The sequence below is a fragment of the Arthrobacter sp. PM3 genome, assembly GCF_003352915.1.
Classification (GTDB): domain Bacteria; phylum Actinomycetota; class Actinomycetes; order Actinomycetales; family Micrococcaceae; genus Arthrobacter.
Map to the genome: position 1 here is coordinate 4,303,048 of NZ_CP022314.1, position 47,305 is coordinate 4,350,352.

44 protein-coding genes (1 of these 44 cut by a window edge) are annotated in these 47,305 nt (G+C 67.4%); 12 read left to right on the forward strand and 32 right to left on the reverse strand.

The window, feature by feature from the left end; translation table 11 throughout:
* The 3 genes from CFN17_RS19550 to fdxA form a co-directional block, all read right to left on the reverse strand.
* Positions 1-422 carry the beginning of a citrate synthase gene (locus tag CFN17_RS19550; RefSeq protein WP_208749315.1) on the reverse strand. 862 nt of this gene lie to the left of the window's left edge, so 422 of the gene's 1,284 nt are visible here — the first part of the coding sequence; its start codon is at positions 420-422; the stop codon falls past the left edge of the window.
* Positions 423-650: 228 nt separating this feature from the next.
* Positions 651-1,799 carry a succinyldiaminopimelate transaminase gene (dapC, locus tag CFN17_RS19555; RefSeq protein WP_208749316.1) on the reverse strand — a complete coding sequence of 383 codons (1,149 nt, stop codon included), beginning with the start codon at positions 1,797-1,799 and terminating at the stop codon, positions 651-653.
* Between the two features lie 12 nt (positions 1,800-1,811).
* The gene (gene fdxA / locus CFN17_RS19560) at positions 1,812-2,138 is read right to left on the reverse strand and encodes a ferredoxin (protein WP_208749317.1); all 327 of its coding nucleotides are present in this window, start codon (positions 2,136-2,138) and stop codon (positions 1,812-1,814) included.
* Between the two features lie 151 nt (positions 2,139-2,289).
* On the opposite strand from fdxA, the gene CFN17_RS19565 reads away from it, so the two are divergent.
* Complete coding sequence (locus tag CFN17_RS19565) at positions 2,290-2,538, forward strand: hypothetical protein (RefSeq protein WP_208749318.1); 249 nt, start codon at positions 2,290-2,292, stop codon at positions 2,536-2,538.
* A 685-nt stretch (positions 2,539-3,223) separates the two neighbouring features.
* Here CFN17_RS19565 and CFN17_RS19570 read toward each other — a convergent pair.
* The 4 genes from CFN17_RS19570 to typA all read right to left on the reverse strand — a co-directional run bounded on the left by CFN17_RS19570 (position 3,224) and on the right by typA (position 6,657).
* Positions 3,224-3,673 (reverse strand): hypothetical protein, encoded by a 450-nt coding sequence (locus CFN17_RS19570; protein ID WP_208749319.1) that lies wholly within the window; start codon positions 3,671-3,673, stop codon positions 3,224-3,226.
* Positions 3,660-4,034: a type IV toxin-antitoxin system AbiEi family antitoxin domain-containing protein gene (locus CFN17_RS19575; protein ID WP_208749320.1), complete on the reverse strand. Its 375-nt coding sequence runs from the start codon at positions 4,032-4,034 to the stop codon at positions 3,660-3,662. Before CFN17_RS19575 ends, CFN17_RS19570 begins: the two co-directional genes overlap by 14 nt.
* Before the next feature lie 289 nt (positions 4,035-4,323).
* Entirely contained in the window at positions 4,324-4,701 is a 378-nt protein-coding gene (locus tag CFN17_RS19580; RefSeq protein ID WP_208749321.1) for a hypothetical protein, read from the reverse strand.
* Positions 4,702-4,728: 27 nt separating this feature from the next.
* Positions 4,729-6,657, reverse strand: coding sequence for a translational GTPase TypA (gene typA / locus CFN17_RS19585; protein WP_208749322.1), 1,929 nt, complete (start codon positions 6,655-6,657; stop codon positions 4,729-4,731).
* Between the two features lie 305 nt (positions 6,658-6,962).
* Here typA and CFN17_RS19590 point away from each other — a divergent pair, with 305 nt between their 5' ends.
* Complete coding sequence (locus CFN17_RS19590; protein WP_208749323.1) at positions 6,963-7,886, forward strand: SGNH/GDSL hydrolase family protein; 924 nt, start codon at positions 6,963-6,965, stop codon at positions 7,884-7,886.
* Positions 7,887-8,038: 152 nt separating this feature from the next.
* Here CFN17_RS19590 and CFN17_RS19595 read toward each other — a convergent pair whose 3' ends face one another.
* From CFN17_RS19595 to CFN17_RS19615, 5 genes are all read right to left on the reverse strand, one after another.
* A complete protein-coding gene (locus CFN17_RS19595) occupies positions 8,039-9,754 on the reverse strand; it encodes an ABC transporter ATP-binding protein (RefSeq protein ID WP_208749324.1) in 1,716 nt (571 codons plus the stop codon).
* Positions 9,755-9,765: 11 nt separating this feature from the next.
* On the reverse strand, positions 9,766-10,758 hold the full coding sequence (locus tag CFN17_RS19600; RefSeq protein ID WP_208749325.1) for an ABC transporter permease: 993 nt from the start codon (positions 10,756-10,758) through the stop codon (positions 9,766-9,768).
* A complete protein-coding gene (locus tag CFN17_RS19605; protein WP_208749326.1) occupies positions 10,748-11,677 on the reverse strand; it encodes an ABC transporter permease in 930 nt (309 codons plus the stop codon). The genes CFN17_RS19600 and CFN17_RS19605 overlap by 11 nt, the downstream gene beginning before the upstream one ends.
* A gap of 222 nt (positions 11,678-11,899) precedes the next feature.
* Positions 11,900-13,540, reverse strand: a complete 1,641-nt coding sequence (locus CFN17_RS19610; protein WP_208749327.1) for an ABC transporter substrate-binding protein — start codon at positions 13,538-13,540, stop codon at positions 11,900-11,902.
* Between the two features lie 302 nt (positions 13,541-13,842).
* Positions 13,843-15,669, reverse strand: coding sequence for an ABC transporter ATP-binding protein (locus CFN17_RS19615; protein ID WP_208749328.1), 1,827 nt, complete (start codon positions 15,667-15,669; stop codon positions 13,843-13,845).
* A gap of 79 nt (positions 15,670-15,748) precedes the next feature.
* Between CFN17_RS19615 and CFN17_RS19620 the strand changes: the two genes are divergently transcribed.
* Positions 15,749-16,378, forward strand: a complete 630-nt coding sequence (locus tag CFN17_RS19620; RefSeq protein ID WP_208749329.1) for a PH domain-containing protein — start codon at positions 15,749-15,751, stop codon at positions 16,376-16,378.
* A gap of 24 nt (positions 16,379-16,402) precedes the next feature.
* Here the strand turns inward: CFN17_RS19620 and CFN17_RS19625 are convergent, their stop codons facing one another.
* The 3 genes from CFN17_RS19625 to CFN17_RS19635 form a co-directional block, all read right to left on the reverse strand.
* Positions 16,403-17,518: an ABC transporter permease gene (locus CFN17_RS19625; RefSeq protein WP_208751609.1), complete on the reverse strand. Its 1,116-nt coding sequence runs from the start codon at positions 17,516-17,518 to the stop codon at positions 16,403-16,405.
* A gap of 26 nt (positions 17,519-17,544) precedes the next feature.
* Positions 17,545-19,086, reverse strand: coding sequence for an ABC transporter permease (locus CFN17_RS19630; RefSeq protein ID WP_208749330.1), 1,542 nt, complete (start codon positions 19,084-19,086; stop codon positions 17,545-17,547).
* Between the two features lie 179 nt (positions 19,087-19,265).
* Positions 19,266-21,047 (reverse strand): ABC transporter family substrate-binding protein, encoded by a 1,782-nt coding sequence (locus tag CFN17_RS19635; protein ID WP_208749331.1) that lies wholly within the window; start codon positions 21,045-21,047, stop codon positions 19,266-19,268.
* Positions 21,048-21,354: 307 nt separating this feature from the next.
* Here CFN17_RS19635 and CFN17_RS19640 point away from each other — a divergent pair, with 307 nt between their 5' ends.
* On the forward strand, positions 21,355-21,906 hold the full coding sequence (locus tag CFN17_RS19640) for a DUF3090 domain-containing protein (protein WP_208749332.1): 552 nt from the start codon (positions 21,355-21,357) through the stop codon (positions 21,904-21,906).
* A gap of 49 nt (positions 21,907-21,955) precedes the next feature.
* Here CFN17_RS19640 and CFN17_RS19645 read toward each other — a convergent pair whose 3' ends face one another.
* A complete protein-coding gene (locus tag CFN17_RS19645; protein ID WP_208749333.1) occupies positions 21,956-22,609 on the reverse strand; it encodes an SDR family oxidoreductase in 654 nt (217 codons plus the stop codon).
* 63 nt (positions 22,610-22,672) lie between these two features.
* Positions 22,673-23,368, reverse strand: coding sequence for a YafY family protein (locus CFN17_RS19650; protein WP_208751610.1), 696 nt, complete (start codon positions 23,366-23,368; stop codon positions 22,673-22,675).
* 74 nt (positions 23,369-23,442) lie between these two features.
* Between CFN17_RS19650 and CFN17_RS19655 the strand changes: the two genes are divergently transcribed.
* Positions 23,443-24,168 (forward strand): alpha/beta fold hydrolase, encoded by a 726-nt coding sequence (locus tag CFN17_RS19655; protein WP_208749334.1) that lies wholly within the window; start codon positions 23,443-23,445, stop codon positions 24,166-24,168.
* Positions 24,169-24,248: 80 nt separating this feature from the next.
* Here the strand turns inward: CFN17_RS19655 and CFN17_RS19660 are convergent, their stop codons facing one another.
* Positions 24,249-24,773 (reverse strand): DUF1877 domain-containing protein, encoded by a 525-nt coding sequence (locus CFN17_RS19660; RefSeq protein WP_208749335.1) that lies wholly within the window; start codon positions 24,771-24,773, stop codon positions 24,249-24,251.
* 570 nt (positions 24,774-25,343) lie between these two features.
* A complete protein-coding gene (ychF, locus tag CFN17_RS19665; protein ID WP_208749336.1) occupies positions 25,344-26,429 on the reverse strand; it encodes a redox-regulated ATPase YchF in 1,086 nt (361 codons plus the stop codon).
* 128 nt (positions 26,430-26,557) lie between these two features.
* Here ychF and CFN17_RS19670 point away from each other — a divergent pair, with 128 nt between their 5' ends.
* Entirely contained in the window at positions 26,558-27,790 is a 1,233-nt protein-coding gene (locus CFN17_RS19670) for a DNA recombination protein RmuC (protein ID WP_208749337.1), read from the forward strand.
* Positions 27,791-27,852: 62 nt separating this feature from the next.
* Here CFN17_RS19670 and CFN17_RS19675 read toward each other — a convergent pair whose 3' ends face one another.
* Complete coding sequence (locus CFN17_RS19675) at positions 27,853-28,941, reverse strand: 4-hydroxy-3-methylbut-2-enyl diphosphate reductase (protein ID WP_208749338.1); 1,089 nt, start codon at positions 28,939-28,941, stop codon at positions 27,853-27,855.
* Between the two features lie 9 nt (positions 28,942-28,950).
* Positions 28,951-29,811 (reverse strand): hypothetical protein, encoded by an 861-nt coding sequence (locus CFN17_RS19680; protein ID WP_208749339.1) that lies wholly within the window; start codon positions 29,809-29,811, stop codon positions 28,951-28,953.
* A 242-nt stretch (positions 29,812-30,053) separates the two neighbouring features.
* Here CFN17_RS19680 and xseA point away from each other — a divergent pair, with 242 nt between their 5' ends.
* Both xseA and CFN17_RS19690 read left to right on the forward strand, forming a co-directional pair.
* Positions 30,054-31,355: an exodeoxyribonuclease VII large subunit gene (xseA, locus tag CFN17_RS19685; RefSeq protein WP_208749340.1), complete on the forward strand. Its 1,302-nt coding sequence runs from the start codon at positions 30,054-30,056 to the stop codon at positions 31,353-31,355.
* A 49-nt stretch (positions 31,356-31,404) separates the two neighbouring features.
* Positions 31,405-31,638 carry an exodeoxyribonuclease VII small subunit gene (locus tag CFN17_RS19690; protein ID WP_208749341.1) on the forward strand — a complete coding sequence of 78 codons (234 nt, stop codon included), beginning with the start codon at positions 31,405-31,407 and terminating at the stop codon, positions 31,636-31,638.
* 62 nt (positions 31,639-31,700) lie between these two features.
* Here the strand turns inward: CFN17_RS19690 and CFN17_RS19695 are convergent, their stop codons facing one another.
* From CFN17_RS19695 to CFN17_RS19735, 9 genes are all read right to left on the reverse strand, one after another.
* Positions 31,701-32,555 carry a polyphosphate kinase 2 family protein gene (locus CFN17_RS19695; protein ID WP_208749342.1) on the reverse strand — a complete coding sequence of 285 codons (855 nt, stop codon included), beginning with the start codon at positions 32,553-32,555 and terminating at the stop codon, positions 31,701-31,703.
* A gap of 69 nt (positions 32,556-32,624) precedes the next feature.
* Complete coding sequence (locus CFN17_RS19700) at positions 32,625-33,845, reverse strand: pyridoxal phosphate-dependent aminotransferase (protein ID WP_208749343.1); 1,221 nt, start codon at positions 33,843-33,845, stop codon at positions 32,625-32,627.
* 119 nt (positions 33,846-33,964) lie between these two features.
* Positions 33,965-34,930, reverse strand: a complete 966-nt coding sequence (locus CFN17_RS19705; protein WP_208749344.1) for an ABC transporter substrate-binding protein — start codon at positions 34,928-34,930, stop codon at positions 33,965-33,967.
* Positions 34,927-35,673, reverse strand: coding sequence for an ABC transporter permease (locus CFN17_RS19710; protein ID WP_208749345.1), 747 nt, complete (start codon positions 35,671-35,673; stop codon positions 34,927-34,929). Before CFN17_RS19710 ends, CFN17_RS19705 begins: the two co-directional genes overlap by 4 nt.
* A complete protein-coding gene (locus tag CFN17_RS19715) occupies positions 35,670-36,401 on the reverse strand; it encodes an ABC transporter permease (RefSeq protein WP_208749346.1) in 732 nt (243 codons plus the stop codon). Before CFN17_RS19715 ends, CFN17_RS19710 begins: the two co-directional genes overlap by 4 nt.
* Positions 36,401-37,522 carry an ABC transporter ATP-binding protein gene (locus CFN17_RS19720; protein WP_315968640.1) on the reverse strand — a complete coding sequence of 374 codons (1,122 nt, stop codon included), beginning with the start codon at positions 37,520-37,522 and terminating at the stop codon, positions 36,401-36,403. The genes CFN17_RS19715 and CFN17_RS19720 overlap by 1 nt, the downstream gene beginning before the upstream one ends.
* Positions 37,523-37,760: 238 nt before the next feature.
* The gene (gene rsgA, locus CFN17_RS19725; RefSeq protein WP_208751611.1) at positions 37,761-38,936 is read right to left on the reverse strand and encodes a ribosome small subunit-dependent GTPase A; all 1,176 of its coding nucleotides are present in this window, start codon (positions 38,934-38,936) and stop codon (positions 37,761-37,763) included.
* A gap of 378 nt (positions 38,937-39,314) precedes the next feature.
* Positions 39,315-39,770 (reverse strand): NUDIX hydrolase, encoded by a 456-nt coding sequence (locus tag CFN17_RS19730; RefSeq protein WP_208749348.1) that lies wholly within the window; start codon positions 39,768-39,770, stop codon positions 39,315-39,317.
* A 3-nt stretch (positions 39,771-39,773) separates the two neighbouring features.
* On the reverse strand, positions 39,774-40,700 hold the full coding sequence (locus tag CFN17_RS19735) for an N-acetylglucosamine kinase (protein ID WP_208749349.1): 927 nt from the start codon (positions 40,698-40,700) through the stop codon (positions 39,774-39,776).
* 82 nt (positions 40,701-40,782) lie between these two features.
* Between CFN17_RS19735 and CFN17_RS19740 the strand changes: the two genes are divergently transcribed.
* Positions 40,783-41,826, forward strand: a complete 1,044-nt coding sequence (locus tag CFN17_RS19740; RefSeq protein ID WP_208749350.1) for a nitronate monooxygenase — start codon at positions 40,783-40,785, stop codon at positions 41,824-41,826.
* A 96-nt stretch (positions 41,827-41,922) separates the two neighbouring features.
* Here CFN17_RS19740 and CFN17_RS19745 read toward each other — a convergent pair whose 3' ends face one another.
* On the reverse strand, positions 41,923-42,939 hold the full coding sequence (locus tag CFN17_RS19745; protein ID WP_208749351.1) for a LysR family transcriptional regulator: 1,017 nt from the start codon (positions 42,937-42,939) through the stop codon (positions 41,923-41,925).
* A gap of 110 nt (positions 42,940-43,049) precedes the next feature.
* Here CFN17_RS19745 and CFN17_RS19750 point away from each other — a divergent pair, with 110 nt between their 5' ends.
* The gene (locus CFN17_RS19750) at positions 43,050-44,372 is read left to right on the forward strand and encodes an MFS transporter (RefSeq protein WP_261792285.1); all 1,323 of its coding nucleotides are present in this window, start codon (positions 43,050-43,052) and stop codon (positions 44,370-44,372) included.
* On the opposite strand, the gene CFN17_RS19755 is transcribed toward CFN17_RS19750, so the two are convergent.
* Entirely contained in the window at positions 44,362-45,507 is a 1,146-nt protein-coding gene (locus tag CFN17_RS19755; RefSeq protein ID WP_208749352.1) for a PLP-dependent aspartate aminotransferase family protein, read from the reverse strand. The two genes, CFN17_RS19750 and CFN17_RS19755, sit on opposite strands and share 11 nt — an antisense overlap.
* Before the next feature lie 151 nt (positions 45,508-45,658).
* On the opposite strand from CFN17_RS19755, the gene CFN17_RS19760 reads away from it, so the two are divergent.
* Positions 45,659-46,156 (forward strand): Lrp/AsnC family transcriptional regulator, encoded by a 498-nt coding sequence (locus CFN17_RS19760; protein WP_208749353.1) that lies wholly within the window; start codon positions 45,659-45,661, stop codon positions 46,154-46,156.
* A 71-nt stretch (positions 46,157-46,227) separates the two neighbouring features.
* A partial coding sequence (locus CFN17_RS19765) for a transposase (RefSeq protein ID WP_208749354.1) occupies positions 46,228-47,305 on the forward strand: 1,078 nt, incomplete at its 3' end.

Here is a 47,305-nt window from a genome sequence, read left to right on the forward strand (position 1 = left end):
GACACGGCCGAGGACAGCACCGGCATCGGGTGGGCGTCCCGGGGGAAACCGCTGAAGAAGCCCTTGAGCTCCTCGTGCAGCAGGGTGTGGTGGCGGATCCGCTGGTCGAAGGACTCCAGCTCGGCCGGCGTGGGGAGGTTGCCGTAGATCAGCAGGTAGGACACTTCCAGGAAGCTCGAGTGCTGGGCCAGCTGCTCGATCGGGTAGCCGCGGTAGCGCAGGATCCCGGCGTCACCGTCGATGTAGGTGATGGCCGACGTGGTCGCTGCGGTGTTCATGAATCCGGGGTCGAAGGCGACGGCTCCGGTCTGCTTCAGCAGCTTGGAAACGTCGTAGCCTTCGTTTCCTTCTACAACCTTGATGCGCGGGAGTTCGAGCTCGCCGCCGGCATGGCGCAGGGTTGCGCTGGTGGTTTCAGTCATGGAGTCTCCTCATGAGGCGTCGGGGCCTCTGTCGAAAGCTGGTCCAACATCTGGTGAAGCTGCCCGCGGATCCTGTGCGGACAGGATTTCCAAAGGCTGCGCTGCCTTCTTGTGGAAAGCCACCATTGATCGTCAGTTAAAAAGTACCGTCACTTCGCGGGTGGCACTAATCCGCGAGGGCGCCAAACCGCCGAAAACACGCCACATGTGGCACGCGTCACAGCATTGTTACGCCCCCGTGGCCAGCCTCGCGACGGCGGCGTCGATCCTCTCGTCGCTGGCGGTCAGCGCCACCCGGATGAAGCCGTTGCCGGCGTCGCCGTAGAAAACCCCGGGGCCGACGACGATGCCGCGCTCCGCGAGCCTGCCCACCGTGTCCCATGTGGCTTCGCCGGCCGTGGACCACAGGTAGAGCCCGGCCCGGGACTCGTGGATGGTCAGCCCGAAGCTCTCCAGCGCCGGCACGAGCCGTTCCCGGCGTCCGCGGTAGAGGTCCTTCTGGGCCAGAACGTGGGCGTCGTCGCCCAGGGCGACCCGCATGGCTTCCTGGACCGGGTACGGAACGATCATGCCGGCGTGTTTGCGGCTGTTGACCAGGTTTGCCATGATCGCCGGGTCGCCGGCGACGAACGCGGCGCGGTAGCCGGCCACATTGGACTGCTTGCTCAGCGAATACACGGCCAGGAGGCCTTCATGCGAGCCGTCCGTGACCTGCGGGTCCAGGATGCTGGGGACGGGTGCGCCGCCGCGCTGGACATCCCACTCCCCCCAGCCAAGTTCGGCGTAACATTCGTCGGATGCGACCACCGCGCCGATCTCGCGGGCCTGGCGGACGATCCGCTGCAGCGATGCGATGTCCCGGACGCTGCCGGTGGGGTTGGCCGGGGAATTGACCCAGACCAGGCGCACCCGGGAGCGGGTGCCGGCGTCGAGCTCGTCAAGATCATCAGCCGCGACCTGCTCCGCACCGGCAAACGTCGCACCGATGTCGTAGGTGGGGTACGCCACCGTTGGGCGGACCACAACGTCGCCCGGCTTCAGGCCGAGCAGGAACGGCAGCCATGCGACGAGCTCCTTCGATCCCACGGTCGGCATGACGTTCTGCGGATCCAGCCCGGGCACACCGCGCCGGCGCTCAAACCAGCCGGCAATAGCTTCCCGGAGCGCCGCTGTCCCGTGGACAGTGGGGTAGCCCGGGGCATCCGCTGCAGCGCGCAGCGCGTCCTGGATCAGTGCCGGCGTCGGATCCACCGGAGTGCCGATCGACAGGTTCACGGCTCCCGCCTCGTGCCGGGAGGCCGTGGCAAGATACGGCGCCATCGCCTCCCAAGGGTAGTCGGGCAGGCTCAAGCCGAAAGTGCGCACCGCGGATGTCACCCTTGTGCCGTCCTAGTGGTCTTGGTTCTGCGGCGGCAGGGCGGCGATCATGGGGTGGTCCGTGTGGGTGTTCCCGATCTTCGCGGCGCCGCCCGGGGAACCGAGCTCGTCGAAGAACTCAACATTGGCCTTGTAGTAGTCGGCCCACTCCTCGGGGGTGTCGTCCTCGTAGTAGATCGCTTCGACGGGGCAGACCGGCTCGCAGGCGCCACAGTCCACGCACTCGTCGGGGTGGATGTACAGGGAACGCTCACCCTCGTAAATGCAGTCGACCGGGCACTCTTCAATACATGCCTTGTCCTTAACATCTACACACGGCTGCGCGATTACGTACGTCACGTCCCTGGCCTCTCCACGTTGGTTCCGGCGACCGGCCGGATGATTTTCCAGGCCCTGAGCCGGGCTGCTGACTTCTGAGCCTATTATCTCCCAGCCTGTTCCCGCGAACCTAGCCGGACGTCACACTCGGTCCGCGTCTTACTATGATCTGATGAGCTCGCCTTTGCCCCTGCCCCAGCAGTTCCTCTCCGGCGCCCCGCTGGGCACGCGCGTCGTGGTCCGGTACCGGATCGACGGCGGCCTGACGGACGCGCTAGGCGAGCTCGTGGCCCGCGGCCAGGGCGACTGCACCGTCCGCACCCGCCGGGCCGACGTCGTCATCGCGCTCCCCCTCGTCGTCGCAGCCAAGGAAGTCCCCCCGGCCCCACCCCGCCGCGGCCCCCGGGTCCCCGCTCCCTGACGGGCACGGCCGGCACGGGTGCGGCAGGGATGGGATCGGGTCGGGGGCTTGGATCGGGTCGGATTCGTAAGGGCTAGTTCGTGGGGGCTGGGGCGGGTTCGTGAGGGCTAGAGGCTCCCACCTTGCCCACCCCACCACTGGACATGCTCTCCTCGCACCCCTCCGGCCGGACATGCTCTCCCCACCACCCCGGCGCCACTGTACATGCCCTCCTGCCACTCCACCGGACGGACATGCCCTCCCCGCCACCCCGGGGCCACCGGACATGCTCCCCTCCCGCCCCTCCGGCCGGACATGCTCTCCGCACCACTGGACATGTCCTCCTGCCGCTCCATCGGACGGGCATGTGCTCCCCCTGGCCTCCCTCCCAGTGAGCATGCTCTTTTGCGGCCCGGAGAAATGGGCATAGGCCCACTATGTCCATCCGGTGAAGCCAGCGGAGGACATGTCCAATGGTGGATCGAGCAACCGCAGGACATGCCCAATGGTGAATCCACGGACCGCGGGACGCGTCCAGTGGCGGCGCCAGAAGTCTCGTCGTGAGTGGACAAGCCTCGGTGAGTCGGCGCGCTGTGGTGGTTTGGCATGTCGCGGTGGTTTGGCGCGCTGTGGTGGTTTAGCATGCCGCGACGGTTGCGCCGGCGGCGATGGTTCAAGAAGTTGCGGGACGAAGGCCGTCCCGTCCCTAGGCTGCGGCCGTGAGCCTGTTCAGGGTCTCCTTGACCATGGCGATGAACTCCTGCGGGTGATCCCTCAGCAACTGGTAGCTCACGACAAGTGTCGGGATGCCGCGGCGCGTGGTGACATTCCACCGCCGTCGGTCCTCCTCAAAGCTCGCCTTGTCCATGTGGTAGGCAGCCCCATCCGTCTCGATCCCGAGCCGGCCGTCGACCATGAGGTCCAGATGACCCAAACCGGGCACATTGACCTGAGATTCGACATGGAACCCGGCCCGCCGGAGAAGATATCGCGCCAGGCACTCGATCACGGACTGCGATTGAGGCACGATCCCGGACACGATCCGACGCTCCCGGACGTCGTTTCGACCGTCGAGCCGCTGGCGCAGAGCACTGATCTGGAGTCCTTTGAGCACGACGGCAGACTCGGCAACGACGAGGCCGTCAGGTTCGGGCAAGCAACGCAGGCTTTGGATGACGACATCCAGTAGCTTCAGCGGCGCGGAGGACCTGTGGCACACGTAGCCCGGGTAACTTCGGCTGTGCGTGATTGCCACGTGTGGTTCGTTGGGGGGCGTCAAGTACCCACAGCCCGCCCAGGAGGGCCGCGGTGACGCAGGCGGGCTCGGCGGGCAGCGAGCGGATGGCGATGAGCTGCGGGTCGGCTCCGGGAACTGCATAAACGCCGTAGGCAACCCTCAACACGGCACCACTGGCCATTGCGGTCTTGAGCTGGAAATCGGATACGCCGGCGGCGGCAATGTGTTTGGCGCGCGCGACGCCGTCGTACTTGGTGAGTACCTCGATGATGTTGGCCATGGACCCATCGTGCAGTCGCGGACGGTGCGTGAGTAGTCGGGGCCGGGCTATGTGGACAACCCGGTGCAGCGCTCCTGGACCGCGGGTCGGCCCGCCAAGCCAACGGTGGACATGCTCCGCGTTGCTGGACCGCGTGGGGCATGTCCGGTGGCCAGGAACGGGCATGTCCAGTGGGTGCGCCGGGGAACGGGCATGATGCCACGATGCCCACCAGCAGGCCCAAAAATGAGCATGTCCCGCCGGTTGGGGCGGGACGGGGCGGGACGGTGCGGGACGGGTGGGGGCGGGGTCAGCCGGCGGGCTGCCTGTACCGCCGGCACCACAGCAGCATGGCGATGGTGGTCACCGCAATGCCGAAGACCCAGACGTTGCCCGCGGTGTCGCCGATGATGAGCCGCTTGCCCGCTTCCAGGGTTGACCACCAACCTGTCAGCGCGTAACAGAGCACTCCGCACACCGCCGCGGGGATGACAGAGCGGAACGCCGCACCGAGCCACACCTGGGCCGAGCCCAGCAGGACCAGGGCCGCGGCTGCTCCCCAGGGAACCTGGAGGCCCGCCAGGACCAGGTCGTGCCGGTGCAGGGCCGTACCGGCCAGGGCCACAAAAAGGGCTGCCGGCACGGCGGCGGCAATGCCGCCTGCCGTACCGGCAACCCTCTTAGTCATGGTGCAGCCGCAGCCCGGGGACCGGGATCAGGCCTTGGCGCGGGCGCGGCTCGCCTTGGCGCGCTCGTTGGAGTCCAGGATGACCTTGCGGATACGGATGTCCTCAGGGGTGACCTCGACGCACTCGTCCTCACGGGCGAACTCGAGGGACTCTTCGAGGGTCAGCTCGCGCGGCGGCGTCAGGTTCTCGAAGGAGTCAGAGGAAGCGGCACGCATGTTGGTGAGCTTCTTTTCCTTCGTGATGTTGACGTCCATGTCGTCAGCGCGGGAGTTCTCGCCCACGATCATGCCCTCGTAGACCTCGGAGGTCGGCTTGACGAAGAAGGAGCCGCGTTCCTGCAGGTTGATCATCGCGAACGGGGTCACCACACCGGCACGGTCGGCAACCATCGAACCGTTGGTGCGGTACTCGATGGGGCCGGCCCACGGCTCGTAGCCTTCGGAGATGGAGGCGGCGATGCCGGCGCCACGGGTGTCCGTAAGGAACTTGGTGCGGAAACCGATCAGGCCGCGGGCCGGAACGATGAACTCCATGCGGCACCAGCCGGTGCCGTGGTTGGCCATGTTGGTCATGCGCCCCTTGCGGGCGGCCATGAGCTGCGTGACGGCGCCGAGGTACTCTTCCGGCACGTCGATGGTCATGTGCTCCATCGGCTCGTGGACCTTGCCGTCAATGGTCTTGGTGACAACCTGCGGCTTGCCGACGGTCAGTTCGAAGCCTTCACGGCGCATCTGCTCGACGAGGATGGCCAGCGCGAGCTCGCCACGGCCCTGGACTTCCCAGGCGTCAGGACGCTCGGTGGGGAGCACCTTGATGGAGACGTTACCGATCAGTTCCTTGTCCAGGCGGTCCTTCACCTGGCGGGCCGTGACCTTGGCGCCCTTGACCTTGCCTGCCAGCGGCGAGGTGTTGATACCGATGGTCATCGAGATGGCCGGGTCGTCAACGGTGATCAGGGGCAGCGGCTGCGGGTTCTCGACGTCGGTCAGGGTTTCGCCGATGGTGATGTCCTCGATACCGGCGACGGCGACGATCTCGCCGGGGCCGGCGGAATCGGCCGGGACACGGTCCAGGGCCTTGGTGGCGAGGAGCTCAGTGATCTTGACGGTCTTCAGCTCGCCGTTGGCGCGGGCCCAGGCAACCTGCTGGCCCTTGCGCAGGGTGCCGTTGTAGATCCGCAGCAGCGCCAGGCGGCCTAGGAAGGGAGAGGCGTCCAGGTTGGTGACGTGTGCCTGGAGGACGCCCTCCGGGTTGTACGTCGGGGCCGGGATGTGCTCGATGATGGTCTTGAACAGCGGCTCAAGGTCCTCGTTGTCCGGTGCGGAGCCGTTGGCCGGCTGCTCGAGGGAGGCGCGGCCGACCTTGGCGGCGGCGTAAACGACGGGAACCTCGAGGACCTTGTCCAAGTCAAGGTCCGGAACTTCGTCGGCGAGGTCCGAAGCGAGGCCCAGCAGCAGGTCCATGGACTCGTGGACAACTTCATCGATGCGGGCGTCGGGGCGGTCGGTCTTGTTGACCAGCAGGATCACCGGCAGGTGCGCGGCCAGCGCCTTGCGCAGCACGAAGCGGGTCTGCGGCAGCGGGCCCTCGGAGGAGTCGACGAGGAGGACGACGCCGTCGACCATGGACAGGCCGCGCTCGACCTCGCCGCCGAAGTCGGCGTGGCCGGGGGTGTCAATGACGTTGATGGTGATGGTCTCGCCGTTGGAGGACGGACCGTTGTAGGCCACCGTGGTGTTCTTGGCCAGGATGGTGATGCCCTTTTCGCGCTCCAGGTCACCGGAGTCCATGACGCGGTCTTCGAGGTGGTTGTGCTCGGCAAAGGAGTTGGTCTGCTTGAGCATGGCGTCGACCAGGGTGGTCTTGCCGTGGTCAACGTGGGCCACGATCGCGACGTTGCGCAGGTCACTGCGCGATGCAGTGGCTACCGCGGTGTTGGTGGTGGTTTCAGACATGCGTTATTGCTCGATTCAGTGGTGAAGTCAGCTGTGGTATCGCGACATTTCCAACCGGAACGCACGACGGATACGCCCCTCGACACAGGGCACCTGTTAATAGTCTAAGGGGTAGGCCATTTATTGGCCCAAATCGCGCATCCGCCCGCGCGCATGACAGCGCTCACAGTGGGCGCCGGCCCGCCGTCGCCGCCCCCGGGACGACACCCGAAAAAGTATTATTACTTGTGGGTAAAGTCACTGGATTTTCACCCGTGCATGGCCCATTATGGCTCTGAAAGCAGCAAGCAAGCCCGGAGACATTCATGCGAAACGCATCGGCTCTGTCCCGCTTTGTCGCAACGATGATCGCCGTAGGCGTAGTTCTTGGCGGCTGCGGGCAGGCAACTTTTTCACCCGCGCGGGACGCGGGCACCTCCGGCGCGCCCGCGGCCGCCGGCCAGGCCGGAATCGGCAACGGTACGGCAACCGGGGCCGGCAGCGCGGCGGCCAACGGCCCCGGAGCGCCGGTTGCGGCGGGGACCGCGGCCAAGACACGGATCGGCGCCACCGTCGATCCCGCCAGCCTGCCGGGCGGTGCGGTCTACCGCAATCCCGCCAACGGCCGCAGCGAGGTGATCATCAAGGACACCGCCAACATCGCAGTGCTCATTGGCGACTCACAATCGGAACCGGCCTATGGCTGGCCCCGGCAGGGACTGGCCGCGGCCGGGTACAAGGTCTTCTTCTGCGGCCGCGGCGGCACCGGCTATGTGGCCTCGAACGGCAAGACCGGCAACTACATTGATGCGCTTCAGCGCGGCGACTGGAAACTGCCGTACGGCACCCCGCCGCTTGTGGTGATCGAAGGAGGCGGAAACGACGCCGCCCGCGGCGCCTCCGATGCGCAGATCGTCGCCAACGCCGACCGGCTGATCACGAGCATCCAGCAGCGCTACCCCGCGGCACGGCTGCTCATGGTCGGCACGCTCGCGCGCGGAGCCCACTATGGCGGCGGCCGACGGAGCGCCGTTGACGCTCTTCTGGGCACCGTGGCGAGCCGGCACGGGCTGCCGTTCGTCAGCGCCGGCGACTGGCTCACCCGGTACAACCTCACCGGCTCGATGGCGGACGGGGTGCACCTGAACCGGCATGGCCATGCTGCCCTCGGCGCCGTTTTCGGCCAGCGGCTGGAAGCGATGGGGCTCGACTATGCGGACCCCGGCATGCTGGCCGGACTGATCCGCTGACACCGGCCCCGGCACCAGAAAAAACGGCACCGGAAATCGGCACCGGGAAACGACAAAGGAGCCGGTGGCCGCCCCCACGGGCGGTCACCGGCTCCTTGCCGTTGCCTGCGTATTAGCTGCCACACAGTGTTAGCAGCGACAGGACTTTAGGATCAGGCCACTTCGGGCGGCAGCATGAGGCCGGCGCCGGGGATGGCGTTGAGGAGGGCCTTGGTGTACTCCTGCCGCGGCGCCTCGAAGACGTCGTCCGTGGACCCGGTCTCCACCAGCTTGCCCTTTTCCATGACGCAGACGTGGTCGGCGATCTGCCGGACCACGGCGAGGTCGTGGGTGATGAACAGGTAGGTCAGGCCGAGCCGGGACTGCAGTTCGGCGAGCAGGTTCAGCACCTGCGCCTGGACCAGCACGTCCAGCGCCGAGACCGCTTCGTCGCAGATGATCACTTCGGGGTCCAGGGCCAGGGCGCGGGCGATCGCGACGCGCTGGCGCTGGCCGCCGGAGAGCTCGTTCGGATACCGCTGCATGGTGGACTGCGGCAGCGCCACCTGATCCAGCAGTTCCCGGACCTTCTTCTCGCGGCTGGCTTTGTCCCCGATCTTGTGGGTCCGCAGCGGTTCCTCGATGGTCCTGAAGATGTTGTACATCGGGTCGAGCGAACCGTACGGGTCTTGGAAGATCGGCTGCACACGGCGCCTGAAGGCGAAGATCTCCTTGCTGTTCAGCGTGGAGGTGTCCACGCCGTCGAAGATGATCTTTCCGGAGGTCGGCGTGAGGAGGTTCAGGACCATCTGCGCCACCGTGGACTTACCGGACCCCGACTCCCCCACGATCGCCGTCGTGGTTCCGCGCTTGACGTTGAAGGAGACGTCGTCGACGGCGGTGAAGTCACTGGACTTGCCCAGGCCGGAGCGGAGCTTGAAGACCTTCCGGAGGTTCTGGATCTGCAGGACGTCGTCGGTCTTGGCCGGCTCCACCACACCGGTTTCGGTGGGTGCGAGCATGTCGTCGGTTTCCACGCCGAGTTCCTTGGCGGCCTGGATACGCCGGGACGCCAGCGACGGCGCGGAGGCCACCAGCCGCTGCGTGTACGGGTGCTGCGGGTTCTGCAGCAGCTCCAGCGACGGTCCGGACTCGACGACCTGGCCGCGGTACATGACCACCACCTGGTCGGCCCGCTCGGCGGCGAGGCCGAGATCGTGCGTGATCAGCAGGACCGCGGTGCCCAGTTGTGTGGTCATCTTGTCCAGGTGATCGAGGATCTGCCGCTGCACCGTGACATCCAGCGCCGAGGTGGGCTCGTCGGCGATGAGCAGCCGCGGCTGGCAGGACAGCCCGATCGCGATCAGCGCCCGCTGGCGCATGCCGCCGGAAAACTCGTGCGGGTACTGCCTGGCCCGGCTGGCGGCGTCCGGCAGCCCGGCCTGGGACAGGACCTTCGCGACGTCGTCCGGGCCGTTGGGCAGCCCGTTGGCCTTCAGCGTCTCGCGGACCTGGTCACCGATCTTCCACACCGGGTTCAGGTTGGACATGGGGTCCTGCGGGACCATGCCGATGCTGTTGCCGCGCAGTTCGATCATGCGGTTTTCGCCGGCGTTGGCGATGTCCTCGCCGTCGAACAGGATCTGGCCTGCCGTGACGCGGCCGTTGCCCGGGAGGAGGCCGATGGCGGCCAGCGCGGTGGTGGACTTGCCGGAGCCCGACTCGCCCACGATCGCGACGGTTTCGCCCGGCATGATGGTCAGGCGGGCGTTGCGGACGGCATTGACCTCACCGTTGCCGGTGGTGAAGCCGATGGCGAGGTCCTTGATTTCAAGCAGCGGGCGCTCTGCGGCGTCACTGGCTTCCTGGAAATCAACAGAGGCGCTCATGGTGTCCCCTTTCATCGCTTGCGGGCTTTGGGATCGAGCGCATCACGCAGGGCGTCGCCCAGCATGATGAAGCTCAGGACGGTGATGGACAGCGCGATGGCCGGGTAGAGCAGCGGCATCGGGTTGGACCGGAGGGAGGCCTGCGCCGCCTGGATGTCGTTGCCCCAGGACATGACGCTGGGCGGCAGCCCGATGCCCAGGAAGGACAGCGTGGATTCGGCCACGATGAACGTGCCCAGCGAAATGGTGGCCACGACGATGATCGGGGCCAGCGAGTTCGGCAGGACGTGGCGCATGAGGGCACTGAACTTCGACACGCCAAGTGACCGGGCGGCCTTGACGAAGTCGGCGTTCCGGACCTCGATGACCGCGCCGCGGGTGATGCGGGCGATCTGCGGCCAGCCGAAGACCACCAGGATGAGCACCAGCGTCCAGACCGTCCGGTTGGTCCGGAACATCGGCAGCTGCATGAGCACGATCGCACCCAGGATCAGGGGCAGGGCGAAGAAGATGTCGTTGATGCGGGCCAGGACCGAGTCGATCCAGCCGCCGTAGTACCCGGCCACGGCACCCAAGATGCCACCGATCAGGAGCACGCCGAGGGTGGTGAACAGGCCCACCGTCACGGAGGAGCGGGTGCCGAAGATGACGCGGGCATAGACGTCGCAGCCCTGCTGGGTGAAGCCCAGCGGGTGGCCGGCGGCCGGGCCGGCGTCGGAGTTGGCCAGCTGGCACGCTTCCGACGTCGGGTCGATCGGCGAGAACAGCCCGGGGAAGACGGAGACCGCCACGACCACGAGGATCAGGAAGGCGGAGATGAGGAACAGCGGCTGCTTGCGCAGGTTCTTCCAGGCCTCGCCCCACAGGCTCAGCGGCGCGGCCTCGTCCTTGACCCGGTCCGTCGCCTGGAGCGGGGTCTCGGAGACGTCGGCCACGAAGTGCTCGATCCGGCGGCCCGGACGGAGGGACACGGCGTGCCGTGCGGTGGTGTTCTCAGGAGTCATAGCGGATCCTCGGGTCAAGCCAGGCGTAAAGCAGGTCAACGAGCAGGTTGGACAGGCAGTAGATCAGCACCAGGACGGTGACGATCGAGACCACGGTGGGTCCCTCGCCCGACAGCACGGCCCGGTAGAGCCGGTTGCCCACGCCCGGGACGTTGAAGATGCCTTCGGTGACGATCGCGCCGCCCATCAGGGCGCCGAGGTCGGCGCCCAGGAACGTGATGACCGGAATCAGGGAGTTGCGCAGGATGTGGACCCGGACCACCTTGAACCGGGACAGGCCCTTGGCGGTGGCGGTGCGCACGTAGTCGGCGTTCATGTTTTCGATGACGCTGGTACGGGTCAGGCGCAGGACGTAGGCGAAGGATCCCAGCCCCAGCACGATCGCCGGCAGGATCAGGTCCGGGATGGTCGCGGCGGAACTGACGGTGGGCTTGGCCCAGCCGAGCTGGACACCGATGGTGAACTGCAGCAGGAAGCCCAGGACGAAGATCGGGATGCCGATCACGATCAGGGATGCGACCAGGACGGTGGCGTCGAAGAGCTTGCCCTTGCGCAGGCCTGCGATGAGGCCGAACAGGATGCCGAAGAAGCCTTCGAAGATCAGCGCCATGATGGCCAGCCGGGCCGTGACGGGGAAGACCTCGCCGAGCACCGCGGCGATGGGGCGCCCGGAGAAGTCCTGGCCGAGGTCGAAGGTGAAGATGCTCTTGAGGTAGAGGAGGTATTGCATCCAGAACGGCTGGTCCAGGTTGTACTGCGCACGCAGCTTGGCCGCGACGGCCTCGTTGACCGGCTTGTCGCCGAACAGTGCCACGATGGGGTCGCCGGGGAGGCTGAAGACCAGGAAGTAGACCAGCAGTGTGGCGCCCAGGAACACGGGAATCAGTTGCAGGAAACGCTTGAGGATGTAGGTCGACATCAGCGAGTCACACCCTCGTTGGAAGGCATCCTGTCCAGGGATGCGGCGGAGTTGTTCATCAAAGAACCTTTTCACTATGGCTGCAGGCCGGCGCCGGTTCACTCACGGCGGCAGGGCTGCGAAAAGTTCGCCCGGAGAGCCGGGCATTTAGAAATGAAAGCGGGGGAAACACGACGACGGCGGAGGCCCCAGTGTGGGCGGCCCCCGCCGTCGTCGTTTTATTTACTTGCCGGTGACGTTGTAGTACAGCGGGACGCCGTCCCAGCCGTAGTCAACGTTGGCGACCTTGTCGCTCCAGCCGCCCTGGGCAACCTGGTACCACAGGGGGATGGCCGGCAGGTCGGTCAGGAGGGTTTCCTGGGCCTTGTTCATGGCCTTGTTGCCGTCGGCAACGGACGAGGCGTTCAGGCCGTCGGAGATGGCCTTGTCGAACGCCGGGTTGGCGTAGTTGGCGTCGTTGGAGCCGGCACCGGTCTTGTAGATCGGGCCGAGGAAGTTGTACAGCGACGGGTAGTCTGCCTGCCAGCCGGCGCGGATGGAGCCGGTGAGGGTCTTGGCGGTGGCGTCGTTGCGGGCTTCCTTGAAGGTGGCGTACGGCTTGCCTTCAACCTTGATGCCGAGCGTGTTCTTGAGCTGGTTGACCACAGCTTCAACCCAGGCCTTGTGTCCGCCCTTGTCGGCGTTGTAGGCAATGGTGAACGTCTTGTTGGCGTCCCACTTCTGGATGGCGTCGGCCTTGGCCCAGGCTTCCTTGGCCTTGTCGGCGTTGAACGTCAGGTTCTCGGCACCCGGGATCGAGTCGCTGTAGCCGTCAAGCACCGGAGCGGTGAAGTCCTTGGCGGGCTGGCGTGCGCCGCTGAAGATCACCTTCGTGATCTCGTCCCGGTTGATCGCCATGGAGATCGCCTGGCGGCGGAGCTTACCGGCCTCGCCGCTCCATTCCGGCAGGTATTCCGGGATGGCGATGGTCTGGTTGCCGGCGTACGGCTTGTTGATGGTGCGGTCGCCGAGGTCGGACTTGTAGTTCTTCAGCGCGCTGGTCGGGATGACCTGGAGGATGTCCAGGTTGTTGGCCAGCAGGTCCTGGTAGGCGGCGTCGTCGTTCTGGTAGATCTTGAACGTCACGCCGGCGTTCTTGGCCTTGCGGGGGCCGTTGTAGTCCGGGTTCGGAACGAGCTGGATCTGCACGTTGTGCTGCCAGCCGCCGTCCGCGAGCTTGTAGGGGCCGTTGCCGACCGGCTTCTCGCCGAAGCCCTTCGGGTCCTTCAGGGCGCCGGAGGGAACCGGAACGAATGCGGTGTAGCCCAGGCGGAGCGGCCAGTCGGATTCCGGCTGCTTCAGTTCGACCGTGAAGGTCTGGTCGTCAACGACCTTCAGGCCGGACATGGTCTCGACCGTGGAGCCTTCCGCGCTGGCCTCGTCGTAGCCCTTGATGCTTTCGAAGAAACCGCCGCTGAGCTGTGCGTTCTTGGCTGCGGCGCCGAAGTTCCAGGAATCGACGAAGGTCTTGGCCGTGATGGCCTCGCCGTTGGTGAACTTCTGGTCCTTCTTGATCTTGATCGTGAAGTGCTGGCCGTCCTTGCCCTCGATGGACTCGGCGAGTTCGTTGACCGGCTTGCCGTTGGCGTCGTAGCTGACCAGGCCCGCGAAGATCATGTCGATGACCTTGCCGCCGCCAACTTCATTGGTGTCGGCGGGCATCAGGGGACGCTGGGGTTCGGAGCCGTCGGCGATGATCACTTTGCTGGTGTTGCCGCCGGTACTGCCGCTACCGTTTGCGGCGCCGCTGGCGCCGCATCCGGTCAGGGCAAGGGCGGCGATAGCCACCATGCCCAGTGCTTTGGAAGTGCGCGAAAAACGCATTCCGCCTCCTATGAGTTGTGGGAGTTCTGAGGGAAAAACTTATGCTTCCCCGTAAGCAGGCACAGGGGTATCCCCTGTGACGTGGCCTACATAAGGAAGTAGCCTAGCCCCATAATGTCCAAATGTTGGAACTCCGTTGCCAAACCGTGATCCGACAACCTCATGACGGTTAACGTCAAGCGGAAAGCATTTCAAGTCACACGCTACTGGCTGGTAGGATACGCCTTTCCTGTGATCCGGGTTACAGCAAATTAACCCAAATCCGGCCCGAATCCGGCTGTGAGCCCCCTCCCGGCGGGCCCTCAGCTCGCCCCCGAGAGAAGCTGCGCGCGCAGTTCACGCCGCTCGCGCTGCTTGTCCGGATCCGGCAGCGGAACGGCCGCCAGAAGCCGCTGGGTGTAGGGTTCCTGGGGGTTGCGCAGGATCTGGTCCCGGGTCCCCTGTTCCACGATCCTGCCGCGCTGCATGACGCAGATCCGGTCCGCGAGGACATCCACCACCGCGAGGTCGTGGGTGACGAAGAGGCAGGCGAAGCCGAGCTCCTTCTGCAGGTTCTGGAAGAGGTCCAGCACCTTGGCCTGGACGGACACGTCCAGGGCTGAGGTGGGTTCGTCCGCGACCATCAGCTTGGGTTTGAGCGAGAGGGCACGCGCGATGCCCACGCGCTGCTTCTGGCCGCCGGAGAGTTCGTGCGGGTAGCGGTTGCGGTAGTCGCGCGGGAGCTCCACCTGGTCCAGGAGCGCCTCGATCCGGTGCTGCAGCTCGGCGCCTTTCGCGACGCCCGCCAGGAACATCGGCTCGCCGATGCTCTCGCCGATGGGCAGCCGCGGGTTCAGGGACGAGGACGGATCCTGGAACACCATGCCGACATGCCGGCGCATCTCGTGCAGCTGCCGGCCGTTCTTCTTGGCCGCGGAAATGTCCTGCCCGACCACCCGCATGGTGCCCGCCGCGACCGGCAGCAGGCCGACGGCGGCCCGGCCGATCGTGGTCTTGCCGGAGCCGGACTCGCCCACGAGGCCGACCACCTGTCCGGGATAGATCACCAGGTTGGCGCCTTCCACGGCCCGGAACGCCGGCACGCGGCCCTGCTTGGGGTATTCGATGGCGACGTCGCTGAGCTCCAGGACCGGGTCGCCCTTCGGTTTGGCGGCCTCGGCCGCGGCCAGGGCGGCCGCGTTCTCCCGCTCCCGGCGGATCAGCTCGGACTCGGGGACGGACTGCAGTTCGGCGTGGGTGGCCGCGGCAAGGGCGGCCGTGACATCGACGTCCTCCCCGGAATCCGCGCCGCCCTGGCCCAGGTGCGGAACCGCGGCCAGCAGCGCCCGGGTGTAGTCGTGCTGCGGATTGTGGAAGATCTGCCCGGCTGTCCCGGTCTCCACGATGAGCCCCTTGCGCATCACGGCGATGCGGTCGGCGAGGTCGGCCACCACGCCCATGTCGTGGGTGATGAGCACAATGGCGCTGTCCAGCTTGTTGCGCAGGTTGCGCATGAGGTCCAGGATTTCGGCCTGGACGGTCACGTCCAGGGCCGTGGTGGGCTCGTCCGCAATGAGCAGTTTGGGGTCGCAGGAGAGCGACTGCGCGATCATGGCGCGCTGGCGCTGTCCGCCGGAGAGCTGGTGCGGGTAGGACCGGAAGGCCTTCTCCGGGTCGGGCAGTTCGACCAGTTCCAGCATGCGCAGGGCGCGGAGCCTGGCTTCCTCCGGGGAGACCTCGTTGTGCAGCCGGACCGTCTCCACGATCTGCGCGCCGACGGTGTAGACCGGGTTCAGGGCCGTCATGGGCTCCTGGAAGATCACCGCGACGTCCTTGCCGCGGACGGCCCGGATGTTGCTCGCATCGCTTCCCAGCAGTTCCCGTCCGCCGAGCTTGACGCTGCCGCTCACACGGCTGTTGCTGGGCAGCAGGCCCAGCAGGGCCATGGAACTGGCGCTCTTCCCGGACCCGGACTCCCCCACGATGGCGAGCACTTCACCGGCGCGCACCTCGTAGTTCAGGCCGATCGCGGCCGGGACCCACTTCTTGTCCACGCCGAAATCCACGCTGAGGTTCCGGACCTCCAGGACGGGTTCCCCGTTGCCCGGGGCGGGTGCTGCCGGCGGGTCGAGGGTGATGAAGTCAGTCATGATGGTGCCATCCTTCCGCCCGGACCGCCGGTGCACCGGAAATTAGTGCTGCGGGCCGGAATACTGAATTATTAGGGGCATGAGCTCTGCGCCGCACGCCGGAAACGTTGAAGTCTTCAAAGCAAGAACGAACAAGTGGTTCGCGTGGCTGTCTTGGGCGGTGGCCGCGTTCGGTGTCGCGGTCACGGTGCTCATGGCAGGTCCCGGGGGCCTGGCGGGCATCGCTCCGCTGGCGCTGATCGCCTACCTGGGCTGGCAGCTGTTCTGGATGCCGTCCGTGGTGGTGCACGACGCCGGCGTGACCCTGGAAAATCCGTTCCGCTCGGTCGAGGTCCCGTGGGCGGCGCTGGTGCATGTGGACACCCGCTATGCGCTGACCCTGGTCACTGCCGCGAAGAGCTATACGTCCTGGGCCGCGCCCGCCCCCGGAATCTGGGGCGGCCGCAATGCCCGGCCGGAGGACCTCCACGGCCTGCCGGCCACCAGTTACGGGCCCGGCAAGTCGGTGCGTCCCGGGGACCTGAAAACCACGGATTCGGGCCAGGCGGCCATGCTGGTGCGGGCACGCTGGCAGGCGCTTGTGGAGAGCGGGCAGCTCGCCGCCGGCGACGCCGACACCACCGCAGTGACCGTCACGGTCCGCTGGGCGGCGATCGGCGCCGTCGTACTGCTTGTGGCGGCGAGCTGGCTGGCGGTGACCGCCGGCTAGCACGCAATTGCAGGGCCGGGGCATTTACTTGCCTTGTGTTCCGTCTGCAGGTCCGTCGTGGGGCGCCTCGGGCGCCGGGGCGCCGAGGGCGGTGACGGCGCCGGCCTGCCCCGCCGTCGTGCCCTGCTCGGTGGCCTTTTTGGCGTTGAACTTCTTCTGCCGCGGGTCAAAGGCGTCCCGGAGTCCGTCGCCGATGAAGTTGATGCTGAGGCAGATGAGCACGATGAACAGCCCCGGGTACCAGAAGAGCCAGGGCCGGGTGGCGAAGGCCTGCTGGTTCTGCGAGATGAGCAGGCCCAGGGAGGTGTCCGGTGCCTTGACGCCCACGCCCAGGTAGCTTAGCGCCGTCTCGGTGAGGATTGCCGCGGACATGGTCAGGGTGACGTTGACGATCAGCACGCCGACGGCGTTGGGCAGGATGTGCTTGAAGATGATCCGCGCGTTGCTGGCGCCGGATATCCGGGCCGCATCCACGAACTCACGTTCGCGCAGGGACAGGAACTCGCCGCGCATGAGTCGGGCGAGGGCGACCCAGCTGATCAGGCCCAGGAAGATGCCGAGGGCCAGGACGCCGTTGGTGCTGGCAAAGGACGCGAACCAGCTCCCCTGGTCCCGGCGGCCGGCGAGCTGTGCCATGACCGCGGCAAGGAGCAGTGCGGGAATAATGATGATGACGTCGGTCAGGCGCATCAGGACGGCCTCGGCCCAGCCGCGGAAGTAACCGGAGATCGCACCGACCACCACGCCGATCAGGCCGGCGATCAGCCCGATGACGATCATGATGGTGATCGACTGCTGCGCGCCGCGCATGGTCATGGCGAAGAGGTCGCGGCCGATCCGGTCCTGGCCGAACGGATGTTCGCCCCAGGCCAGGGGCCACAGCGAGGACGTCGGCGCGCCGTCGTTGACCAGGGGCGAGACTTCCGTGTGGCTGTACTTCCACCAGCCGGGGATGCCCAGGTACCCCACGGAGGTGAAGGCCATGATGAAAATGGCGGCGAAGACCACGAGGCCGGCGATGGCACCGGAGTGGCCGAGGAACCGCTTGCGGACGATCTGGCCCTGGCTGAGGCCCTTGGCCTCGAGGACCGGCTCGATGCCGGCTGCATCCGACGGCCGTGACGAGGCGTCTTCTGCCATGATTTCTTCCTGCTGACTTGGCTGGCTCATGCTTTTACCCTTACGCGCGGATCCAGTGCGGAGTAGGCGAGGTCCGCAATGAGGTTGAAGACCATGGCCGTGATGGCGACACAGATGAAGACCCCCATGACCGGGTTGGGATCGACGTGCGCGATCCCGTCCAGGAAGAGGAAGCCCATGCCGCGGACCGAGAAGACGGTTTCGGTGATGACGGCGCCGCCGATCAGGGCTCCGATGTCGAAGGCCACGATGGTGGCGATCGGGATCAGGGCGTTGCGGAACGCATGGCGCATGACGACGGTCCGCTCGCTCAGGCCCTTGGCACGGGCCGTGCGGATGTAGTCCATGTTCATGATTTCCAGCATCGAGGCCCGGGTGAACCGGGTGTAGCTGGCCAACGAAATGAGGATCAGGGCAAGGGTGGGCAGGATCAGGTGGGTGAAGGAGTCCAGGCCCAGGACCCAGAAGTCGCCCTCGATGTTCGGCGTGCTCGCCCCGATCGTGGCGATGGGCCGGCCGCGGACACGGCTGTTGTTGAAGTAGCTGGGCCAGGCCTGCATGAAGCGGTCCAGGACAATCAGGAAGCCGACCAGGAACGAGGTGATGGCCGCCGCCCGCATGGACTGCCCGCGGTCATAACCGCCCATCAGGTAGCCGATGCCGACCCCGATCAGGACGAAGGCGACCGCCAGCAGCACGATCATCAGGAACGTGGCCTCGTTGAGCAGCGGCTGAAGGACGAAATACAGCACGACCCCGACTCCGACGGCGATCAGGGCCGACTGCAGGGCCCTGCGGTTCTTCAGTCCGGCGGACAGCAGGGTGACGGCGAAGGCGATTCCGGCACCGGCGATGGCGATGACCACCGGGCCCAGGCCCGGCGTCTTGAACCATTCGGTGGCGGAGAAGTAGATGAGCACCGCGGTAACGAACACAAAGACGACGCCGCCGGCCAGCAGCCGGCGCTTCATGGCCCCGCCGGCCGCGACGGCCGTCACGGCGCCGAGGACCACGCCGATGCCCAGGGAAACGGACAGCGGCACCTCAGGGTTTCGCAGGAAGTTGTTGAAGCCGATGGCGCCGAATTCCTTAAGCAGGACGGCGACCCAGAAGATCGGCAGGGAGAAGAACAGGAAGGCCATGAACGTCACGCCGTAGTCCAGCGTGCTGTACTGCCGCAGGGCGGTGATGATGCCCAGGGTGATGCCGATCAGGATGGCGAGCACGGTGGCCCCGGTGACGAGGGTCAGGGTCTGGATCAGCGCGAACCCGAGTGCCTCGGTGACGGGCTGGCCGGCGATGTTTTTCCCGAGGTCACAGGAGTTGGCAAAGGGAACAAGGCACTGGGCGGCCCCGCCGAGCCATTTGAAATACCGCAGCGGGGCGGGGGTGTCCAGCTGCAGGAGCTCGGTCCTCGCGTCCATGAGCTGCTGCTTTTGCGGAGAGTTGCTGGCGCGGAATTCCTCCAGGGGATCGCCGGACGCCGCTGTCAGGAGATACACGAAGAAGGATGCGCCGAGAAGGATGAGGGCGGCAGTCACAAGCCGCCGGAAGATGTAGGTCACCATTGGAGTAGAACCTCGGAATTCGGGTCCGGGGATTGCCCGGACCGGTCGCGGAGTTTGGCCGGTTCCCGCCGATGTGGCGTCAGGACCACGGCCTCGCCAGGGATGTCACCAGAAAGGCGTCGGGACCGGAAAATCTGTGGTCCCGACGCCTTTCCAGCAGTGTTACTCGAGGTCGCGGGCTACTTCTGTGCCCATTCCCAGAAGTTCCACCAAACACCGGTCTGGTTCGGCATGTACTTCACGCCGGTGATGCGGTCGCTGTAGGCGTCCACGCCAACGGACTGGAACAGGGGCAGGCCGTAGGCCGAGTCCCAGATCTTCTTGTCGATCTGCGTCACGAGGTCGTCCTGCTTGCTCTTGTCGGTGGTGACGATCAGTTCATCCATCAGCTTGTCGGCTTCCGGGTCGGTGAACTGGTTGAAGTTCGAGTCGTTGCCCGACTTGAAGATCTGCGGGACACCGGACACGCCGACACCGGAGTTGCTCCAGCCGAAGATGGTGGCGTCGTAGCTGCCGTTACCGAGGGCCTTGCCCCAGTCGGACTTGCCGAGGCCGCCGTCGACGATCTTGAAGCCGGCCTTGGTGGCGGATTCGCTGATCAGGGTGTAGGCGTCGACACGGTTGGGGTTGTCCTTGTTGTACATGATGCGTACTTCAGGGGTGGCACCGTTGAGGAGCTTCTTGGCGCCTTCGATGTCGACGTTCTGGTAGGCGGAGGAGCCGTTGTTCTTCACGGAGTCGGCGTACGGGGCCTGGTCCGGGACGAAGAGCTGGGAGTCAAGCGGCGCGGCCTTCGGGTCAAGCTTCTTGACGATCTTGTCAACAATGTCCGTACGCGGAACGACCTTCATGAACGCCTCGCGGACGTTCTTGTCGGCAAACGGGCCCGAGTAGTTCAGGTCGATGTGGTCGTACGCGAGCTGGTTTCCGACGTCGACCGTCACGCCCTGACTCTCAAGCGCCTTCAGCTGCTCTACCGTGTCGGCGGAAGCCTGCGGGGCGATGATGTCGGCTTCGCCGTTCTTCAGTGCCTGCACCTGGGCGGGTGCCTCACCGATGTAGCGGACGGTGATTTCGTCCAGGTTGGCGGTGGGGCCCCAGTTGTAGTCCTTGTTCTTGACCATGGTCAGGGACTGGTCCTGGTTGACGCTCTTGACGATAAACGGGCCGTTGGAGAGGTACAGGCTCGGGTCCGCCGGCAGGGTCTTGGTGTCAAAGCCGGTGTTCCACATGTCCGCCATGGCCTTCAGCTGCGCGTTCGCCGGCTTGGGGGCCTTGGAGTCGCCGCGCGGCATGCCCTTGAGCAGGTCGACGAACGCCTTGGTGTCCGCCAGGCCGGCCTTCTTGGCCAGTACGTGCGCCGGGATGTCGATGCCGGGGCCGCCGAGGGCGATTTCCCAGTCGGCGAAGGGCTTGGAGTACTTCAGCGTCATGGAGCGGCCGTCGTCACTGAGTTCCGGGAAGTCGGTGAGGGCGATGCCGGTCGGGTCTCCCGCGTAGGAGAAGTACGACGTGCCGGTCTTGGCCTCAGCATCGGCGTCGTTGTAGTAGCCCGAGAACGCGGCCCACTGCAACAGCAGGTCGGCGGAGGTGACAGGCGTCCCGTCCGACCACTTCACGCCGTCATTGATGGTGTACTTGACTGTCAGCGGATCGTCCGAGACCTTTTCCATCTTGCCGAACTTCTCGTTGCGGACAACGTTGAGCTTGTTGTCGATGTAGAAGAAGCCCGAGTGCGTGGCGTAACTGATCTTCGAGTTGATGTCAGTGTTGCCGTCAGCCGTGTTCGGGTTGAACGTGTTGAACGCGTTGACCTCGACTACGGTTGCCGATCCGCCTTGCTTGCTTGCTGCGGCCGCGGTGGTCGGGGTTGTCCCGCCACTGTTGCCCGCGCAGGCGCTGAGGGCGATGGCAGCCGCTGCTGCCACGCCCACTGCTTTGGAAATACGACCCAAGCGCATTCCGCCTCCTTGTTTCTGTGGTGTGGGTGAGACCGGCGCCGAGAGCACCGGACAGACGCCCACACTCCCCCAGCGGCAGTGTGGGACGTCTCACATGGCATGAAGCGTAAACCCCAAATGCTGCTGCGAGCCACCAAAGTTGACTCACCGTAAAGTTCGTTACAGAGCTGCAACATTGGCCGGGTTCCGCCGGTCACAACATCGCAGAGAAACATTGACGGCGGGGAAACAAGAGGCTAAAAGCCCCACTCCCATGAAAAGCCCCGATCCGCGAACCATTGCGCCCCTACGTGCCTAAACTATTGACATGTCTGCCCGTGTTCACGAGTTTTCCTGGCCCGATCGGGTCGTCGTTGGCACCATCGGCGTTCCGGGGGCGCGAACGTTCTACCTGCAGGTGCGCGCAGGGATGCAGATCGTGAGTATTGCCCTGGAGAAGCAGCAGTCGGCTCAGCTTGCCGAGAAGATCGACGAGGTCCTCGACCAGCTCAGCACCGTCGAGGGCAATCCCTTCAGCGTGCCCACGATCACGCCGATTGAACTTGTCGACAACGACCAGCTGGAGGCCGTCCAGGAGCAGTTTCGTGCTGGCGCCATGACCCTGGGGTGGGACCCGACCACGGCCCAGATCGTCATCGAGGTTTACCCGATTACCGACAGCGACGCCGACGACGACGACGACCCGTTCGACGACGACGCTTCCGACCGCGAAATGCTGCTGGTGCGCATGCCGGTGGGAACCGCACGAGCCTTCGCCAAGCGCACCCGGGAGATCGTGGGCGCGGGGCGTCCGACGTGCCCGCTGTGCGGTTACCCCATGGACCCCGACGGGCACACCTGCAACGTTCCCGGGGCCTGATTCCGGCGCCGGGCCACGTGTTCGATCGGCTGGTTGAGTCCGGCTGGTGCTAGAAGGCGGTGCTGGGCAGGTCTTTCTCGCCGTCGACGATCGCGGTGACAATCCGCGCCGCAACCAGGTCCGGGTCCAGGGCCGCGCCGAATCGCGGCGCTTCGCCGGCGATCGGATGCTCGGATAGGGCGGTGCCGGTGTGGCCCGGCCGGGCGTCGATGATGCGGATACCCGCGCGCCGGTACTCGCGGCCCGCCGCGACAACAAACGCCGCAAGTGCGGCCTTCGACGCCGAGTAGGCGGCCAGTCCAGCGACGGGTGCCTCAGCGACGACACCGCTCAGAGTGACCACGAAGGGCTCCCGACTTTCACGGGCCGAGGCCGCGAGGTAGGGCCGGCTCTGGGCGATGAGCTGGATCGCGCTAGTGGTGTTCACGGCGAAGAGTTCGTCCACCGTGGCAGGTTCCAGGTCCGTCACGGCGCCGAAGGCGACAACCCCGGACGCAACCACCAGCCCGTCAAGTCGTCCGTGCTGCGCCGTTGTACCCTCCAGCACCTCCCGGATGACCGAGGGAGTGCGCAGATCGTGTCCGCCGGACCTTGATGAGCGGGCGACGATGGCGCCCTTGCCCTCCAACTGGTTTGCGATACGCGACCCGAGCCCGCCGGTCGCGCCGACTACAAGAACAACCGCACCCTCAAGTGTCGTCATGGATCGATCCTAGGTCAGGTGCGGCGGCCACCAGCAAGGCCTAAGCCACCCCGGAGTCATACATCAATCGTCAACGTGCACTGACCTGGACGTTGCTGGCGGGACTCCGATCTCCTTAGCGCCGTGGGTGCCGCAGGCTTCCTGTGTCACGGTGGCGTGCTCGATGCGGCTCACGCGAAACCAGCGCATTTCGTTGCGCAGCCGGCACCAGCCAATCAGGTACCAGCTTCCGTTCGTTGAGGCGAAGATTACCGGCTCCACATCCCGGGTGGTCTTACTGCCCTGCTGTGCGATGTAGCGGATACGAACTACCCGCTGCTCGGACATCGCTTCCTCCAGCGCCGACCTGACGGCCCGTGTTCCAGGCTCATCCGTATTCACCCAGATGCGGCGTGCCAGTTCATCGACCTTTACCCGGGTCCGAGGATCGAGCACGTCCACGATCTTCCTGATGGCGACCGAGGCGAGATCAGCGTACGGCGCATCAGGGGCAGCTGAAACCGCCGCGAGAAGAGCCACCGCTTGAGCCGGCGTCAGGCGCACAGGCGGGAGGTCAGCTTGGGTCGCCAGACCGTATCCGCCGCGAGGTCCCGGACGGGACCAGATCGGAGCCCCGCTGTTCTCAAGCGCATCGATGTCTCTCTTGACCGTGCGGACAGAGACACCGAACTCGTTGGCCAGACGGTCGGCCGTGCAGCCCCGGGACCCGCTGCGGCGCAACATCTCCGACATAGCGTGGAGCCGCTCCACTCTTTTCATCTCTCCCACCCATCACGAAACCATGCCACAAATAGTGCCATACCGTTGTCCAAGAGGCGGGTGAGGATGGTGGCATGACAACCGACACAAGCGATTCGACGATCCTTCTCATCCCCGGCCACTGGCTGGGAGCCTGGGCATGGGACGCAGTCCTGGAGCACCTGACGTCCTTGGGCCACCGGGCGATCCCCCTGACGCTGCCCGGACTCGACGAAACAGATACCGACCGGATGACCCGGACGCTGGACGAGCAGGCCGCGGCCATCGAACGGGCCGCCAGGGCCAACTCGGGTCCGGTGGTCGTCGTGGCCCATAGCGGAGCCAATGCACCGGTGAGTCTTGTGCTAAATCAGCACCCCGGGCTGATCAATCGAGTGATTTGGGTTGACAGCGGGCCGGCAACGCCAGGGATCGCGTTCGCGCCCGATTTTCCACAGGAGGCGGAGGGGCTCTCGCTGCCGCCCTTCGAGATGCTCGGGGAGCAAGCCAGCCTTGAGGGCCTGAACGCCGATCAACTGCAGCGGTTCCGCGAACGTGCGGTGTCCGAGCCCGGACCCGTGCTTCGTCAGATCGTGCACGTCACCAATGACGCCCGCTTCGACGTACCCACCACCTTCGTTTGCTGCTCAATGACGAGCTCCCAGATCACGGAACTGACCAAGGCCGGTCATCCCATGTTCGCCGAGGTTGCCAATCTCAAGAGCGTTCACTACGTCGACCTTCCGACGGGCCACTGGCCGATGTGGAGTCGCCCATCCGACCTCGCCCGCATAATCGCCGCGGAAGCCTTAAACAACTGACAAGACGAGGGGCCGCTAAGAACAGATGTTCTTAGCGGCCCCTCGCACGTCCCAGGGTTCAGGTTAAAGCGGAACCGTTGTCAACCGATCATGCAGGCGAATCCCCGCCCGTCCGAGGCCACCGCGTGGACGAAGCCTCTGGCTCTATGCAGGGACGCGGTGGCATAGGCCAACTCGGACTCCAACAACTGACCAGACGAGCAGGACCCGCTCAGGCCGGCCTTGATGTCGGCGTCGTTGATCGATTCAAGGTCCCGGGCGATCAGTGCGACGTCGCGAGGCGGAAGCGCGCGCACCCATGGGCGCCACGTAAAACCATCGTCGGCGTATGTCACCTCCCCTTCGAACATTCGGTAGGCCGCTCTGGCCGCCGCATCCGAAGAACGCGGAGCAGTGAGCCGCTGGAGGTACGGCCATGCCTTGTCGAGGTAGAGGAGGTCGCGTTCCGGCAGGGATTGCCGGAAGTCTGTGACGCCCTGAGTGAAGCCGGGTTCGAGGCCACACGCGTCCGCGAGCGGGTCGGAGCCGATCACGGTGAGGGGGTCAGCAAGTGCTTTCTCGGTCTGATCGCTCTCAAACGCGTATGCGTAGTATCTGATTCCCATACAACGATCTTGATGGGACTGCATGCTGCCCGGGCCAGAATCCTGCCATATGTGGACAACTTGAGGCCACGGACCAACGGTCGCCAGACATTGAGCCGTAAGGCATTAGAGAGGAGATCTCACGGGATGCATCACCGGATCGCGCCGTCCGGCCTACGTGGTTCCTTCGCAGCCGCAGTTTGGGGCCACTTCCTGCGGACATGCCACTCACCCGCCCGATCCACTGGACATGCTCATTCTTACCGCCCCTCATCTGAGGATATGTCCAGTCGTAAACCGTCCAGGAGGACATGCCCGCTCTTACCCTCTTTCCGAGTGGGACATGCTCATTTGTCGACGTTGCCGGCGGACATCTGGACATTCTGTCTCGGCCTGCCCACCAAGAAAGGACATGCCCAATCGTGGCGAGGCGGCGCCAGCCCCCAGGCCCGGACGTGTCCAGTCCGGGCACGGCTGAGGGCATCTCCCTTCGACAAGGGCGCCACGCTTCCCGCCCGGCAGGGTCAGACCAAGACGCCGCCCGGTACTCGAAAGTACCGGGCGGCGCTCTGACAGAATGAGCGTCAGGCCCTAAACGTTGAAGCGGAACTCCACCACGTCGCCGTCGGCCATGACGTAATCCTTGCCTTCGATCCGGACCTTGCCGCGGGCCTTTGCCTCGGCCATGGAGCCGGCCTCGATGAGGTCATCGAAGGAGACGACTTCGGCCTTGATGAAGCCGCGCTGGAAATCGGAGTGGATCACGCCGGCCGCCTGCGGGGCGGTGTCGCCCTGCCGGATAGTCCAGGCACGGGTTTCCTTCGGGCCGGCAGTGAGGTAGGTCTGGAGCCCGAGGGTGTGGAAACCGACGCGAGCCAGCTGGTCCAGGCCGGATTCGTCCTGGCCGTTCATCTCCAGCATCTCGCGGGCCTCCGCCTCGTCGAGCTCCACGAGGTCAGACTCCAGCTTGGCGTCCAGGAAGACAGCGTCTGCCGGGGCCACGAGGGCACGCAGTTCCGCCTGCTTCTCCGGGCTGCCCAGGATGCCTTCGTCGGAGTTGAACACGTAGATGAAGGGCTTGGCGGTCAGCAGGCCGAGTTCCTTGAGGTGCTCCATCTCGAGTTTGTCGCTCTTGATCGAGGAGAAGATGGTGTCGCCGCGCTCCAGCACCGCCTGGGCGGCCTTGACGGCGGCCAGTTCGGCGGCCTCGCGCTTCTTGATCTTGACTTCTTTTTCGATCCTGGGGATCGCCTTTTCGATCGTCTGCAGATCGGCCAGGATCAGCTCGGTGTTGATGGTCTCCATGTCGGAGCGGGGATCGACCTTGCCGTCGACGTGGATGACATCCGGGTCGTCGAACACGCGCACGACCTGGGCGATCGCCTCGGCCTCGCGGATGTTGGCGAGGAACTGGTTGCCCAGGCCTTCACCCTCGGACGCGCCCTTGACGATGCCGGCGATGTCCACGAACGACACGGCGGCCGGCAGGAGGCGCTGGGAGCCGAAGATGCCGGCCAGCTTTTCAAGCCGGGCATCCGGCAGGTTCACGACGCCGACGTTGGGCTCGATCGTGGCGAACGGGTAGTTCGCCGCGAGGACCTGGTTGCGGGTCAGTGCGTTGAAAAGGGTTGATTTGCCGACGTTGGGCAGTCCGACGATGCCAATAGTAAGAGCCACGAGCATATATTCTACCCGCACCGGCGGCGGACCGCCGCGCGGCCGGAGCGGGCCCGTCCCGGGGCGGGATCGGGGTTGCTCCGGGTGGCGCGGCGGAAACTGTCACAGGGGCATGCCACAGTGAAGCCATGGATGCTTTTGCACTGATTCTCGCCCTGTTCATGCTGCTCGCCGGTGCCGTTGCCGGCGCCGCCGTCGTCTATGTCCTGCTCCGCCGGCGCTACCTTGCCGTGGAGCAGGATTTCGACGGCGTATCGGCCCGCCTTTCCGACGTCAGCGCCCAATTCGCCGCGGCCGACGCCGAACGGCGCCTGCTCGCGGCCCAGAACAAGGAACTGGGCGAATCCCGGAGCCAGGACGGCAGTGTCCTGCGGGCTCTGGCGCCGGTGGCGGAGAAGCTCACGGCCGTGCAGCAGCAGGTGTCCCTGCTGGAACGGGACCGGCTGGAGCAGTACGGACAGCTCGCCCAGCAGCTGCAGGAGGCCCGGCTGTCCGATGAGCAGCTGCTGCGCTCGACGCATGCGCTGGAGTCGGCTTTGCGTTCCAACAGCGCCCGCGGCCAGTGGGGTGAAGTCCAGCTGCGCCGGGTGGTTGAGGCGGCCGGCATGCTGCGGCACGTGGATTTCCACGAGCAGGTCCACAGCGGCCAGGCCCCCGGCGGCACGGACGGCAGCCTCCGGCCGGACCTTGTGGTGCAGCTGCCCGGCGGCAAGCAGCTCGTCGTCGACGCGAAGGTGCCCCTGGCGTCGTATCTGGCCGCCCAGGACCTCGGCGCCTCGCAGCCGGGCCGGGAGGCCCCGCAGCCCGGCGGCCAGCAGGCCCACCTCGCCGCCCATGCCAAGGCCCTGAAAGCCCATGTGGACGCGCTGGGCAACAAGAAGTACTGGGACATTCCCGGCAACTCGCCGGAGCTGGTGGTTTGCTTCCTTCCGGCGGAGTCCATCCTGGCCGCGGCACTCGCGGCGGACCCGGCGCTGCTGGACCACGCGCTGTCCAAGAACGTCGTCCTGGCCTCGCCCGGGACCCTGCTGGCGGTACTGAAGTCCGTGGCGTTCACGTGGCGGCAGGACGTGCTGACGGACAGCGCCCGGGAACTCTTCGAACTCGCCCGGCAGCTCTACGACCGCATGGGCACCCTTGGGGAGAACGTCGCGAAGCTCGGGTCCTCGCTGAAGACCTCTGTGGAACGGTACAACTCGATGGTCGGGACCCTCGAGGCGCGGGTGCTGCCGACGGCCCGGAAACTGAATGCCCTCGAGACCGCCGGTCTGGCCACTCCGCCGGCCGTCGAGGTCACTCCACGCGCGGTCGCTGCCCCGGAACTGCAGCCGCGCGATACGTCGGAAGAGTCCGCGGCTTAGACCTCCGGTTCAGGTCTCCGGCCCATGCCCGGAGACCTGAACTGGAGACCCGAACTGGAGACCTACGACTGCCCTGGCCGCGCGCCGCGCCCGCCCAGGGCGCGGGAGACGTCGCCGGCCTGCTTCAGGGTGGCCCGCAGTTCCTTCGGCAGGGAGAAGAGCAGGTCCTCCTCGGCCGTGACCACTTCCTCGACGGATCCGTAGCCGTACTCGGCCAGGAGCCGGAGCACGTCCTGGACGAGCACTTCCGGGACAGAAGCGCCCGAGGTCACACCAACGGTGGCGACGCCCTCGAACCAGGCCTCGTCAACCTCGTTGGCGAAGTCCACGCGGTAGGAGGCTTTGGCGCCGTATTCCAGCGCGACTTCCACGAGGCGGACGGAGTTCGAAGAATTGGCGGAGCCCACCACGATCACGAGGTCGGCCTGGGGCGAGATCTTCTTGATGGCCACCTGGCGGTTCGTGGTCGCGTAGCAGATGTCGTCGCTGGGTGGATCCTGCAAGGTGGGGAAGCGCTCTTTGAGGAGACGGACGGTCTCCATGGTCTCGTCCACGCTGAGGGTGGTCTGGGACAGCCAGATGACTTTCTCCGGATCGCGGACGGTGACCTTGTCGACCTCGTGTGGGCCGTTGATGATCTGGATGTGCTCAGGCGCCTCGCCGGCGGTGCCTTCCACTTCCTCATGGCCGTCGTGGCCGATCAGCAGGATGTCGAAGTCGTCCTTGGCGAACCGGACGGCTTCGCGGTGCACCTTGGTGACCAGCGGACAGGTCGCGTCGATGGTCCGCAGCCCGCGGTCCTCGGCGGACTGGACGACGGCGGGAGAGACGCCGTGCGCGGAGAAGATCACCAGGGCACCTTCGGGGACCTCGTCGGTTTCGTCGACGAAGATGGCGCCCTTGTCCTCAAGGGAGCTGACCACATGGACGTTGTGCACGATCTGCTTGCGCACGTAGACGGGCGGGCCGTAGTGCTCCAGGGCCTTTTCCACCGCGATGACGGCCCGGTCAACCCCGGCGCAGTAACCGCGCGGGGCTGCCAGCAGGACCTTTTTGGGGCCGGCGACGGGGGCGGCCGCCAGCACGTCTTCCGGTGAACGCCGCCGGCGCGGAACGGATGGCATTGGAACGGAAACAGCGGTGGTGGTCATGCACCCATGCTACCGGTGCTCGGTGTTCACCCGTTTGCGCCCTCCGGCGGCGCGGACGGCGAGTCCCGTGACCAGCAGGGCCGCTCCGGCCACGGCGGCGGCGATGATCCACTGATCGAAACCGGCCGAACTTGCCGCGACAAACTCGTTCTTGAACGCCTCTGCCACGGCGGTGCCGCTCGTGGTCCCGAGGACGGCGCTTCCGGCGGCGTCACTAGCCAGTTTCCAGATCCCGGCGAGCACCAGCGTCCCGGTGCCGATGCCGGCCAGCACGGCCCACCGGCGCCGCGCCGCGACAAACGCCAGGGCGAACGCGATACCGGCACCCACGGCGACGGCATACCCCATCGGGGCGTAGGCGGTGACGCGTTCGATCAGCTGGCGCTGGTTGGACTGGCCGATGTGGATCATCACCTGCCCGGGCGCCTCCAGCGGCAGGCCGGCGGCGTCCGAAACCTGCTTGGTCACGAGCCCCGCCAATGGCGCGACATCCAGGGTGAGTGACGACGTCGCGTCGGCTTCCGGCGGCAGCGTCGACGGGTCGGCGAACGTGAGGCGGTGGCTCCTGCGCAAAGTTTCCGCCCAGGCGTCGGAGTAGCCGGGCAGGCCGGTGAGCGACTGTGCGGCGTTCTCGAGGACCGGGCGGGCCAGTTCGATGAGGGGCTCAGGTATGCGCCCGCCGGACACGAGGCTGTCGACGGCGGCCGTGGCCAGCCGCTGCTGGAACGCCGGATCCTTGCCCAGCGGCGCGGTCAGGGCCACGAAGCCGTCCTCCTGGACGATGTTTCGGTCCACCCACATGGCCGGAACGGCGACTGCCGTCATCAGGAGCCCGATCAGTACAGCGGCGGCGGAGACAAAAGTGCGCAAGGAATTCCTAGGAGTCGTTGGGATGCTTCCCATCCTATGGCGGGTCCGGCATGGCCATAAAGTCGGGCCCCGGTGGTAGAGCTATGGATAGAGTTGCAAGAGACAATTTCCGGCTGCCGGCCGGCCTTCCCTGCCCCGGGAAGCGCCGGCGGCGGTCCCGCCACGGCAAAGGACACGCACGCAAATGCACCAGGCCTTCCATCAGGCACTCCGGCAGACACCCTCCGCCACGGAGCCCGCGCATGCCTGAGGACGTACAGGCGGCCACCACGCTGCCGGCGACCGCGGCCCAGACGAGCCCGGACAACCCCTGGCCCCTGCAGCTGCTGTCCCAGAAGCTGAAGATGCATATCGACCGTGCGCCCTCGGCGTGGGTCGAGGGGCAGGTCATCGAGCTGAACCGGCGGGGCAGCAATGCCTACCTGACACTGCGGGACATCGACGCCGAAATTTCGTTGCCGGCGTCGGTCTGGACCACGGTGCTGGACCGGCAGGACGCTCCGCTGGAACGCGGTTCCCGGGTCGTGGCCCTGCTCAAGGCCGAGTTCTGGCTCAAGACGGGGCGGCTGAGCATGTCCGTGAAGGACATCCGGCCCGTGGGCCTCGGCGACCTCCTCGCCCGGATCGAGCGGCTGCGCCAGGCCCTGGCCGCAGAGGGCCTCTTCGCCGACGCCCGCAAGAAGCGGCTGCCGCTGCTCCCGCACCGGATCGGCCTGATCACCGGCCGCGACTCCGACGCCAAGAAGGATGTGCTGCGCAATGCGGCCCTGCGCTGGCCGGCCGTGGAGTTCGAGGTCCGCGAAGTCGCAGTCCAGGGCAACACCGCCGTCGCCCAGGTGATCGCGGCACTGCGGGAACTCGATGCCCGCCCCGAGGTCGACGTCATTGTCATCGCCCGCGGCGGCGGTTCCCTGGAGGACCTGCTGCCGTTCAGCAACGAGGAGCTCATCCGGGCCGTGGCCGGCGCCGCAACGCCCGTGGTGAGCGCCATCGGGCACGAGGCCGACCGGCCGATCCTGGACGACGTCGCCGATCTCAGGGCCTCCACCCCCACCGACGCCGCCAAGCGGATAGTTCCCGACGTCGCCGAGGAGCTCGCCCGGGTCCGGCAGGCACGCGACCACCTCCGGCGCGGGGTCACTCGGCTGGTCGAACGCGAGGTCGACCGGCTCGCCGCGCTGCGCTCCCGGCCGGTGCTGCTCTCCCCGGACGTCATGATCACCCAGCGCCACGACGACGTCGAACGGCTCAAGGTCCGCTCGCACTCGGCCGTCAGCACCGCCGTCGTGCGGGCCGCCGACCAACTGGTCCACCTCAAGGCCCAGGTGCGGGCGCTTTCCCCGCAGAAGACGCTGGACCGCGGCTACGCGGTGGTCCAGCTCGCCGTCGCCGGCGCCGCCCCGGGCACCCGCCGGGACGTGGTGCGGGACCCCGCGCAGGCCCCCGCCGGCACGGACCTGACGGTCCGGGTGGCTGGCGGCCGGTTCAGCGCCCAATCCACCGGCAGCGAGTCCACCGGCAGCCAGGAACCCGCCGGGGACTGACCCGGCGGATATCAACCATCAGACCCAGCAACAGCCAAGGAGCACCCGCATGGCAGCAGAACCCACCCCCAACGCCGACATCGAGGCACTGAGCTACGAGGACGCGCGCGAACAGCTGGTCGGCGTGGTCGGCAAACTGGAGGCCGGCGGCGCCAGCCTGGAGGAATCACTCGCGCTGTGGGAGCGCGGCGAGGCCCTGGCCAAGCGCTGCGAGGAATGGCTGGAGGGCGCCCGCAAGCGGCTCGCCGCGGCACGCGAACAGGCGGCCGAGGAGGGCCAGTAAACGGCCCGTGAGGGGCTACCCGCCAAACACGATCCGTCGGGACTATAGGGCGGGACAGCGGCTCAGGACCGCTGCACCAGCTCGCGTTCCATGTCGACGTCGAGGTCCGGAACCGGCCACTGCAGCTTCAGGCTTTCGAGCGCTTCCAGGAGCAGCTGCTGCACCACGATACGTGCATACCACTTCTTGTTGGCCGGGACCACGTACCACGGCGCCTGCTCGGTACTGGTCTTGTCGAAGGCCTTCTGGTAGGCGTCCATGTAGTCGGCCCAGAAGGCCCGCTCCTTGAGGTCCGTGCTGCTGTACTTCCAGAGCTTGGCGGGATCGTCCAGCCGGGCCACAAGTCGCTGCTTCTGCTCGTCGCGGCTGATGTGCAGCATCACTTTGACGATCTTGGTCCCGGCCCCCGTCTGCCGGGCCTCAAACTCGTTGATGGCACGGTAGCGGCGCTCCAGCTCCTCGGGGCTGGCCCAGCGGTGGACGCGGTGGATCAGGACGTCCTCGTAGTGGGAGCGGTCGAAGACGCCCACCATGCCGGCCGCCGGCACTTCCTTCTCGATCCGCCACAGGAAGTCGTACGACTTCTCTTCCGCAGTGGGTGCCTTGAAGGCCTTCAGCTGGACACCGTGAGGATTCATGGCGCCCATGACGTGCGTGACAATGCCGCCCTTGCCGGCGGTGTCCATGGCCTGGAGGATCAGCAGGATCCGTTTGGTGCCGCCAAACCGGGACTCGGCGAAGAGCTGCTCCTGGAGCCGGGCGAGCTTGTCGTCCATCTTGTCCAGCAGTTCCTCGCCGTCGGGCTTCTCGCCGTCGTAACCGGGGGTCGAATCGGGGTCCAGCGCTTTGAGGCTGAACCCCTTCCCGACCTTCAGGAGTTTCGAGGGGTGTTCATCGAATGTCGTGGAGCCTGCCATCAGCATCCCTTTCCGGTCGACGCAGCCCGGGCCGCGGGGCGAAAGCCCCTTTGCGCTGCTGACCGAAGCCTAGTTCCCCTTGTACCGGCTCAGGAAGTCCGCCATCCGGTTGATCGCTTCCTCAAGGTCCTTGACGTTGGGCAGCGTCACCATCCGGAAGTGATCCGGCCGCACCCAGTTGAACGCCCTGCCGTGGGAGAGGAGGATCTTCTGCTCCCTGAGCAGGTCCAGGACGAATTTCTCGTCGTCGCGGATGTGATAGACCTCCGGGTCCAGCCGCGGGAACAGGTACATGGCCCCGCGGGCCTGCTGCGTGCTGACGCCGGGGATGGCGTTGAGCATGTCGTAGGCCTTGTTCCGCTGCTCCAGAAGGCGTCCGCCGGGCAGGATGAGGTCGTTGATGCTCTGGTAGCCGCCGAGGGCGGTCTGGATGGCGTGCTGGGCCGGCACATTGGCGCAGAGGCGCATGTTGGCGAGCAGGTTGATGCCTTCGAGGTAATCCGCGGCAGCCTTCTTCGGCCCGGAGATGGCCATCCAGCCGGCCCGGAATCCGCAGACCCGGTACGCCTTGGAGAGCCCGCTGAAGGTCAGGCACAGGACGTCGTCGCCCGTGAGCCCGGCGAGGTTCACGTGGACCGCGTCTTCGTACAGGATCTTCTCGTAGATTTCATCGGCGAAGATCACCAGGCCGTGTTTCTCGGCCAGGGCGACGATCTTCTTCAGCGTCGCCTCCGGGTAGACGGCACCGGTGGGGTTGTTCGGATTGATGACCACGATGCCCCGGGTGCGCGGGGTGATCTTCGCTTCCATGTCCTCCAGGTCCGGCTGCCAGCCGGTCTCCTCGTCGCAGAGGTAGTGCACCGGCCGGCCGCCGGCCAGCGCCACCGAGGCAGTCCACAGCGGGTAGTCCGGGGTGGGGATGAGGACCTCGTCGCCGCCGTCGAGCAGGGCCATCAGCGACATCGTAATGAGTTCACTGACACCGTTGCCCAGGTAAATGTCATCGACGTGGATGTTCTGGATGCCGCGGGTCTGGTAGTACTGCGAGACGGCGGTCCGGGCGGAGAAAATGCCGCGGGAGTCGCTGTAGCCCTGGGCGTGCGGCAGGTGGCGGATCATGTCCACCAGGATCGCGTCCGGCGCTTCAAAGCCAAACGGGGCCGGGTTTCCGATGTTCAGTTTGAGGATCCGGTGACCCTCCGCCTCCATCTGCTGGGCGGCCTGAAGAATCGGTCCACGGATGTCGTAAAGGACATTATGAAGCTTGGTGGACTGCTTGAATTCTGCCATTCATCAAATATGCCATATGGCGGATGTACTTCCGCTGAGACATGACTCACAGGCCGACCCGGCAGTAACAACGGCACCGGCGGCCCGGCACGCGTGCCCGGCCGCCGTCGCCGTTCCGGCTACTGCTTGACGATCCCCTTCTCCTTCAGCCAGGCGTCCGCGGCATCCTTCGGGTTCTGCTTCTGGCTGCCGCTGACCGCACGGTTGAGGTTGATCAGGTCCTCGGTCGTGAGGACCTTGGACACGCCGTTCAGGGCTTCCTTCGCCTTGTCCGTCATTTTGGCCGTGTTGTACAGCGGCAGGACCTGCTGGGCGATGAAGTTGTTCTTCGGGTCCTCCAGCACGACGAGGTCGTTGTCCGGGATGGACGGGGTGGTGGTGTAGATGTCCGCCACCTGGACCTGGTCCGAGAGCAGGGCCTTGAGCGTGACGGCGCCGCCGCCGTCGCTGAACGGCTCAAGCTTCTTGGGCACGCAGTTGTAGTTCTTAGCCAGGCCGGGCAGCCCGTACGCCCGCTCGGCGAACGTCGCCGGCGCGCCGATGACGAGATCGCCGCAGACCTTCGCCATGTCTTCGATGGACTTCAGCTGGTACTTCTCGGCCGTGGCCTTGGTGACCACCATGGCGTCCTTGTCCTCGGCCTTGGCGGCGTCCAGCACGGCCAGGCCCTGCGGCAGCTTGGTCGGGAGGGCCTTGGCGATGTCCTCGGCGGAGACCTCAGTGGCGTCCTTGTTCACGTGCAGCAGCAGGTTGCCGCTGTAGTCGGGCACAACATCCACCGACCCGTCCTGGACGGCCTTGAAGTAGACCTCGCGTGAGCCGATGTTCGGCTTGGTGCTGGCCGTGATGCCGGCGGCGTTCAGGGCACCGGCATAGACCTCGGCCAGGATCTGGCTCTCCGGGAAATCAGCGGAGCCGATCACCATCGCTCCGCCTGACCCGGACGCCGCGCCGCTGCTGGCCGGGGCCGTACTCAGCGGGTTGGACGAACCGGCACAGGCGGACAGTGCCATGGCCAGGCCCACGCCGACGGCCAGGCCGCCGAATGCGCGCCGGCCGAGGGCTCGTTGACGGGATTCCTTCATGTCGTACCTCCTTGAACAGCAGTCCCCGGGAGTGCGGGGTCTGTGAGATCAACCGCAGCCTGCTGGCTGCGGTTCGGCTGGGAAGAGGCGCCCCGTGGAAGGAACAGCCTCTGAATCAGGGCAAGGACAAGGTCGACCGTGATCGCCAGGACCGCGATCAGCAGGGAACCGCCGAGCATCTGCGGGAAGTCGGAGAGCACCAGCCCGTCAAACAGGTACCGGCCCAGACCGCCCAGGTTGATGTAGGCCACCACCGAGACGGTGGCGATGACCTGCAGGACCCCGGTGCGGAACCCGCCGTACATGACCGGCAGCGCGTTGGGGAACTCCGCACGGAACAGCACCTGCATTTCGGTCATGCCCATGGCGCGGGCGGCGTCCACCACGTTGGCGTCCACGCTGGCGATCCCGGCGTAGGTGCCGGCCAGCAGGGGCGGGACGGTCAGGATCACAAGCGCCCAGATCGGCGGCATCAGCCCGATGCCGGCCAGGAGGACGAAGAGGGTGAGCAGGCCCAGCGTGGGCAGCGCGCGCAGGGCGCCGGCGGCGGCCACAATCACCACCCGGCCGCGGCCCGTGTGCCCCACGAACAGTCCCACCGGCACGGCGATCGCTATTGCGATCAGCATCACCAGGCCGGTGTAGAACAGATGCTCGACCAGCCGCACCGGAATCCCGGCGCTGCCGGACCAGTTCGCGGGATCGGTCAGCCACGCGACGGTGCCCGTGACGACGTCGTTCATGCGTTGCCCCCTCCGCTCTCGGGATGCGCCAGCCGCAGGGCCGCCGCGGCGCCCGTGCTGGTCTTCGCCGGGCCGGCGCCTGCACCCGGGACCGCCGCCGCGCGGGCCCAAGGGGTCAGCAGCCGTTCGAGCACGACCAGGACGGTGTCCATCAGCAGGGCGAGGATCAGGATGGCCACGATGCCCACCACCACTTCGGTGACGAAATCACGTTGCAGGCCGGCGGTGAACAGCATGCCGAGATTGCCGATCCCCAGCAGGGCCGCGACACTGACCAGCGAGATGTTGCTGACGGAAACCACGCGCAGGCCGGCGAAGAGCACCGGCAGGGACAACGGGAGGTCAATCTGCAGGAACCGGGCCAACGGTTTGAAGCCCATGGCGACGGCGGCCTGCCGCAGGTCCTCGTCCACCGAGTCGAAAGCATCCAGCGCGGCGCGCACCAGCAGGGCCACCGCATAGATCGTCAGTGCGACCACCACGTTGAGCGGATCAAGGATCCGGGTGCCGAGGATCGTGGGCAGGATGATGAACAGCGCCAGCGAGGGGATCGTGTACAGCAGCGAGGACCCCGTCAGCACCACCGACCGGACCCCCCGCTTCTGCCGGGCCAGCTGGGCCAGCGGGACGGCGATGATCACCCCGAAGATCATCGGCAGGATGGCCAGGACGAGGTGCTGGGCGGCGAGGCCGAACACCTCCGCGCTGTTGGCCAGGAACCACTGCATCAGAGCACTCCGTGCCGGGCGTTACGGTCCGACTCAATCACCGCGAGGACTTCGGCGGCGACGATAACCCCGGCCGCCCGGCCGTCGTCATCGACCGCCACCCCGAGGCCCGACGGCGAGGACAGCGCCGCGTCCAGGGCACGGCGGAGGGTATCGCCCTTGCGGAAGAGGGAGCCGCCGGGAACAATCGCCGGGCCCGCTCCGGCGGAGGACCCGGAGCCGGCACCGGCACCGGGCGCGGCCCAGCCCAGGGGGCGGAGCCCGTCGTCGACCACCAGCTGCCAGTCCCCGGCGCCGCCTTCCTGCCGGAGCTGTTCGGGCGTGACGGAACGGACGGGGTGGATGGTGACGCCGTCGGACGGGCTGAAGGCCAGGTGCCGGAACCCCCGGTCACGGCCCACGAAGGCCGCGACGAACTCGCTCGCAGGAGCGCGCAGGATCTCCTCCGGGGCGGCGTACTGCGCCAGCTTGCCGCCGGCGCCGAAGACGGCCACCTTGTCCCCCAGGACGGTGGCCTCGTCGATGTCGTGGGTGACGAAGACGATCGTCTTGGCCAGGTCGTGCTGGAGCCGGAGCAACTCCTTCTGGAGTTCATCGCGAACCACGGGGTCCACGGCACTGAAGGGTTCGTCCATGAGCAGCACGGGAGGATCGGCCGCGAGCGCCCGCGCCACACCGACCCGCTGCTGCTGCCCGCCGGACAGCTGGGACGGGTACCGTTTGGCAAGCGAGGAGGCCAGCCCCACGACGTCGAGCAGTTCCTGCGCCCGCGTGCGGGCCTCGGCTTTGGACACCCCGTTGAGCCGGGGGACGGTGGCGATGTTGTCCAGAACGGTGCGGTGCGGCATCAGCCCGGAGGACTGCATGACGTAGCCCATGGAGCGCCGCAGCTGGGGCGCCGGCACGGAGGCGATGTCGGCCCCATCCACCGTAATGACGCCGGATGTGGGCTCCACCATGCGGTTGATCATCCGCAGGGACGTCGTCTTTCCGCAGCCGGACGGCCCGACAAAGACCGTGATGGCGCCTTTGTCGATGGCCATGGTCAGCCCGTCAACGGCGGCCTGGCCGCCCTGGTACTGCTTTGTGACGTCTTGGAACTCGATCATGGCTTCGGCCATTTCCGGGCTTACCTAACTGTTGGGGCAACATCGAACTGACCAGCCTACTGTTCCTCAGTGTGCTGGCCATAAAGCAGCTAGCACTTAGACTAACCAGCACTTGTGCCAAAGTCATGGAAATGCGGACAGCGGAGCCGCTGCTTCCCCAGGGCTTCGGAAGCACGGCGGTGCGGGATGGGTGGCGCACCGGAACCTTCCGGCGCGCCGCCTGTCCCGTAGCGGAAAGGGGGGCGGCCGATCAGCGCGGACGCCGCCGGCTGTCCTTGCCCCCGCCCCTGCCGCCACGGCCGCCCGGGTTTTCGTGCCGGTCCCGGTCGGCCGACCGCTGGCTCTTGCCCGCCACCGCGATCTTCTGGTGCCATTCGCGCTGGTACGCGCGCCGGGCAGCCGCGTCGTGCCGGCGCGCCAGGGCTGCAAGCTCGCGCTGCAGCTTCTCGTAGCTGGCCCAGCGCCGGCTGTCGAGGACGCCGTCGGCCAGCGCCGCCCGGACCGCGCAACCGGGCTCCCGGTCGTGCGCGCAGTCGGAGAAGCGGCATTGTCCGAAGAGTTCCTCGAGGTCTCCGAACATCTCCTCCATGCCGTCCTCGGCGTCGAAAAGGCCAAAGCCCCGCACTCCGGGAGTGTCCATCAGCACCGATCCGCCGGGCAGCGGCACCAGTTCCCGGGAGGTGGTGGTGTGCCGCCCCTTGCCGTCGCCGGCCCTGACCGCTCCCGTTTCCTGGGCCTCGAACCCGACGAGGGCGTTGATCAGCGTGGACTTCCCGGCGCCCGAGGGGCCCAGCAGCACCAGGGTGCCGCCGGGCGGCAGATGCGCAAGCAGCGCATCGAGGCCGTCGCCGTGCTCGGCCGACGTGGTGACGACGTCGACGCCGGCGGCCTGGCGCACGACGGTCCCGACGACGTCGTCCGCCACATTCGCGAGGTCCGCCTTCGTGATGATCACCAGCGGGACGGCACCGGAGTCCCAGGCCGCGACGAGGGTACGTTCCAGGCGGTTGTGCGTGAGCGGACGGTCCACCGGAACAACGATCCCGACGACGTCCATGTTGGCGCCGAGCACCTGCGCTTCCGAGGACGCCTCGAAGGCGCGCTTGCGGCTCAGTACCGACCGGCGCGGCAGGACGCCCGCGATCGCCGGTTCCCCCGCCGTGTTCCGGCCGATCCAGACCCAGTCCCCGGTGGCCGGCAGTTCCCCGCCGAAAGGGTAGGGCAGGTGCGCGGTCCCGCCGCCGTCGGCGACCAGGACGCGGTTGCGGTCCACACGGATGACGCGGCCGGGGCGGCTGCCTCCCGGCACGGGATGGGCAGCGAAACGCTCCGCGACGGCCGCCGTGTAGCCATACCGGACGGGACCGGCCGGGGTGCCGGCAGGCGCGCCGGCGGTAGTGGTGTCAGTAGTGGTGTCGTGAGTGATGTCGTGGGCGCTGCGGGCGCCCGGAATTGCGGCATGATTGGTCAACGGAAACCCTTTGATGGGGCCCCGTGCTGCGGCGCCTGTGCGCGGTTGCGGCGGACGTGCCGCCCGAGCGGGAAGACCGGCCCTGGAGGCTAGCCGGCGCCGTGGGACGGGGCAGGAGAAACATGGCTGGTGTCGGTGCGCTCAGTGCTCAAAAACACGGCGCTCAGAAATATCGCATTCATTGCTTCCACCTCCCCGTCGTGGACCGGTTGCCGCGGCCGGAACCGCATGCCCCGCCTGATACCCCGCCTGTTGCCCTGCCTGTTACCGTGCCTGCGGGCTGCTCCCGGCGGTGCGTCCAGAATAGCCAAGGGGCGCCCGGCTGGCTAGGAACTAGCCGGAAAGTTTTCCGTTCAGCGGCCGCTCGCGGTACAGGCGCAGTCCGGCGTCCACGAGCGAAACCCGGTTCAGTCCGGCCACGGCGTCCAGCGGGATCCAGGCCGCGTGGGTGGTGCTCCCGTTGACCTCGTGGCGCAGGTCCCCGCCCGTGATCGTGGCTTCGTAGACGAGCCGCAGCGACTGGAAGTCCCGTTCGCCGCCGTCGAGCCGGACCTCGGAGGGCCAGTGACCGACGTCGATCCCCAGCATGGCGCCGATCTCGGCGTCGTAGCCGGTTTCCTCCTCAATCTCCCGGCGGCACCCGTCCACGGGGTGCTCGGCCAGGTCCAGGCCGCCGCCGGGCAGCGTCCAGCCCTCGCGTCCGTCCTGCTTCCAATACGCCAGGAGGATCTCGGCGTCGCGGATGATCACCGCATAGGCGGCGGGCCTGGTGTCGAATTGCATGCCCATCCCCTACGCCTGCTCCGCCACCAGCTGGGGCACCCCGAACACGGGTTCCTGTGCCAGGATCCGGACGTCGGTGATCCCGGCGCCGGCCAGCGCCGCCCGGAAGGATTCCTGCAGCCGCGGCACGTTCATGCCGAGCCCGCTGCCCAGGATGACGGGGCCGTCGATGCCGAGCTGCCTGACGGTCTGCTCCGCCAGGGCGGCGAGGTCGCGTCCGGCCTGCTCCACGAGGGCCTGGCTCGGTGCATGGCCGGCGTCGGCGGCTTCGACCACGAGCCGGGCCTGCTGGGCCCAGAAGCGGCGCCCGGTTGCGGGCGAGTGGAACAGGGCGATCAGCTTGTTCGGGTGGTCCACCCCGCAGGACGCCAGCAGGGCCGTGGTGAGTTCGTCCGGCGCATGGCCCTGGTTCATCCGGCGCAGGCTGTGGCGGACGGCCTCCCGGCCCAGCCAGTAGCCGCTGCCCTCGTCCCCCAGCAGGTAGCCCCAGCCTCCGGCGCGGGCTTCCTCGCCGCGGCCGTTCCTACCCCACGCGGCGGAGCCGGTGCCGGCGATCACGGCGACGCCGGTGCTTGCGCCGCCGGCCGCGAGCAGCAGCCGGGAGTCGTGGACTACGGTAATCCGGGCGCCGGGCACGTGCGGGGCGATCAGCGCGGCGAGTGCCGCGGCGTCGTCGTCGGTGTCGATCCCCCCGGCGCCGGCGTAGACCCGGGTGACGTCTCCCCCGCCGATGCGCGCGAAGAGCTCCGCAAGGTTGCGGGCCGCTTCTTCGGCGCTGACGTTCTGGACGTTGGAGCTCCCCACCGACTCGTCGGCCACGGGCACGCCGCCCTCGAACCGCACGCCGCGGGTCTTGGTGCCGCCGATGTCCAGCCCGATTACGGTGGTGGAAGATGGAACAGAGTCCGCCGCCGGCGGGTTGTCAGTGGTAGTCACCCGAACAGATTACTGAATCGCCGCACGTTACTGAATTGCCGCTGATTTGCCGCCCGTTACCGAAACGCCACAGGAGCCAGCAATGCCGCACGACCTCTTCGGCACCGCCGTGATCGCCGCGCCCATGGCGGGCGGGACGTCCACGCCCGCGTTCGTCGGGGCCGTCCACCGGGCCGGCGGGCTTGGGTTCCTGGCCGCCGGCTACAAGAGCGTGGCAGCGATGCAGGCGGAGATCCGCGCCGCACGGGACGCCGGCACCCGGTTCGGCATGAATGTGTTTGTCCCGGATCCGGCCCAGCTGGCACCCTCCGCGGCGTTGCTGGCCGAGCTTGCCGAGTACCGCCGGCAGTTGGGCCCGGATGCCCTGCGGTACGGTGCGGAGCTCCCCGCGTTCCGGCTGGACGACGACGACCAGTGGCAGGGCAAGATCGATGCCCTGCTTGAAGATCCCGTCGAGCTGGTCAGTTTCGCTTTCGGGCTGCCGGGCCCGGACGTCGTGCGGTCCCTGCAGCGGGCGGGATCCGCGGTGCTGGCCACCGTCACCACTGCGGCCGAGGCCCGGCAGGCGGCCGGACAAGGCGTGGATGCCCTGGTGGTGCAGCATGCCAGCGCCGGCGGACACAGCGCGGCGTTCCTGCCTGCCCCCGCGCCCTTCTCCGCCGCCTCGATCCGGCAAGACGGCACGACGGCGGAGCTGCTCGCGGAGGTCCGGTCCGCCGTCGGCCTTCCGCTTGTGGCCGCCGGCGGGGTGATGGACGCCGCCGGGCTGGGCGCCGTACTGCGGGCGGGGGCAGCGGCAGCCCAGCTGGGCACCGCGTTTCTGCGCACCGACGAAAGCGGTGCCCGGCAGCTGCACAAAGATGCCCTGGCCGACCCGCATTTCACCCGGACCCGGCTGACCCGCGCATTCACCGGCCGGCAGGCCCGGGCCCTTGAGAACGACTTTGTACGGCACCACCCCGGAGCGCCGGAGGCCTATCCGGCGATCCACCACCTGACGGCCCCGCTCCGGGCAGCCGCAGCCGCGGCCGGGGACCCGGAACGGCTGAACCTGTGGGCGGGGACGGGCTGGCGGCAGGCACAGCCCGGTCCCGTGGCCGGCGTCGTTGCGCGCCTGCTCGGCTGACCCGGCGTCGACTTCGCCGGAACGTCCCGAAGTCGCCGTTAGTTCCCTGCGACTCGGAAAGCGTCCGGCTACTTCGGCGGGCCGGGGTACCCGGGCTCAACTGCCCGAGCGTCCGCGCACGAACCCGGCCAGGAGCTCCGGCCCGTCGCGGAGCACGAGTTCGCGGAACAACCGCACAGGCTCGGGTTCGGCATCGGGCCCGCCGTGCCGGGACGCCGGTACACGCCAGGCGAGCCCGATCTCGCGGAATGCCAGCGCCGAATCCAGGGGAATCTCCACCCACCCGGGGATGCCCTCGTCACCGGCTGCCGGACCCGGTTCCGCCGCCGGTTGGTGCCGGCCCGGTGCGGCGCCGCCGGGCGGCAGGATGCTGACGCCGAGACCGGCCGAAACGAGGCCGCGCACGGTGTGCGAGTCCTGGCTCTCGAAGGCAATCCGGGGACGGAATCCTGCTTCCCGGAACAGCGCTTCGGTCAGCGAGCGCATGCCGTAACCGGTTCCCATCGCCACGAAGGGCTCCTGCCGGATGTCGGCGACCCGGGCCCGACGGCGGCCGGCCAGCGGATGCCGGTGCGGGACCACCAGGCGGAGCGGCTCCCGGTAGAGCGCTGCCGAGCCGATGCTCCGGCCCGGCGCGGCAACCGGCGCCGTGAGCGCGAGGTCCGCGGAGCCGGCGGCGAGTTCAGCGAGGCACCAGTCCCGGGCCCCCTGGCTGAGGTCAAAGGACGTCTGCGGATGCCTGCTGCGGAACGCGCTGATCAGCAGGGGCAGCATCGCCTCGCCAAAGGTGTGCTGAAAGGTCACGGCGATCCTGCCGCGGACCACTTCCGATTCGTGCCGGACAAGGTCCAGACCCGCCTGGAACTCCTGAAGCGCGGCATCGATGTGGGGCAAAAGGGCCTTCGCGGCGGGAGTCAGCCGCACGCCGCGGCCGTCCCTGACCAGCAAGTCCGTTCCCACGATGGCGCCGGCACGCGCCACCGCCCGGCTGACCGTCGACTGCGGCACGCCCAGGATCTCCGCCGTCCCGGTGATGTGCTCCGTCCGCCCGAGTTCTGCCAGCAGCGGCAGGAGCGGCAGCAGCTGCACCAACTGTTTGTGCTCTATGTCCATGTCCGCCTCACCCCTGGCCCGTCACCCACCGAAACCGTTCCATATTTGCTTTCTATCCTATGAAAATCATGCATTGGAAGCATCCATTACCGGGGTTCTAGGCTGAGATCATGCCACGTCTCTCCACGCCCCGCGGCGCCGGTCCCACCCCCAGTCCCAGCCCCGGTCCCGGTCCGGCGCTCCGAACTGCAGCCGGGGCTGCTGCGTGGGCGGGCCACCCGAAGGGGTCCGTGGCCTACCGACGGATCCTCGCCGGACTCGCGTTTGCCGGCGTCGCAACCTTCGCCCAGCTCTACTCCACCCAGGCGGTGCTGCCCATCCTCGCCGCGGATCTGGAGGTCTCGGCCGCCGAGGCCGCGCTGACGATCTCGCTCGCGACGGTGGGACTGGCCGTAACGGTCCTCCCCTGGTCCTTCCTCGCCGACCGGATCGGCCGCGTCCGGGCCATGATGTGGGGTATCAGCGCCGCGACGGTCCTGGGCCTGATCGTCCCCCTGGCCTCCAGCTTCCCGATGCTGCTGGGACTGCGGATGCTGGAGGGAATGGCTCTGGGCGGCATCCCGGCCATTGCGATCGCGTACCTCAATGAGGAGGTCAGCAAGGCCCACGCCGCACTGGCCGCCGGAAGCTATGTTGCCGGTACAACTCTGGGCGGATTGGCTGGCAGGCTTGTGGCCGGACCGGCCGGCGAACTGTGGGGCTGGCGGGCCGCGGCCCTGGCCGTCTCCATCCTGGCCACGGCGGCAGCCGTCCTGTTCCTCGTACTCGTGCCGCGCGCGCAGGGGTTCGCGGCCGCGGCGGCAGGCGGCTTCCGCGGTGCCGTGCGGACGCTGGCCGGCCACGGCCGGAATCCGCGGCTGCTGGCCCTGTACGTCCAGGCGTTCCTGCTGATGGGCGGCTTCGTGGCCGTCTACAACTACCTCGGGTTCCGGCTCTCGGGGGCGCCGTTCAGCCTCCCGGCCACCGCGATCAGCCTGATCTTCCTGGCCTACCTGTCCGGAACCGCCTCGGCCCGCTGGGCGGCCGGGCTGACGGTGCGGTTCGGCCGGCGCAGTGTGCTGATCGCCGGGACGGCGCTCATGGCCGGCGGCCTGGCCCTGACGCTCACGCAGTTGCTGGTCCCGATCCTCGTCGGGCTCCTGGTTTTCACCGGCGGCTTCTTCGCCGCGCACAGCATCGGCTCCGGCTGGACCGGCGTGATCGCCACGGCGGGCCGGGCGCAGGCCGCCTCGCTGTACAACCTGGCCTACTACCTCGGCTCCAGCGTGCTCGGCTGGGCCGGCGGACTGGTGTTCCAGCAGCTCGGCTGGACGGCCCTTGCCCTGACCGTCATCGGGCTGGCCGGCGCGACGGCGGTCATGACCGCCGTCGCGCATCCGGCGCCCGCGCCCGCCGGCCCGGCGCCGGCGGGCCGCGGACTGCCTACCGCGTAGTCTCGATCGCCTGCACGAGATCGGCCACGATGTCCGCCGGATCCTCCAGCCCCACCGAGAGCCGCAACAGGCTGGCGTGCGGCTTGGCGGCGGCCTCCACCGGCCGGTGGGTGAGGCCGGCCGGGTGCTGGATGAGGGTGTCGATGCCGCCGAGCGAAACGGCATGGGTGATCATGCCGACGGCCGCCGGGATCCGTTCGGCATGCTCGGCGCCGGCGAGCTCGAAGGCCATAAGCGATCCCGGGCCGGCCATCTGGGTGCCGATGATCCCGGCCGGGTCGCATTCGGCCAGGCCCGGATAGTACACGCGTTTGACGAGCCCGTGGCCGGCCAGGGCAAGGGCGACCTTTTCCGCGCCGGCCTGCTGGGCGCGGACCCGGACAGGAAGCGTCGCCAGCCCGCGGTGCAGCAGGTAGGCCGGCCACGGGGTCAGGATGCCGCCGGTCACCGCCCGGATCCGGCGCAGCCGGGCGGCCCACCCGGCATCCGCTGCCACCACGCCGCCCATGGCGTCGCCGTGGCCGCCCAGGAACTTCGTGGCACTGTGCAGCACCAGGGCGGCACCGTGCGCGAACGGCTGCTGCAGCACCGGGCTGGCGAAGGTGTTGTCCACGAGCACAGGAACGCCGTCCGCAGCGGCGGCCACCCGGGCGATGTCAACGAGTTCGAGCGTGGGGTTCGCCGGCGTCTCCAGGATCACCAGGCCGGTGTCCGGCCGCAGGGCCGCGCGGACGCCCTCCGGCGTCGTAAACGTGACCTCGTTGCCGAGGACGCCGGAAGCGAGCAGGTGGTCGCTGCCGCCGTAAAGCGGCCGCACGGCCACAACGTGCTTCTTGCCTGCCGCCACCGCGGCAAGCAGCACCGCGCTCAGCGCCGCCATGCCTGAGGCAAAGGCCACGGCTTCGGGCGTGCCTTCCAGGACGGCGACGCCGGCCTCGAAGCGGGCGACCGTGGGGTTCCACAGCCGCTGGTAGACCGTGCTTTGTCCCGCCGTGTGCGAACCGCCGGTGGCCATGTGCTCATAGGCCAGCCCGCCGTCGTGCACCGAGCCCAGGGGCGCCGTGGTGGACAGGTCGATGGGCACCGCGTGCACCCCCTGCTCCGTGAGCCAGTCCCGGCCTGCGTGAACCGCCATTGAATCTTGAGAGAGCACCCTTACTCCTTACGAATATTCGCCATTGAATTCCGCAAGTATCTGGCAATAATTCGTGGTTTTGTAGAGGTTCTGAATGGAACTGCTGGATTCCGCCGATTATGATGAACGCATAACACTTCAAGGAGGCCCCGTGAACAGCAGTGCGAAGAATGTTCGGCCCGGCGCCGGCGAGCCGCTGGACGCGGTCGACGAGCGACTGCTCGCCGCCCTCGTCGCGGATGCCCGGATCTCGAACAAGCAACTGGCGGAGCTCGTGGGGATCGCGCCGTCGACGGCCCTGATGCGCACCCGCGCCCTGTCCGAGCGCGGCATCATCGAGGGCTTCGAGGCCAAGCTGAGCCTCTCGGCGATCGGGCGCTCCGTCCAGGCCCTCATTGCCGTCCGGCTGCGCGCCCACGACCGCGAGCAGATTGACCGTTTCACCTCGCGGGTGCCCAAGCTCCCGGCCGTGCTCTCGACGTTCCATACGTCCGGCTCAGTGGACTACCTGCTGCACATTGCCGTGGCCACCACGGAGGACCTGCGGGACTGGGTTCTGGACAACCTGGCCACGGACCCCGTGGTGGGCCACACCGAAACCACGTTGGTGTTCGACCACATCCAGGGCAATCACGGCCCGCTGCCCTAGGAGACTGCTGAATTAGTCGCGGGGCGGGCGTGTCCGCTGGACTGGTGGGCCTGGTGGTTAAGACTGGTCTTATGCAGGGACGCGAGGACGCGCAACGCGGGTATTTGGACGTGGAGGCGCTGGCCGGGGAGTTGTTGGCTCCGGGCAGCGTCTTCGCGTTTCTGCCCAGTCATCGGGGGCGGTTGTTTCCGGATTCAATGATGGAGGACCTCTTCCCGTCGCGGAGGGGCCGGCCTTCGGTTCCGGCGCCGGTGATCGGGTCGGTGCTGGTGCTGCAGGCGTTGCAGGGCCTTTCAGACCGGGAGACCGCGGAGGCGTTGACCTATGATCTGCGCTGGAAGGCCGCGTGCGGGTACGGGCTGACCGACACGGCGTTCCATCCGAGCACGCTGACGTATTGGCGGCGCCGTCTAGCCGGATCGGGAAATCCGCACCGGATCATGGAGGCCATCGCGGAGGTCGTTGCCGAGACCGGAGTCCTGAAGGGCAAGCGGCCGCGGGCGGTGGACTCCACGGTCCTGGACGACGCGGTGGCCAGGCAGGACACCATCACGCAGCTGATCGCCGCGGTCCGCCGCTTCGGCCGGGACGTTCCCGGCGGCCAGGACCTGGTCAGCGTCCACGCGAAGGGGTATGACTACACCCGCACCGGCAAACCGGACATCGCCTGGGATGACCCGGACGCCAAAGACGGACTGATCTGCGTGCTGGTGACCGATGCGTTGGCGCTGCTGGCGGTGGTCGATCCCGAAACCCTGGAGGGCAAGGCCGCTGATGCGTATGCGCTGCTGGCCCTGGTCGCCGGGCAGGATGTCGAACCGGCCGAGGATTCGGACGGCACGGACGGGCGGTGGCGGATCGCCCGGAAGGTCGCCCCGGACCGGGTCATCTCCACGGTGGACCCGGATACCCGGCACGCGCATAAGACCCAGTCCCGCCAGCAGGACGGCTACAAAGCCCACATCGTGATCGAGCCCGACACCGGGCTGATCACCGCCGCGGAACTGACCAAGGCCTCCGGGCCGGAGAACAGCGACGGGACCGTCGGCGCCCGGCTCCTGACCAAGGATCCAACGATCAGCGGGACCGGTGTCCAGGTCCTGGCCGACTCGGCGTACGGGTCCGGGGACATGCTCGCCGCTCTCGCCT

What these genes read in the sequence shown, in the direction of transcription:
- CFN17_RS19615 (WP_208749328.1), bottom strand. Translation starts at nt 15,669, where the DNA reads ATGACTGACTTCATCACCCTCGACCCGCCGGCAGCACCCGCCCCGGGC.
- CFN17_RS19605 (WP_208749326.1), bottom strand. Translation starts at nt 11,677, where the DNA reads ATGTCGACCTACATCCTCAAGCGTTTCCTGCAACTGATTCCCGTGTTC.
- CFN17_RS19695 (WP_208749342.1), bottom strand. Translation starts at nt 32,555, where the DNA reads ATGGCAGGCTCCACGACATTCGATGAACACCCCTCGAAACTCCTGAAG.
- CFN17_RS19580 (WP_208749321.1), bottom strand. Translation starts at nt 4,701, where the DNA reads ATGACTAAGAGGGTTGCCGGTACGGCAGGCGGCATTGCCGCCGCCGTG.
- CFN17_RS19635 (WP_208749331.1), bottom strand. Translation starts at nt 21,047, where the DNA reads ATGCGCTTGGGTCGTATTTCCAAAGCAGTGGGCGTGGCAGCAGCGGCT.
- CFN17_RS19720 (WP_315968640.1), bottom strand. Translation starts at nt 37,522, where the DNA reads ATGGCCGAAGCCATGATCGAGTTCCAAGACGTCACAAAGCAGTACCAG.
- CFN17_RS19620 (WP_208749329.1), top strand. Translation starts at nt 15,749, where the DNA reads ATGAGCTCTGCGCCGCACGCCGGAAACGTTGAAGTCTTCAAAGCAAGA.
- CFN17_RS19755 (WP_208749352.1), bottom strand. Translation starts at nt 45,507, where the DNA reads ATGGCGGTTCACGCAGGCCGGGACTGGCTCACGGAGCAGGGGGTGCAC.
- CFN17_RS19675 (WP_208749338.1), bottom strand. Translation starts at nt 28,941, where the DNA reads ATGACCACCACCGCTGTTTCCGTTCCAATGCCATCCGTTCCGCGCCGG.
- CFN17_RS19670 (WP_208749337.1), top strand. Translation starts at nt 26,558, where the DNA reads ATGGATGCTTTTGCACTGATTCTCGCCCTGTTCATGCTGCTCGCCGGT.
- CFN17_RS19715 (WP_208749346.1), bottom strand. Translation starts at nt 36,401, where the DNA reads ATGCAGTGGTTCCTGGCCAACAGCGCGGAGGTGTTCGGCCTCGCCGCC.
- CFN17_RS19705 (WP_208749344.1), bottom strand. Translation starts at nt 34,930, where the DNA reads ATGAAGGAATCCCGTCAACGAGCCCTCGGCCGGCGCGCATTCGGCGGC.
- CFN17_RS19590 (WP_208749323.1), top strand. Translation starts at nt 6,963, where the DNA reads ATGCGAAACGCATCGGCTCTGTCCCGCTTTGTCGCAACGATGATCGCC.
- CFN17_RS19645 (WP_208749333.1), bottom strand. Translation starts at nt 22,609, where the DNA reads ATGACGACACTTGAGGGTGCGGTTGTTCTTGTAGTCGGCGCGACCGGC.
- CFN17_RS19740 (WP_208749350.1), top strand. Translation starts at nt 40,783, where the DNA reads ATGCCGCACGACCTCTTCGGCACCGCCGTGATCGCCGCGCCCATGGCG.
- CFN17_RS19575 (WP_208749320.1), bottom strand. Translation starts at nt 4,034, where the DNA reads ATGGCCAACATCATCGAGGTACTCACCAAGTACGACGGCGTCGCGCGC.
- CFN17_RS19655 (WP_208749334.1), top strand. Translation starts at nt 23,443, where the DNA reads ATGACAACCGACACAAGCGATTCGACGATCCTTCTCATCCCCGGCCAC.
- CFN17_RS19565 (WP_208749318.1), top strand. Translation starts at nt 2,290, where the DNA reads ATGAGCTCGCCTTTGCCCCTGCCCCAGCAGTTCCTCTCCGGCGCCCCG.
- CFN17_RS19625 (WP_208751609.1), bottom strand. Translation starts at nt 17,518, where the DNA reads ATGGCAGAAGACGCCTCGTCACGGCCGTCGGATGCAGCCGGCATCGAG.
- CFN17_RS19595 (WP_208749324.1), bottom strand. Translation starts at nt 9,754, where the DNA reads ATGAGCGCCTCTGTTGATTTCCAGGAAGCCAGTGACGCCGCAGAGCGC.
- CFN17_RS19710 (WP_208749345.1), bottom strand. Translation starts at nt 35,673, where the DNA reads ATGAACGACGTCGTCACGGGCACCGTCGCGTGGCTGACCGATCCCGCG.
- CFN17_RS19650 (WP_208751610.1), bottom strand. Translation starts at nt 23,368, where the DNA reads ATGAAAAGAGTGGAGCGGCTCCACGCTATGTCGGAGATGTTGCGCCGC.
- CFN17_RS19730 (WP_208749348.1), bottom strand. Translation starts at nt 39,770, where the DNA reads ATGGGCATGCAATTCGACACCAGGCCCGCCGCCTATGCGGTGATCATC.
- CFN17_RS19600 (WP_208749325.1), bottom strand. Translation starts at nt 10,758, where the DNA reads ATGACTCCTGAGAACACCACCGCACGGCACGCCGTGTCCCTCCGTCCG.
- CFN17_RS19660 (WP_208749335.1), bottom strand. Translation starts at nt 24,773, where the DNA reads ATGGGAATCAGATACTACGCATACGCGTTTGAGAGCGATCAGACCGAG.
- CFN17_RS19745 (WP_208749351.1), bottom strand. Translation starts at nt 42,939, where the DNA reads ATGGACATAGAGCACAAACAGTTGGTGCAGCTGCTGCCGCTCCTGCCG.
- CFN17_RS19700 (WP_208749343.1), bottom strand. Translation starts at nt 33,845, where the DNA reads ATGGCAGAATTCAAGCAGTCCACCAAGCTTCATAATGTCCTTTACGAC.
- CFN17_RS19610 (WP_208749327.1), bottom strand. Translation starts at nt 13,540, where the DNA reads ATGCGTTTTTCGCGCACTTCCAAAGCACTGGGCATGGTGGCTATCGCC.
- typA (WP_208749322.1), bottom strand. Translation starts at nt 6,657, where the DNA reads ATGTCTGAAACCACCACCAACACCGCGGTAGCCACTGCATCGCGCAGT.
- CFN17_RS19750 (WP_261792285.1), top strand. Translation starts at nt 43,050, where the DNA reads ATGCCACGTCTCTCCACGCCCCGCGGCGCCGGTCCCACCCCCAGTCCC.
- xseA (WP_208749340.1), top strand. Translation starts at nt 30,054, where the DNA reads ATGCCTGAGGACGTACAGGCGGCCACCACGCTGCCGGCGACCGCGGCC.
- CFN17_RS19630 (WP_208749330.1), bottom strand. Translation starts at nt 19,086, where the DNA reads ATGGTGACCTACATCTTCCGGCGGCTTGTGACTGCCGCCCTCATCCTT.
- CFN17_RS19640 (WP_208749332.1), top strand. Translation starts at nt 21,355, where the DNA reads ATGTCTGCCCGTGTTCACGAGTTTTCCTGGCCCGATCGGGTCGTCGTT.
- CFN17_RS19690 (WP_208749341.1), top strand. Translation starts at nt 31,405, where the DNA reads ATGGCAGCAGAACCCACCCCCAACGCCGACATCGAGGCACTGAGCTAC.